This is a genomic window from Streptomyces kronopolitis (genome assembly GCF_014646275.1).
Lineage (GTDB): Bacteria > Actinomycetota > Actinomycetes > Streptomycetales > Streptomycetaceae > Streptomyces > Streptomyces kronopolitis.
In genome coordinates this window covers 1-55,988 of sequence record NZ_BMND01000020.1, presented here as the reverse complement: position 1 = coordinate 55,988, position 55,988 = coordinate 1, and the positions used below count along the sequence as shown (strand labels likewise).

The window sequence follows — 55,988 nt, the reverse complement described above, 5'->3', positions numbered from 1 at the left end:
CGACGGCCCCGGCGCCGCCCCCGGCTCCCGGGGCGCGGGCCCCGACTCCTCCGGCCCCGAGGGGGACGAGCGATGACGCACCAGGAACCGCAGCCGCCCGAGGACCCGGCCCTCCCGGCCGAGCCGGACCGCCCGGGCCCCGGCCACCTCCTCCACACCGCCGCGGAACTCCGCGCCCTGCCCCGCAGTTCCGGTGGGGCGCGCGCGGTCGTGATGACCATGGGCGCGCTGCACGAGGGCCACGCCACCCTGGTCCGCGCCGCCCGCCGCCGCGTCGGCCCCCGGGGGCAGGTCGTCGTCACGGTCTTCGTCAATCCGCTGCAGTTCGGCGCGGGTGAGGATCTGGACCGCTATCCGCGCACGCTGGAGGCGGATGTCGAACTGGCCGCCGCGGCCGGTGCGGACGCGGTCTTCGCGCCGTCCGCCGACGAGGTCTACCCGGGCGGGGAGCCGCAGATCCGGATCGCCGCCGGTCCCATGGGCGGCCTCCTGGAGGGCGCCAGCCGCCCCGGGCACTTCGACGGTGTCCTGACCGTCGTCGCCAAGCTGCTCCATCTGACCGCGCCGGACTGCGCGTTCTACGGGCAGAAGGACGCCCAGCAGCTCGCGGTCATCACGAGGATGGCCGCCGACCTCAACTTCCCCGTCGAGATCGTCGGCGTCCCCACGGCCCGCGACGAGGACGGGCTCGCCCTGTCCAGCCGCAACCGCTACCTCTCCGCCCCGGAGCGGCGCACCGCGCTCGCGCTGTCGGGGGCGCTGTTCGCGGCCCGCGACCGGCTCGCCGCCGAGGAGGCACTGCGCGCCCGCGCCGCCTGCGCCGGCCACCCCGCCCAGGACCGCGCGGCGGCGCTGGCCGCCCTCGGTGAGGACCGGGCCGCCGCCGACGCGCACGCCGTCGCCTACGCCGCCGCGGTGCCCCCGCACGGGCCGTCGGTGGCGCGCGCCGCGGCCCACGCGGTGCTGGCGGACGCGGCCCTGCTCGACCCGCCGCTGGTGCTCGACTACCTGGCGCTGGTCGATCCGTCCGACTTCACCGAGGTCCCGGACGCCTACGAGGGCGAGGCCATCCTGGCCGTCGCCGCCAAGGTCGGCACCACCCGTCTCCTCGACAACATCCGTCTCCTCTTCGGGGCCCAGGGCACGACGCCCGCCGCCCCGGGCGGAGCCGCCTCGCACACCGCCGGCTCCGGCGCACCCGCCGCAGACCCGGCCACCCCCCACCCCCACGGCCCCCTCGGAGCGACCCGATGACCGCCAAAGGAACAGGTACCGCATCCGGCAGCCTGCCGGGCACCGGCATACGTCTGACCGCCCCCGCCCCCGGCTGGTCCCTGGAGGCGGACGTCGTCGTCGTGGGCTCCGGGGTGGCCGGTCTGACCGCCGCCCTGCGCTGCGCCGCGGCCGGCCGCCGGACCGTCGTCGTCACCAAGGCCCGCCTGGACGACGGCTCCACCCGCTGGGCGCAGGGCGGTATCGCGGCGGCGCTCGGCGAGGGCGACACCCCCGAGCAGCATCTGGCCGACACCCTCGTGGCCGGCGCCGGGCTGTGCGACGAGGAGGCCGTGCGGGCCCTGGTCACCGAGGGCCCCGAGGCGGTCCACCGGCTCATCCGGACCGGCGCGCGCTTCGACACCGCACCGGACGGCGAGGAGATCGCGCTCACCCGCGAGGGCGGCCACCACCGCCGCCGTATCGCGCACGCCGGCGGCGACGCCACCGGGGCGGAGATCTCCCGCGCGCTCGTCGAGGCGGTCCGCGCCGCCGGGCTGCGCACCGTCGAGAACGCCCTGGTCCTCGACCTGCTCACGGACGCCGAGGGCCGCGCCTCGGGCGTCACCCTGCATGTGATGGGGGAGGGCCAGCACGACGGCGTCGGTGCCGTGCACGCCCCGGCGGTGGTGCTCGCCACCGGCGGCATGGGGCAGGTCTTCTCCGCGACCACCAACCCGCCGGTCTCCACCGGCGACGGGGTGGCGCTGGCGCTGCGGGCCGGCGCGGAGGTCTCCGACCTGGAGTTCGTCCAGTTCCACCCCACCGTGCTGTATCTGGGCCCCGAAGCGGAGGGCCAGCAGCCGCTGATCTCCGAGGCCGTACGGGGCGAGGGCGCCCATCTCGTCGACGCCGACGGGACCCGCTTCATGGTGGGGCAGCACGAACTCGCCGAACTCGCCCCGCGCGACATCGTGGCCAAGGCGATCATGCGCCGGGCGCACGAGCAGGGCGTCGAGCACATGTATCTGGACGGCCGGCACTTCGGCGCGCAGATGTGGGAGACCCGCTTCCCGACCATCCTCGCCGCCTGCCGCAGCCACGGCATCGACCCGGTCAGCGAGCCGATACCGGTCGCCCCGGCCGCCCACTACGCCTCCGGCGGCGTGCGCACCGATCTGCGCGGGCGCACCACCGTCCCCGGCCTCTACGCCTGCGGCGAGGTCGCCTGCACCGGCGTGCACGGCGCGAACCGTCTCGCCTCCAACTCCCTCCTGGAGGGCCTGGTCTTCGCGGAGCGGATCGCCGCGGACCTCGCCGACGCCCCCGCGACGCGCCCCGCACCGGCGCCCGCCGCGCACCCCGCGCCGGCGCCCGCGCCCCGTACCACCCTCCCCCTGCTCGCCCCCGAGACCCGCGGCGCCGTGCAGCGGATCATGACCGCCGGTGCCGGGGTGCTGCGCAGTGCCGAGAGCCTGGTGCAGGCCTCCGCCGCCCTGGACCGCCTCCACCGCGAGGCCGCGGGGACGAGCGCCCCCACCGCCGCGCACAAGGCCCCCGAGCCCGGCGTGGAAGCATGGGAGGCGACCAACCTCCTGTGCGTCGCCCGGGTCCTGGTCGCCGCGGCACAGCGCCGTACGGAGACCCGCGGCTGCCATTGGCGCGAGGACCACCCGGAGCGGGACGATGCCTCCTGGCAGCGGCACTTCCGGATCACCCTGGACGCGGACCGCGCGCTCGACCTCCGTACGACGCGGACCGCGGGATTCCCGCCGACCGCGGGCGACGGCCCCCGGGCCACCGCCACCCCGTGACCACGCTCGACCGCAACGACAGACCACCGGGGCACCCCACCCCCCTCCCGGAATACGGAGCCACCCCGTGAGCAGCACCCGCGACGACCTTCCCCTCCTCCAGATCGGCGGGCCCGCCGGCGACACCCCCGGCGGTGGCTGCGGCGACGCCTGCGGCTGCGGCGGCGACGAAGGCTCGTACGAACTCGACCCGCTGAGCTGCGGCCTGGACCCCGATCTGGCCGCGCTGCTGGTGGCCGCCGGGCTCGACCCCGTGCAGGTCGAGGATGTCGCGCACCTCGCCCTGGAGGAGGACCTCGACCAGGGCGTGGACGTCACGACCGTGGCGACCGTCCCCGAAGACGCCGTCGCCACCGCCGACTTCACCGCCCGCGAGGCCGGCACCGTCGCCGGGCTGCGGATCGCCGAGGCGGTGCTGTCCATGGTGTGCACCGACGAGTTCGCCGTCGAGCGGCACGTCGAGGACGGTGACCACGTCGAGGCCGGCACGGTGCTGCTGAGCGTCACCACCCGCACCCGCGATCTGCTCACCGCCGAGCGCAGCGCGCTGAACCTCCTGTGCCGCCTGTCGGGCATCGCGACCGCGACCCGGCGCTGGGCCGACCTGCTGGAGGGGACCAAGGCCAAGGTCCGCGACACCCGCAAGACGACGCCGGGGCTGCGCGCCCTGGAGAAGTTCGCGGTGCGCTGCGGCGGCGGCGTCAACCACCGGATGTCGCTGTCGGACGCGGCGCTGATCAAGGACAACCACGTGGTCGCGGCGGGCGGCGTCGCGGAGGCGTTCGCGGCCGTGCGGAGCGAGTTCCCCGGGGTGCCCATCGAGGTGGAGGTCGACCGCCTCGACCAGATCCCGCCGATCCTCGCCCAGGGCGCCGACCTGATCCTGCTGGACAACTTCACGCCGGAGCAGACCCGCGAGGCCGTGGAGCTGGTCAACGGCCGCGCCATGCTGGAGTCGTCGGGCCGGCTGACGCTCGACAACGCCCGGCCCTACGCCGAGACCGGCGTCGACTACCTCGCGGTGGGCGCGCTCACGCACTCCTCGCCGATCCTCGACATCGGCCTCGACCTGCGCGAGGACGCCGACCACGCGGCGCTCGCCCCGGACGCCGCAGCGCGCGAGGACGGCTGACCGCCATGCTGCTGACCATCGACGTGGGCAACACCCACTCCGTCCTGGGGCTCTTCGACGGGGAGGAGATCGTCGAGCACTGGCGGATCTCCACCGATGCCCGCCGCACCGCCGACGAGCTCGCCGTCCTGCTCCAGGGCCTGATGGGGATGCATCCGCTGCTCGGCGACGACCTGGGCGACGGCATCGAGGGCATCGCCATCTGCTCCACGGTGCCCTCCGTGCTGCACGAACTGCGCGAGGTCACCCGCCGCTACTACGGCGACGTCCCCGCCGTCCTGGTGGAGCCCGGCGTCAAGACCGGCGTGCCGATCCTCATGGACAACCCCAAGGAGGTCGGCGCCGACCGGATCATCAACGCCCTGGCGGCCGTCGAGCTCTACGGCGGCCCCGCGGTGGTCGTCGACTTCGGCACGGCCACCACCTTCGACGCGGTCAGCGCGCGCGGTGAGTACGTCGGCGGCGTGATCGCGCCGGGTATCGAGATCTCCGTCGACGCGCTGGGCGTCAAGGGCGCCCAGCTCCGCAAGATCGAACTGGCCCGGCCGCGCAGCGTCATCGGCAAGAACACCGTCGAGGCCATGCAGTCCGGCATCCTCTACGGCTTCGCGGGCCAGGTCGACGGCGTGGTGCAGCGGATGGCGCGGGAGCTGGCCGACGACCCGGAGGACGTGACCGTGATCGCCACCGGCGGGCTGGCCCCGATGGTGCTCGGTGAGTCCTCGGTGATCGACGCGCACGAGCCGTGGCTCACCCTCATCGGTCTGCGGCTGGTCTACGAGCGCAATATCGCCCGCTCGTAGCGGCAGCGGCGGCCCACCGCCGCGGTTCCGCCGGCCGGTCCTCGCCGGCCGGCGGAACGCCGGGCGCGCGGTGGCGCGGCTCGCGGCCGCGCCACCGTTCACGAATTAAGCGGCTTTTGTCGAATTCGGTCGTAAAGTCGCCACATGCCAATGCCAAACGGAACCCGCGGCGGCATGGCGTTCAGCGCCGATGAGTTGCGTGTGCTCCGTCGCGCCCTCGCCCATGCCCTTGAGTCGACGTCCCACCCCGCACCGCTCCGGGCCCCCGTGCCCGAGTGGTCACAGGACATCCAGGAATATCTCCGGCTGGCCGAGGCGGTGGACGAGGCGGTCCGCGAAGGCGGCCGGCTGCGCGCCTTCCTCCTCGCCGACCTCACCCGCTACCGCGACGCCCTGCCCGGCTCGGCGGTCGGCTACCTCGCGCAGCTGACCGAGGCGCTGGCCGCCGGGCACGTCCCCGGCGCCGACGACCTCGCCGCCCTGCGCGGCCTCAGCGCCCGCCCGGCCACGATGGCCGAGTGCGCACGCCGCAAAGCCCTGCTGCACCACTGCGAGCAGCTGGCCGAGCAGTCCGTGCGGGCCAGGCTGCGCGCGCTCCCCGGCGGCCGCTCGCCGGTCCTCGACGGGCGCGAGCGCGAGCCCGACCGGGAGCCGAAACCGGAGCGCAAACCGGAACCCGCCCCCTCGCCGCGGCCGAAGACGCCCCGTCCCGACCGGCCGATCCCCACGCCGGGCGAGGTCTTCCCGCCCCGGCGGAAGCCGGCCCCGCCCCCCGAGAGCCGCACCGCCTGAGCGCTGCGTACTCTCGAAGGGTCACATTCCTGAAGGAGGCCGAACGGCATGGATTACGTCGCAGCGCTGCTCCCGCCCGTGGTGATGGCCGTGGCCTTCACCGCTCTGATCGTGACCATGGTCAAGAGCCAGGGCGGGGCGAACAAGTCCAAGGAGGACGCCGCCGTGGACGCCGTGCTGGCCCGCGCCGAGTCCGCCGCCCAGGAGCCCCGCGGCCAGGGCGCCTGACCTCCCGCCGCCTTTCGGCGGCCCGCACGCACGGTACGACCCGGGAAACACCGTCCCGGGTCGTACGTCCTTTTTCCGGCACAAACGCCACGAGATCAACGGGCATTCACGACATCTCCCACTATTGTTCTTGTGTGCCGAGACGCTTGGGTGATCTGGAAGACGCGGTCATGACGCGGGTCTGGGAGTGGAACCGCCCGGTCACCGTTCGAGAAGTCCTGGAAGATCTGCAGAAGGAACGATCGATCGCCTACACCACGGTCATGACCGTATTGGACAACCTCCACCAGAAGGGCTGGGTGCGCCGCGAAGCCGAAGGCCGCGCCTATCGATATGAGGCGGTCTCCACTCGCGCCGCCTACGCGGCCGCACTGATGAACGAGGCATGGTCCGCCAGTGACAACCCCGCGGCCGCCCTGGTGGCCTTCTTCGGCATGATGTCGCCGGAACAGCGACAGGCCTTGCGCGACGCCGTGCGGATGGTGGAAGTCGGCGAACCGGCGGACGGCGCGGAACACCAGGCACAACAGGTACAAGAGGCCGCGCCGACGGAAGAAGACCGGGCACAAGCCGCCCCGCGCACGGCCGGGGAAGCCGGACCCGCCGAAGGGGATGAACCCGGGGCGAACGCCACCGGCAAGGGGCGATAGCGTCCCCGCATGCCTCCGCATTCAAAAGGCCTCACCGTGCGCCGCGCCAGGACCAGCGATGTTCCGGCCGTACGCCACCTCATCGACGCCTACTCACGTGACGGGATCCTGCTCGACAAAGCCACCGTCACGCTTTACGAGGACATCCAGGAGTTCTGGGTCGCCGAGCGCGACGAAGACGCCGAGGTCGTGGGCTGCGGAGCACTCCACGTCATGTGGGAAGACCTGGCCGAGGTCCGCACACTGGCCGTGGATCCGCGCCTCAAGGGGTCGGGAGTCGGCCATCAGGTCCTGGACAAGCTGGTGCGCACCGCGAGCTGGCTGGGAGTGCGGCGCATTTTCTGTCTCACCTTCGAAGTCGACTTCTTCACCAAGCACGGCTTCGTGGAGATCGGCGATGCCCCGGTAGACGGTGATGTCTACAGTGAGCTGCTGCGTTCCTATGACGAGGGCGTTGCGGAGTTCCTGGGCCTCGAACGAGTGAAGCCGAACACCCTGGGTAACAGCCGGATGCTTCTGCACCTGTGAGGAGTGTTCTATGTCCGAATCGCTCCCCTATCTCATGGGTACGGAAGCATGCGTTCCCCGGTCTGCGGGCAAGTGAACCCTACCCAAGGGTTTGTGTTTTTCCCGGAAAAGCGGTTTGCTTTCCGTCGTAATCCGCATTCGATGAAAGGGAAACCGGTGGCACAGAAGGTTCAGGTTCTTCTTGTCGACGACCTCAACGGTGGCGAGGCGGACGAGACGGTGACGTTCGCTCTCGACGGCAAGTCCTACGAGATCGACCTCTCCGACAGCAACGCCGCGAAGCTTCGCGAGTCGCTTGCCGACTTCGTGAAGGCGGGTCGCCGTACCGGTGGCCGCGCTTCTTCCGGTCGTGGCAAGTCCCGTGCGGCGGCTTCCGGCGGCAGCCAGGACACCGCGAAGATCCGCGCGTGGGCGAAGGAGAACGGCTACAACGTCAATGACCGCGGCCGGGTCCCCGCCGACATTCGCGAGGCATTCGAGAAGGCCAACGGCTGATCGCCTCTCGCGCGGTCCGTTTGGGCATTACCAGCACGCAACAACCGGGCACGGTGGCACTCGGTGGCCGCCGCGCTCACGAGCCGTACGAGGTCGGGGGCGCCTCCGACGTCCCTGATTCCTGCTCCCGGCCCCGTGGTGGGCAGGGAATTCTCCGCCTCGTACCCGGGTCGGGGAGGTCGCACCCACCCCGCGGCCTCCCTCGCACCGAATCCGTATGACGGTGCTGGACCGGTGGGGAACGCGGGTGCGGGCATCCGGTCTCCGGTCCCACGCGCCGTGAGATCGGGCGCGAGCGCGCCCCACTCCAGCCATTCCAGGATTCCCGGGAGTTCCTCGGCGCCGCCGGCTGCGATGAAGATGAGCAATTTCGGCCGATTACCCGGCCGATTTCCGTCGCGTCCGGTCCGAAGCAGTGCCACCGGGCCGGTGCAGGGCAGCCGGCGGAGTACGGCGTACCCCGCATCGGCGGGCATCTCCAGGAGATCGAAGCGCAGCCCCGCCAGCAGTTCCACCGGTTCCCCTCCGGTGGTCGGCCAGCCCATTTCCTCCTCGTACCACCGTCGGACGGCGGCGAGGGGGCTGCGGGGGCGCGGAAGCACGCGGGCCATGCCCGGTGCAACTGCCGGAATGCCAGGAAGTTACGCTGTGTAGAGGTATGGATACGTTCCGTTTCCCCGTGCGGCGGGTGAAGGGGCATGCGGTGGCGTGCGGATGTTCGCCCGTAGCGGATGGAAGCGGCCCGCGCCGCATGGAGTGTCAGTGGCAGCGGGTAAGACAGTCTCAATGGGAAGAGACCGTGTGACCGGCGCCCGAGGCGATTCGCCCCGGCCGGTGGCCGACGGCGGACGGCGTGTCGGCACCCGGCGCGTTCGCCACGGGCGTAGTGGCAGAGGGCGTATATGCCTGGCCTGCGGGAACATCGTCTCGCACCATCGAGTTGGAGCAGATGTCAGCTGTTCGGCAGTAAATTTCCCCGCCGGAGCGGGGGTGATCCGGACGGGTGTCGGCAGTTGGAATGAGCTGTCCCGCCCCGCGGGACTAGCATGCGGAAGGACAGGGAGGGGACCGACCCCTAACTGCCTGACCGCTCTGAGGAGCGATTAACGATGTTCGAGAGGTTCACCGACCGCGCGCGGCGGGTTGTCGTCCTGGCTCAGGAAGAAGCCCGGATGCTCAACCACAACTACATCGGCACCGAGCACATTCTCCTGGGCCTGATCCATGAGGGTGAGGGTGTCGCCGCTAAGGCCCTGGAGAGCCTCGGGATTTCGCTCGAGGCGGTCCGCCAGCAGGTGGAGGAGATCATCGGGCAGGGCCAGCAGGCCCCGTCCGGGCATATTCCCTTCACCCCCCGTGCCAAGAAGGTCCTGGAGCTTTCGCTCCGCGAGGCCCTCCAGCTCGGCCACAATTACATCGGTACGGAGCACATCCTGCTCGGCCTGATCCGCGAGGGCGAGGGCGTCGCCGCCCAGGTCCTGGTGAAGCTGGGCGCCGATCTGAACCGGGTGCGGCAGCAGGTCATCCAGCTGCTCTCCGGCTACCAGGGCAAGGAGGCCGCCACCGCCGGCGGCCCCGCCGAGGGCACGCCCTCGACTTCCCTCGTCCTGGACCAGTTCGGCCGCAACCTGACGCAGGCCGCTCGCGAGACCAAGCTCGACCCGGTCATCGGGCGCGAGAAGGAAATCGAGCGGGTCATGCAGGTGCTGTCCCGCCGTACCAAGAACAACCCGGTCCTCATCGGCGAGCCCGGCGTCGGCAAGACGGCGGTCGTCGAGGGCCTGGCGCAGGCCATCGTCAAGGGCGAGGTGCCCGAGACCCTCAAGGACAAGCACCTCTACACCCTCGACCTCGGTGCCCTGGTCGCCGGCTCCCGCTACCGCGGTGACTTCGAGGAGCGCCTGAAGAAGGTCCTCAAGGAGATCCGCACCCGCGGCGACATCATCCTGTTCATCGACGAGCTCCACACCCTGGTGGGTGCGGGCGCCGCCGAGGGCGCGATCGACGCCGCGAGCATCCTCAAGCCCATGCTGGCGCGAGGCGAGCTGCAGACCATCGGTGCCACCACGCTCGACGAGTACCGCAAGCACCTGGAGAAGGACGCGGCCCTGGAGCGCCGCTTCCAGCCGATCCAGGTCGCGGAGCCGTCGCTGCCGCACACCATCGAGATCCTCAAGGGTCTGCGCGACCGCTACGAAGCGCACCACCGCGTCTCCATCACGGACTCCGCGCTGGTCGCCGCCGCGACGCTCGCCGACCGCTACATCTCCGACCGCTTCCTGCCGGACAAGGCGATCGACCTGATCGACGAGGCCGGCTCCCGGATGCGCATCCGCCGGATGACCGCGCCGCCGGACCTCCGCGAATTCGACGAGAAGATCGCCGATGTGCGCCGGGAGAAGGAGTCCGCGATCGACTCGCAGGACTTCGAGATGGCCGCGGGCCTGCGCGACAAGGAGAAGCAGCTCCTGGCCGCGAAGGCGAAGCGGGAGAAGGAGTGGAAGGCCGGCGACATGGACGTCGTCGCCGAGGTGGACGAGGAGCTGATCGCCGAGGTGCTGGCGACGGCCACCGGCATCCCGGTCTTCAAGCTCACCGAGGAGGAGTCCTCCCGGCTGCTGCGGATGGAAGACGAGCTGCACAAGCGCGTCATCGGCCAGAAGGACGCCATCAAGGCGCTCTCCCAGGCCATCCGCCGTACCCGTGCCGGCCTGAAGGACCCCAAGCGTCCCGGCGGCTCGTTCATCTTCGCCGGTCCGTCCGGTGTCGGTAAGACCGAGCTGTCCAAGACGCTGGCGGAGTTCCTCTTCGGCGACGAGGACGCGCTGATCTCCCTCGACATGTCGGAGTTCAGCGAGAAGCACACGGTCTCGCGGCTGTTCGGTTCGCCTCCCGGCTACGTCGGCTACGAAGAGGGCGGCCAGCTCACCGAGAAGGTGCGCCGCAAGCCGTTCTCCGTCGTGCTCTTCGACGAGGTCGAGAAGGCCCACCCGGACATCTTCAACTCGCTGCTGCAGATCCTGGAGGACGGTCGCCTGACCGACTCCCAGGGCCGGGTCGTGGACTTCAAGAACACGGTCATCATCATGACGACCAACCTCGGCACCCGGGACATCTCCAAGGGCTTCAACCTCGGCTTCGCGGCCCAGGGCGACACCAAGTCCAGCTACGAGCGGATGAAGAACAAGGTCAACGAAGAGCTCAAGCAGCACTTCCGCCCCGAGTTCCTCAACCGTGTGGACGACACGGTCGTCTTCCACCAGCTGACCGAGGAAGACATCATCCAGATCGTCGACCTCATGATCGCCAAGGTGGACGAGCGGCTCAAGGACCGCGACATGGGCATCGAGCTCAGCGGCGAGGCCAAGTCGCTGCTGGCCAAGCGCGGGTACGACCCGGTGCTCGGCGCCCGTCCGCTGCGCCGCACGATCCAGCGCGAGATCGAGGACGCCCTCTCGGAGAAGATCCTCTTCAGCGAGCTGCGTCCCGGCCACATCGTGGTCGTCGACGTCGAGGGCGAGGGTGAAGCCGCCAAGTTCACCTTCCGCGGCGAGGAGAAGTCCGCGCTGCCGGACGCCCCGCCGATCGAGTCCGCGACCGGAGGCTCGGGCCCCAACCTGAGCAAGGACGCGTAACCGCGCGCCGCGCGCACCTCTCGCACGGGAACCGCCCCGGAACCGTCTCTGACGGGCCCGGGGCGGTTTTCGTGTGCGCGGCGGGCTGTCTAGGGGCGGGGGCGGGGGTGGTGGGTGACTTCGAGGTGGGGAGGGAGAGGGGTTCCGGGCAGGGGCCGGAGGCTGGAGAGGTGCACCTCTTGGAGCCGGGGCAGAAGCGTCAGCGGAGCCAGGTCGACGGTGGTGTCGATCAGACCGATGAGCTGGAGTTTCTGCACTTCGGGGAATGCCGGAAGCGCCGTGGCCAATAGGTGGGAGAAGTAGGGCGCGGGACGGCGCGCAGTGTTGATGATGTTGAGGCTTCTCACCTGGGGGAGTTGGAGGCCGGCAGGCATGTGCAGAATGGCTCCGTCATCAAGGCCGAAGCCAAGCATTTCCAGCGAGGCGAGGGTGGTCAGTTCGCCCCACTGCTGTTCGCCGAAGCCATCGGTGAGGCACCGCAGCTGAATGCTGCGCAAGCCGGGCCAGCGGGCCAGGCCGGCGAATGCGTCGCCCAGCGGTTGACTGAGAGTCAGGTGTAGTAACCGTGCGTCGGCAGGGAGCGCGGCCAAGCCACGGGGTGGGAGCTGAGTGTTGAGCACCAGTCGACTTATGTGGTGCAGGCGAGAGAGCCCGCCCGGAGTCGGCTGAATCTTGCCGAGTGGTCCGGTGATGCCGAGCGAGCGAAGGGGAAGGTCTCTCAGGGGCGCGACGCTTTCGACCGCGGGACAGTCCCAGAGCGACAGCCACTCCAGAGCCGGGAACTCCTGGAGGAATTCGAGGTCGCTGATCTCAGGGTTCTCATCGAGGCTCAGGCCTTTGACCAGCTCCGGCACCAATCCGTCCAGGAGTTCACGAGCGGTGAAGGGACCCTGAACGGTGATACGGGGGCGGCCGCCGAGCGCCTTGAGCGCGTGCAGCTCGGAACGGGAGGCGGCGGGGACGAAGACGCTGCTGCGCAGGTGCTGAATGAACTCTCGGGCGTACCGGTCCGTATCGAAGAGCGACCATGAGAGGGCGAGTTGATGGTCGGCACTAGCGGAATGTTGGTGACGGAACCCTTTCATGACCTCCAGTGCCGCGTCCGAGCCGATGAGGGCGGCCGTGGCCACGACCTCTTGGGCCTCGTCGTCCGCCAGGCCCTCCGGGCCCGGTAGGAGTTCCAGGACCAGGGGGCCCACCGCGGCGAGCAGCCGGGACTCCTCGCGGGTGCGGGGCGGCAGGATCGCCCGGGCGCGGGTGTGCACCTCCTCGCGTACCTGCGGGTTCAGCTCCGTGGCGTGCTCCAGGCAGGCCATCGCGAGCAGATGGATGCGCAGGCGGGCGGCGTCATCGGTCAGGCGGTCGCCCGCGGCCAGCAATTCGCCGAGGATCTGCGCCCGTTCGCGCGGGCGCGCGTGGGCCACCGCCATCCGGATCACGTCCTCCCACTGGGAGTCCCCGGCGTGGGCCACCAGCAGCCCGATGTCCCCGTCCTCGACGGCGGCCTTGGCGCCGAGGTAGTCCTGGAAGGTCCGGTGGACGAAGTCGACCGAGCCGGGGGCCGGTTCGCGGAGCAGACCGCTGCGCAGCAGCAGATGGCGGAAAACCGCCGCCGCGTCGCCCTGGGCGGCCGCGGTGGGCACGGCCGGCAGCGCCTCGCCGACGATCCGCTCCGCCCGCTCCCGGTCGAGTTCGGTACGGCCGTTGCGGATCAGCCAGTAGGCGAGCCGCTGGAGGAGCTGGATCTGCGGCTCGTCGCTCAGCTCGATGCCCGTGGGGGCGCCCATGTCGCGTTCCCGGTCGCGGCGGGAGAGCAGCATGCCCAGGGCCGCGTCGTACAGCTCCTTGCGGCCGGTGGGCAGATAGCCGCGGCGGTCGCGGTGCAGGGCGCAGATCAGGCCGCACATGAGGGGGTTGGTGGCGAGCCGGGCGAGGTCCTGCTTGGTGTGGACGGCGGAGAGCAGGGACTGCTCGTAGGCGTCGAGGCGCTCGGGGTCGTCGGCGTCGCAGCGGGCCGCGGCGTGCCAGCGGCCGATGAAGGCGGCGACCTCGGTGCGGCTCATGGGGGAGAGCGTCAGCTCGCCGAAGCCGTCGGAGGCGAGCCAGTCGTCGCGTACGGCGGAGGGGCGGGAGGTGACCATCCACAGGTTGCCCGGGAAGGCGTCGAGCAGGTCGCGCAGCCAGCGGCGGGTCAGCTCGCGCTCCCGCTCGGGGATCTCGTCCACGCCGTCGACCAGCAGGAGCGCCCGGCCGGAGGCCAGTACGCGGTCCGCCCAGCCGGCCGGCTGCGATCCGGCGACCGGGCAGCCGACGGCTTCGAGGAAGCGGCCGGGGGCGGGCAGGGCCGCGCCCTCACGGGTGAGGGTGCGCAGGGGCAGGACGAACGGGACGCGGCCGCAGAGGTGGGCCGGGGCCGCCGCGCCGGGAGCCTTGGTGCAGGAGACGGCCAGCCACTGGACGAGGGTGCTCTTGCCGGAGCCGGCGACGCCGCGCAGCAGGACCCGGTCGCGCCCGGCCAGGGCCTGGTCGGCGGGGACGGGGAGCGGGGCGGCCGGGCCGGTGCGGGGGCCGTACTCCTCGCCCCAGGGGGTGCCTCGGGGTGCCTCGGAGGCCGGGGGCGCGGTCGCCTCCAGGCTCAGATACGCCGCGTCGAGCGGCCAGCGGTCCGGTGAGTGGGCGAGGTCGATGCCGTAGATGGTGAGGCGGCCGTGCTTGCGGGCGACGTAGGTCAGGTAGCCGCGCTCGAAGGCGGCGTCCGCGGACCGCGGGGACGGGTGCCGGGCGAGGAACTCGTCGATGAGCGTGATCAGGCTGTCCAGGCTTCTGCTCTGCTCGACCAGGGTGCGGGCCACGAAGGCCGACCGCTGGGTGAAGAAGTGCACGATGTGCAGGCAGGCCGTGCCGAGCAGGGTGCCGTGCAGCAGCGCGCCGTCCCGGGAGAGGCCGCGGACGGCCTGCGGGCTCGCCGCCTCCAGGCGCTCGGCGAGGGCGGTGGCGCCCAGGCGGACGGCCTGGACGTCGTCCATGTCGAGGGTGCCGAGGCCGCGCAGCGTGGTGGCCAGGGCCTCGGCCACCGCCTGCTCCTCGTCCGCGGCCACGGGGCGCTCGCCGGGCCCGGCGGCGCGGACGGCCCGGGCCACCAGCTCGGCCGCGATCCTGTGCAGGTCCTGGTCGGAGAGGGTGCGCCGCTCGCCGGTGAAGCTGACCAGCCCGGAGATCCGGACCGGCTTCGCCACCAGGCCGGCGCCCGGCCCCTCCTTGACGAAGAGCTTCCTGACGAGGGGTGCGACCACGCCGGAGGCGAGTCGGACACCCAGTGCTGACGGGTCCATCGTGCGGTCCGCCCTCCCCCGTGGCCGGTGCTGTCGTCCGTGGCCGGTGCTGTCTCCCGTCCGGTCAGGCTAGGGCGGCCGCGGGGGCGGCGGGGCGGGGTTCGGCCAGGTGCCGGTGCGGGGTGCGGCGGCGCGGGGCGGAAAGCTGTGGCGCCGGTCACGGAATTCGTCTCCGTATTGCCGGGTGAATTGCTTTCCGGCGGGTCGCGAGTAACCCGCGTCACAGCATTTCGAGTAGCCCAGGTCACAGCCGAAAGGCATTTGATCTTGCCTATCGGTGACATGGCGCACAGGCGATGTGGGCCCTACTAAAAGTATTAGGGGATGCCGGGGGCGGTGCTTCGGGGGGTTCGGCGGGCGCGGGTGCGAGGGGAGGGCGAGGTGGGGGTGGGGTTGGGGGTCGCCCGTGCAATGAAGGGGTAAAGGGCCAGCTCAGACGGGTCGTGTGAGGCCTCGGCCGTATCCGAGATGTCCTAATTTGGTGGTTTCGTGCGGTGTTCGGGCGCGGGGTCAAGAGCGGGATTCGACCGGCCTTCGGTACGGGCCCGGTTAGTAGAAAGGCCCCTTGGCGGGGCGGCGCAGGCGGGTTACCAAGGAATGGCAATCCCGGTCCGCAGCCGGGAAGCCAATCAAATTCTCTGGAGGGAAAACCCGCATGTCCAAGTTCACCGCTCTCCGCAATTCGAAGAAGTTCGCGCTCCGCAATCGCGTCGCCGTCGTGGCCGCCGGTGTCGGTGTGACCGCCGCACTCGGTGCCGGTATCGCCACCGCCGCCGACGCGGGTCTGCAGCACCTCACCTCGGGCGTCGGTTCGACCGTCACCGCGCAGGCCGACGCGCAGGCCAAGTCCGCCGCCGACACCAAGGCCGCCGCGGCCAAGGCGAAGAAGGACGCGGCCAAGAAGGCCGACGCCTGGGTCAAGCCGGTCGACAAGTACACCCTGGGCGAGCCCTTCGGCATCGCCGGCAGCCACTGGTCGCACAAGCACAGTGGTCAGGACTTCGTCGTGCCGACCGGCACCCAGGTCAAGGCGGTCCACAAGGGCACCGTCGTCAAGGCCGGCCCCAATGGCGGCGGCGACGGCCCGGCCTACGGCAACGCCATCGTGATCCAGCACGAGAACGGCACGTACACCCAGTACGCCCACCTGTCACAGATACAGGTGCAGGTCGGCCAGCAGGTCGGCACCGGCCAGAACATCGGTCTGTCCGGCAGCACGGGTAACTCCACCGGTCCCCACCTGCACTTCGAGGTCCGCACCGGTCCCGACTACGGGACGGGCATCGAGCCGACCGGATTCCTGCGGGCTCACGGCGACGCCGTCTGAGCTGAGTCCGGCCGGGCTGGCCGGCGGCTCGGCGGGTTTGCCGCCGTGACCAGTTCTGTGGCGACCTCGAGGATGGCCTTGCGCTTCTCCTCGGGGTCGCCCTCCACGTGCTGCATCGCGAACATGCCCGCGTGCATCGAGAACAGCGCCGTGACGCAGCGCACCTGATCCGCCAGCTGCGAGTCGGGCTCCTTCAGGAGGTCGCAGAGCGTCAGCATCCGCTCCTTGAAGCGCTCGCCGATGCTCAGCTCGCGCACCGCGGCCTGGTTCTCCTGCATGAAACGGAAGAGCGGCTCGGCCGACCGCAGCGCCTCGCTGTAGCGGCGGATGACCTCCTGCTTGGTCTCCAGGGTGCGCGGCTGCTCCCCGGCCCAGGCGATCAGGTCGTCGATCGGCCTGGTCAGGTCCTGGAACAGGCTGATGACGATGTCTTCCTTGGTCTTGAAGTGGTAGTACAGCGCCGCCTTCGTGACCTCCAGCTTCTCCGCGATCTCGCGCAGCGAGGTCTTCTCGTAGCCCTGTTCGGAGAACAGCTCCAGAGCGACGTCCTGAATGCGCTGGTGGGTGTTCCCCCTGCGCCCTTGTGTGCTCATGGTGTTCTCCTGCGTCGTCGGTACTGGTCAGAGGGCTTCCCGGCCGGGTCCGAGAGAAACTTACTTGACGCCCGGCAAGTTCGTCGCCTACCTTCTTCACTGTACTGAACTAGCCGGGCGGCAAGTAAGTGGGAGTGAGTAATGGGGAAGTCGCGCTCTGCGACCCCGACGGGGGACGGACGGATATCGGCGTCGACGGCAAGACCGGACGCCGCACAGCAGGACAAGCAGCCGGCCAGCGTGCGGGTGGTGCTCTTCGCGCTGATGATCGCGATGCTGCTGGCGATGCTGGACAACATGATCGTCGGCACCGCGATGCCGACGATCGTCGGTGAACTGGGCGGGATGGACCACCTGTCCTGGGTGGTGACCGCGTACACGCTCGCGACCGCGGCCTCGACGCCGATCTGGGGCAAGCTCGGCGACATGTACGGACGCAAGGGCGTCTTCCTGTCGTCCATCGTGCTCTTCCTGATCGGCTCCGCGCTGTCCGGCATGGCGCAGGACATGGGGCAGCTGATCGGCTTCCGCGCCGTGCAGGGGCTGGGCGCGGGCGGTCTGATGGTCGGCGTCATGGCGATCATCGGCGATCTGATTCCGCCGCGGGAGCGCGGCAAGTACCAGGGCATGATGGCTGGTGTCATGGCCGTCGCGATGATCGGCGGACCGCTGGTCGGCGGCAGCATCACCGACCACCTCGGCTGGCGCTGGAGCTTCTACATCAACCTGCCGCTCGGCGCGATCGCGCTGATCATGGTGACCGCGGTGCTGCACCTGCCGAAGAAGCGGTCGCAGACCCGGATCGACTACGCCGGCGCCGTGCTGCTCACCCTGGGCATCACCTCGCTGGTGCTGATCACCACCTGGGGCGGCACCGAGTACGACTGGCTGTCCGGCCAGATCATCGGGCTCGGGGCGCTCGGCGTCGTGGCGCTCGCGCTCTTCGTGCTGGTGGAGCGCAAGGTCGGCGAGCCGGTGCTGCCGCTGCACATCTTCCGCAACGGCAACTTCGCGCTGGTCACCCTGATCGGCTTCCTGGTCGGCTTCGTGATGTTCGGGTCGATGACGTTCCTGCCGCTGTTCCAGCAGACCGTGCAGAACGCCTCGGCCACCAACTCCGGTCTGCTGCTGCTGCCGATGCTGCTCGCGATGATGGCCGTGTCGCTGTTCGCCGGGCGGGTGACCACCCGGACCGGCAAGTACAAGATCTTCGTCGTGGTCGGCGGCGGTCTGATCACCGCGGGCCTGGCGCTGCTGTCCCTGATGGACACCGGCACCACCCGCTTCACGTCGGGCGTCTACATGGCGGTGCTCGGCGCCGGTATGGGCTTCCTGATGCAGACCACGATGCTGATCGCGCAGAACAGCGTCGAGATGAAGGACATGGGCGTCGGCTCGTCCTCGGCGACCCTCTTCCGCACGATCGGCGGCTCCTTCGGCGTCGCGATCTTCGGCGCGATCTTCACCCACCAGGTGCAGACCACGATGGCCGAGCGGATCGGCGCGGCCGGTGCGAAGGTGACCGGCGGCGGGGCCCAGATGGACCCGAAGGGGCTGGCCAAGCTCCCGCCGGCGATCAAGGACGCGTACGACCACGCGGTGGCGACCGGCACCCACCACGTCTTCCTGTGGGGCGCGCTGATCAGCGTCGTGGGCTTCGCCGCGGCGTGGTTCCTCAAGGAGGTGCCGCTGCGCGGCGCCCCGACCCCGACTGCCGGGAGCCCGGAGGGTGGGGACGCTCCGGTGGACCGGATGGCGATGGCGGAGACCGTCTGATCCGGCCCCAGTTCTCGGCCCACAGCGGCCCCCGGCAGGAGACTGCCGGGGGCCGCTGTGCCGGTTCCGGGGGGCTGTGACGTGCAGGGCACGGGACGCCGTGGGCCGCCGGGCGTGAGGGCACCCGGAGGGCTGCCCCGCCCCCGTCAGCGGTCGGGAAGCTGGATGACCGGGAAGCTGCCCGTATTGGTGGGCGCGTTCTCCGGGAGCCAGAGGACGGCGACGGCGCCGGTCGAGCCGTCGGTGAGGGCGTCGGCGTTGCGGAAGGTGAGGCGGGCGCCCAGGACGCGGGCCTGGCCGGCCGCGATGGTCAGGCCCAGGCCGTGCCCGCGGCCGGCCCGGTCGCTGCTGCCGGTGCGGAAGCGGCTCGGGCCCTCCCGCAGCAGCGCCTCGGGGAAGCCCGCACCGTGGTCGCGGACCCGCAGCACCCGGCCCTCGACGGTGACCTCGATCGGCGGCCTGCCGTGCCGGGCGGCGTTGGCGATGAGATTGCCGAGGATCCGCTCCAGGCGGCGCGGGTCGGTGGTGACCTCGGCGTCCCGCGCGATGTCGACGACGATGTCGCGGTCGAGGGCGTGCACCCGGCGCGCGACGAACTCGCCGAGCACCACGTCCTGGAGTTCGGCGCGCTCCGCGTGGCCGTCCAGCCGAGCCACCTCCAGGACGTCCTCGACGAGGGTGCGCAGCGCCTGCGCCCGGTCGCGGACCAGCTCGGAGGGGCGGCCGGGCGGCAGCAGCTCGGCCGCGGTCAGCAGCCCGGTGACGGGGGTGCGCAGCTCGTGGGCGATATCGGCGGTGACCCGCCGCTCGGCCTCGATGCGCTCCTGGAGGGCGTCCGACATGGCGTCGACGGCCCAGGCCAGATCGTCGGTCTCGTCGCGCACCCGCCCGCTGCCGACCTCGTCGCGGATGCGGACCGAGGTGTCGCCGTCGGCGAGCTTGCCGGCGGCCGCGGCGGCCTTGCGCAGCCGCTGCGAGAGCCGTCCGCCGACGAGGACGCCCAGCGCGCAGCCGCCGACCACGACGGCGGTCGACCCGATGACCAGCGCCTGGTCCAGGTCGTCCAGGACGGTGAAGCGGTCCGGGGACCGCTTGTGGACGGACAGCACCCGGCCGTTGCCGAGCGGGGCGGCGGCCCACACGTCGGGGGCCGCGTCCCCGGAGTCGTCGAGGTAGGTGGCGCGCTTGTTCTTGGCGACCTCGTCCCGCAGCGGCTCGGGCAGCTCCGGATCGTTGATCTTGGCGCCGAACTGCAGTCGGTTGGTCGACTCGAAGATCCGCTGGGTCAGGTCGAGCAGCTCGACCTGGTCATCGCGGCTGCTGTCGAGCATGGAGTGCCGGGCGGCGTTGTGCACGACGAGGCTCAGCGCGATCGCGACCAGCGCTCCCACGAGCGCGATCGCGGCGCTGAGCTTCCATCTCAGCCCCGTCCGCAGGGCCAGCCTGACCACCGGCGGTGTCAGCCTCTCAGCTTGTATCCGAAGCCGCGGACCGTCTCGATCCGGTCCTGGCCGATCTTGCCGCGCAACCGCTGGACATGGACGTCCACGACCCGAGTGTCCCCGCCCCAGCCGTAGTCCCAGACCCGCTCCAGCAGCCGGTCGCGCGAGAGGACCGTACCCGGCGCGTGCGAGAACTCCAGCAGCAGCCGCATCTCGGTCGGCGTCAGCGCGACGTTCTCGCCGCCCTTGCGGACCTCCATGCCCTCGGTGTCGACCTCCAGATCGCCGAAGCGCAGCAGCGTCTCGGCGGGGTCGTCCGCCTCCGTGCGCAGGGCCGCGGCGCCGTCCGGGCCGCTGGCGTGGCCGAAGCGGCGCAGCACGGCGCGGATCCGGGCGACCAGCACCGCGCCGTCGAACGGCTTGGTGACGTAGTCGTCGGCGCCGGCCTCCAGGCCGAGCACCACATCGATGGAGTCGGCGCGTGCCGACAGCATGATCACCGGGACCGTCGACTCGTCGCGGATCCGCCGGCACAGGCTGACGCCGTCCAGCCCCGGCACCATCACGTCGAGCAGCGCGATGTCGGGGCGGTTGGCGCGGAACGCCTCCAGGCCCGCGAGCCCGTCGGGCATCGCGGTGACCGCGAAGCCGTCCCGCTCCAGTGCGAGCTGGGTTGCTTCGCGGATGACGTCGTCGTCCTCGACGAACAGCACGTGCGTCTCGGCCATGCGGTGGTCTCAACCCTCCGATGTCGTGCCGGCGTCCGGCGTCGCCTTGTTGTAGTCCGTGTGCGAGCTGGTGTGCTTGGTGAAGCGGCCGTTCTTCCAGCGGTAGCTGGTCACGTCCTCCCCGGAAGGGCAGCACACCTTGTCACCGGCGGTGTAGGTCTGCCGTGAGACCTCCAGCTCGCCCTTGTTGAGCCCGGCGTACACCGAGGGCTGCTCATTGGCGTACACCTCGTCGTACCCGCCCTTGGCGCCGTCACGCCGGCGGTAGACGTAGGAGCCGATGCCGACGGAGTCCGCGCAGGTCATGACGTTGACGATGATATCGGGGGAGGAGCTGCCGGTCAGGGACGCATACGTCACCTCGACCGGGTAGGCGTCGGCGGCGCACGGCTTGTGGAGGCTCTGCTTCACATAGGCGCCGACCCTGGGATCGCCCCGCAGCAGCTGGACCGCGTTGACCTTCTTGCCCTTGGGGGTCGAGGTCGGGGTGGGGGTGGTGTTCACCGCACCCTTGGGCGCGGGGGTGGCGCCGGCCGACCCCTCGCTGCGCACGCCCTCGCCGCCGGGGTTGCATCCGGCCAGCAAAAGGCCGACGGCGGCCACCCCCGCCGTGGCCGCGCCGCCTCTGGTCAACCCCGTTCTGGTCAACCTGTTCCTGGACAATCCGCTCCCGCTCACCGTGCTGCTCGCACAGCTGCTGTTCCCGCTGCTGTTCCTGATGTGATTGTCGCGCGTACAGCCGTGAGCCGTGAGGCACCCGCCGATGTGTCCGCTTTATTCGATAATGCCGTGATGCTGCGTGTGCGCCGCGCGGTGCGGTGCGTCACGGGCCGTGCGCCGCCGGTCAGGCCGCGCACCGCTCCTGCCCCCGCCCCCGCTCGCCGCGCTCCAGCATCCGGGCGTCGATGTCACGCATCTGCAGTTCCTGGCGCAGCCGCGCGAGGGCGCGGTGCAGGGTGCTCTTCACGGTACCCGTGGACATGCCGAGCGCCGCCGCGGTCTCCTCCGTGCTCATCTGCTCCCAGTGGCGCAGTACGACGACGCTGCGCTGCTTGGGCGCGAGCACCCCGAGGATGTCCATCAGCAGGGCGCGGTCGGCGCGCTGCTCGGTGCCGTCGTCCACGCTCGCGTCCGGGAGCTGCTCGGTGGGCACCTCCTCCAGCTTGCGCGCCCGCCACCACTCGGTCCGCGTGTTGATCATGACGCGGCGGAGGTAGGCGTCGGCCAGCGACTTGTCCGCGATGCCGTCCCAGCGGCCGTAGGTGCGGACCAGTGCCGTCTGCAGCAGGTCCTGGGCGTCGACCGGGTCGGGTACCAGGCGCCGGGCGCTCCGCAGCAGTGCCTCCTGCCGCGTCCGCACGTACTCTTCGAAGTCCAGTACCTTGCCGCCGCTGGTCGCCATATCGACGCCTCCGATCCGCTTTCGATTCCCCACGTTGACCGTGCTGGCGGTCATCTCCAGCACGAGGGAGACGCTACGGAGGGGGTGTTGCGGCGTAGTGTGCGTCGGCACCACAGCGGATGCACGGAAAACCCTCGGTTGTGTAACAGCCCACCGGGGGTCATACCTCGGACGGACGGCGGGCTCCCGGGGGTCATCCTCCGGGGGGAGAAGCGCCCCCGCCGGAAGGTCTAGGGGCCCTCACGACGCGGCAACCGGCCCGCGAGAGGGTCGCCTTCAGGGCACATCGCGGCACTTTCCGGTCATCGTGCCCGGAAAGATCCGGGCATTGCACCCTGAAAGATGAGGTGCGATCAGATTCGGTTGCCCGGAAACGCGAGACGCGGCCGCCGAAGCGGCCGCGCCCCTGTTACCTACTGAACGGTGACCGCCGGGCTACGTCATCGGCAGCCGGTAGCGGCCGCCGCCGAGCGGCTCCACCAGACCGTCCGAGACCAGCCCGTCGAGTGCCCGGGCCCGCTGCACCGGCTCGTCCCACACCGCGTCCAGCACCTGCTGCGGCACCGGTGCGACCGCCTCGCGCAGCACGGCGAGCAGCTTGCCGCGCACCTGCCGGTCGGTACCGGCGTACGTCTGGATGCGCCGCGGCGGACCGTCGTGGGCCGGGGACCCGGCCTGCCGCCAGGCGCACTGCGCGGCGATCGGGCAGCGGCCGCACTCCGGCGAGCGCGCCGTGCACAACAGCGCACCCAGCTCCATCGTGGCCGCCGCCCAGCGCGCCGCCAGCTGCTCGTCCTCGGGCAGCAGCGCGCGGGCGAGCTTGCGCTCCGCCGCGGTGGTGGCGTTCGGCGGGAACTGGCGGCCGGCCACCGCGCGGGCGAACACCCGGCGCACATTGGTGTCCAGCACCGCGTGCCGCTGCCCGTAGGCGAACGAGGCGACCGCCGCGGCGGTGTACTCGCCGACGCCGGGCAGCGCCAGCAGCTGGGCGTGCTCGCGCGGCACGTCCCCGCCGTGCCGCTCCTGTATCGCGGAGGCGGCGGCGTGCAGACGCAGGGCGCGGCGCGGATAGCCGAGGCGGCCCCAGGCGCGTACCGCTTCACCGGGCGCCTCGGCGGCCAGGTCGGCGGGGCGCGGCCAGCGGGCCAGCCACTGCTCGTAGACCGGCAGCACTCTGCTGACCGGGGTCTGCTGCAGCATGAACTCGCTCACCATCACACCCCAGGCGCCCGCCTCGGGGCGGCGCCAGGGCAGATCGCGGGCGTGCTCGTCGAACCAGTCGGTGACCGGGCCGTGCAGCGCGGTCCCGTCGGCGGCTCCCGCGGCCGCGTCGGCGGCGGGGGCGGTCTCGGCGGCGGCGGTCGTGGCAGTGGTGGTGACAGGCGTCGAAGTCATGGCACTGCCGATCCTGGCACGCCGAGGGGCGCCCGGGAAACGCGCCGGGCCCGCCCCGCCGCGCGTCCACCCGCGCGCAGGACGGCCGGGGGCGCACGGGTGGCGGTTACCAGCGGTATGCGGTATCCGGTGCTGCGCCCGGGACGGGGGCCCGGCGCGCGCCGGCCGCTCCCGCCGGGCGAGGATGCGGGCATGGCGGAAAAGACCGGTGCGGAAATCACGAACGGCACGGGCGGGTCGGCCTGCCCGGAGGCGATCCGGCGGGCCCTCGGCGCGCACACCACGATGACGCTGGCCTACGCGGACGAGGACGGGCCGCAGGCCTGCGCGGTGCTCTACGCGGCCGACGCGACCGATGCGGCGGGCGGCGGGGCGGCCGGCGCCGGGCCGGTGCTCTATTTCGTCACCGCGACCGGCACGCGCCACGGCCGGGCGCTGGCCGGCTCCGGCGGCCGGGCCGCGTTCACGGCGCAGCGGGACGGCCAGGAGTGGAGCGGGCTGACCGGGCTTCAGGGCCGGGGCCGCTGCCGGGTCCTGGCGGGTGCCGAGCGGGCCGCGGGCTGGCAGGTCTACCTCGCGCGCTTCCCGTTCGTCGCCGGGAGCGAGCGGCTGCGCGGCGCCCTGGAGCGGACCTCGCTGTGGGAGCTGCGCCCCGACTGGCTGCGGCTGATCGACAACGGGCAGGGCTTCGGGCACAAGGAGGAGTGGTCGCGGGGGTGAGGCCGGGGCCCCCGGGGCGTGCGGGGCGTGCGGGGCGCGAGTGTGTGGCCGGATGCGGGCGTGCGGCCGGACGTGAGCGTGCGGACGGGGCGCGGGGGTGCGGCCGGGGGCGCGGGGGTGCGGCCGGGTGTCCCGCGCCGCCGGGCCGGATTTCGTCCGAGGCAGCCCCCGCATCCCACCCTGCATGATCAACTCCCGTACGGGCCCGGCCCCGACGGGACATCGCACCCCCCTGGGGAGGCAAACGCGGCCTGGGCGCCGTCTCCGGACCGATGATGGGAAAAGTTGCACCGGATGCGGCGGGTACTGGCCGGTGCGGCTGCCGATCCCCCGTAGAGTTTCCGCGTGGGATCACTGCGCAATCCGATCGGGCCGCTTCCCTCCTCCATCTACTGGCGGCGGAGGGCCGTTGCGCTGGCCATCGTCGTCCTGCTCGCCCTACTGGTGGTGTGGGCGCTCAACTTGGGCCGGGGCGGCGGCGGTAGCGACGACGAGGGCAAGGGGTCGCAGGGGCACGGGCCCGCGACGTCCATCACGCCCGGGCCCTCCGGCAGCGGCCCCGCGATCAGCGAAAAGCCGGGCGGACGCGGGGAGTCGGGGGGCGGCGGCTCGGGCTCCGGCGGCTCCGGCTCGGCGGGCGGCGACGACAACGCCTCCGGCGACGGCCCGGGCTCCGGTGGCTCCGGCGGCTCCGGCGGCGGGCCGATCGGCCAGGGCTCCGACGCGCATGTCGTCGACGCCGGCACCTCCCTCCCCAACTGCGTGTCCGACAAGGCCGAGTTGGTCCTGCGCAGCGTTAAGCACTCCTACGCGCCGGGCACCAAGCCGAAGTTCGAGCTGACGGTCAAGAACGCCGCCGGTGCGGCCTGCAAGGTGGATCTCGGCCAGAAGGCCGCGGTGCTCACCATCACCGACAGCGCGGGCGACGACCGCGTGTGGGCCTCGAACGACTGCCCGTCGGGCACCGCGCCCGCGCTGCTGAAGGTGCCCGCCAAGGGCGAGGTGCGGCGCACCGTCGTCTGGGACCGGCGGGCCAGTGGTCCGCAGTGCGCGACGCCGAGTTCGGCCACCGTGCCGTCCGGCACCTACCGGATCGAGGCCGAGGTCCCGGGGCTGGACAAGGTCCATACGTCGTTCGTGCTGGCCAAGGGCTGACGGCCAGAGCCGACAGTCGGACGGACGGCACGGCACAAACGGCCGCCACGGATCGGACGGCCGCAGGTACGGGCGGGCCCGCCGGAATGATCCGGGAGCCCGCCCTCCGCTTGTTTCGCCCAGGGTGATTCCGCTACGAGCGTGCGCCCCTGGCCCCCTGCCGCCGGCGTCCGGCACAGTCGCCTCATGAAGCTACTGATACTGGGCGGTACGGAGTTCGTCGGCCGGGCGGTCGCCGAGGCGGCGCTGGCGCGGGGCTGGCAGGTGACGGTCTTCCACCGCGGGAACCACGCACCGCCGCCGGGCGTGACGGCCCTGCACGGCGACCGCGCCACCGCGGCCGGGCTCGCCGCCCTGGAGCACGGCACCTGGGACGCCGTCGTCGACACCTGGAGCAAGGCCCCCTCGGCCGTACGGGACGCCGCGCGGCTGCTGGCCGGGCGCACCGGGCGCTACGCCTATGTCTCCACCCGCTCCGTGCACACCTTCCCGGCCCCGTACGGGCTGGACGAGGACGGGCCGCTGGTCGCCGGATCCGCCGACGACACGACGAGCGACGACTACGCGACGGCCAAGCGGGGCGGCGAACTCGCCGCGACCGAGGCCTTCGGGGACCGGGCGCTGCTGATCCGCGCCGGGCTGATCCTCGGGCCGTACGAGAACGTCGGGCGGCTGCCGTGGTGGCTGGGGCGGATCGCCCGCGGCGGCCCGGTGCTCGCGCCGGGGCCGCGGGAGGCGGCGCTCCAGTACATCGACGCCCGCGATCTCGCCGAGTGGACCCTCGACGCCCTGGAGGCCGGGCTCGGCGGGGCGTACAACATGGTCAGCGAGCCCGGGCACGCGACGATGGGCGAGCTGCTGGAGAGCTGCGCACGGGTCACCGGCTCCGACGCGGAGCTGCGCTGGACCGCCCCCGAGGACATCCTCGCCGCCGGCATCGAGCCCTGGATCGAGCTGCCGGCCTGGCTGCCGCCGGGCGAACTGCAGGACACGCTCTACGGCGCCGATGTGTCCAGGGCGCTGGCGACCGGGCTGCGCTGCCGCCCCGTCGCCGAGACGGTCGCCGACACCTGGGACTGGCTGCGCTCCCTCGGCGGCACCGCGCCCCGGCGCACGGACCTGCCGGCGATCGGCCTGCCCCCGGAGAAGGAGGCGGCGCTGCTGGGGGAGACCCCTTAGCGGTCGACCGCCGCGGCCGGCTCGTGGTCGCCACGAGCCGGTCGGGACCTTGCGGACCCGATCTAGACGTACCGCTCCAGGATCGACGACTCGGCCAGGCGGGACAGGCCCTCGCGGACCGAGCGGGCGCGGGCCTCTCCGACGCCGTCCACGGTCTGGAGGTCGTCGACGCTGGCCGCGAGGAGCTTCTGCAGGCCGCCGAAGTGGTCGACGAGGCGCTCGATGACCGTGCCAGGCAGCCGGGGGACCTTCGCCAGCAGGCGGAAGCCGCGCGGCGAGACCGCGGAGTCCAGCGTCTCGGGGGAGCCGCTGTAGCCCAGCGCGCGGGCCACGGTGGCCAGTTCGAGGAGTTCGGTGTGGCTGAGCGCGTCCAGCTCGGCGAGCGCCACGGCCACCGTGCGCGCGCGCTTGGCGGTCGGCTCGGGGACGTAGTCGCGCACGACCAGCTCCCGCTCCGGCTCCACGCCGGCGATCAGTTCCTCCAGCTGGAGGGCGAGCAGCCGGCCGTCGGTGCCCAGCTCGACGACGTACTCGGCGATCTCGGTGGCGATCCGGCGGACCATCTCCAGGCGCTGGGCGACCGCGGACACATCGCGGACCGTGACCAAGTCCTCGATCTCCAGGGCGGAGAGGGTGCCGGCGACCTCGTCCAGCCGGAGCTTGTAGCGCTCCAGGGTGGCCAGCGCCTGGTTGGCGCGGGAGAGGATCGCGGCCGACTCCTCCAGGACGCGGCGTTCGCCGTCCACGTAGAGGGCGATCAGCCGCATCGACTGGCTGACCGAGACGACCGGGAAGCCGGCCTGGATCGAGACGCGCTGGGCGGTGCGGTGGCGGGTGCCGGTCTCCTCCGTCGGGATGGAGGCGTCCGGGACCAGCTGCACGCCGGCCCGCAGGATCTTGGTGATGTCCTTGTCGAGGACCAGCGCGCCGTCGAGCTTGCACAGCTCGCGCAGCCGCGTGGCGGTGAACTCGACATCCAGCACGAAACCGCCGGTACACATGGATTCGACGGTCTTGTCGAAGCCCAGCACGATCAGTCCGCCCGTATTGCCGCGGAGGATGCGCTCCAGGCCGTCGCGCAGGGGCCGGCCGGGCGCGACGGCGCTCAGCGAGGCGCGCATCAGGGCCTCGGTGCCGGCACTGCCACCGGCCCTGCCGGGAGTCGATGCCCGGTCGTTGGCTGCCACTGCACTCCTCCGTCGCAAGGTCTGTCGGTCCGCAGGCCGCCCGGACCGTGCTGTGATCGACGTACCAGCGGAGCGTACGCGGCCGACCGGAATTCTGCGGCGACGGGCGAGACCAGGGCAAAGTCTACCGGCGTGCGCCCTCTTCCTGCGGGGCCTCCCGGCGTACCCGCTTGGGCAGCACGCTCAGCGCCTCCCCGACGTCGGCCACCTCCAGCACCCGCATGCCGTCGGGGATCTTGCCGGGGTCGCTGGGGACCAGGGCGTGGGTGAAGCCGAGCCGGGCCGCCTCGGACAGCCGGCGCTGGACGCCGGTGACCCTGCGGACCTCGCCCGCGAGGCCGACCTCGCCGATGGCCACGAGGTTCTTCGGCAGCGGGGTGTCACTGGCGGCGCTGGCCAGGGCGAGGGCCACGGCGAGGTCCGCGGCGGGCTCGGTCAGCTTCACCCCGCCCACCGTCGCGCTGTAGATGTCGCGCTTGCCCAGGGCGCTGATCCGGCCGCGCTGCTCCAGGACGGCGAGCATCATCGAGACCCGGGAGGTCTCCAGGCCGGAGGTGGTGCGCCGGGGGGAGGGGATCTGGGAGTCGACGGTCAGCGCCTGGACCTCGGCGACCAGCGGGCGGCGGCCCTCCAGCGTCACCGTCAGGCAGGTGCCGGGCACCGGCTCGGCGCGGCGGGTCAGGAACAGGCCCGAGGGGTCGGCGAGGCCGGTGATCCCCTCGTCGTGCAGCTCGAAGCAGCCGACCTCGTCGGTGGTGCCGTAGCGGTTCTTCACGCCGCGGACCAGGCGCAGCCGGGCGTGCCGGTCGCCCTCGAACTGCAGGACGACATCGACGAGATGCTCCAGCAGGCGGGGGCCGGCGATGGCGCCGTCCTTGGTGACATGGCCCACCAGGAGGGTGGACATGCCGCGTTCCTTGGAGGCGCGGATCAGGGCGCCGGCCACCTCGCGGACCTGGGCCATGCCGCCGGGCGCCCCGTCGATCTCGGGGGAGGCGACGGTCTGCACCGAGTCCAGGACCAGCAGCGACGGCTTGACCGTGTCCAGATGGCCGAGCACCGCGGACAGATCGGTTTCGGCCGCCAGATACAGATGGTCGTCGAGCGCGCCGATGCGGTCGGCGCGCAGCCGCACCTGGCTCGCGGACTCCTCGCCCGTGACATACAGCGTGCGGTGGGCGTCGGAGGCGGCCTTGGCGGCGACGTCCAGCAGCAGGGTGGACTTGCCGACGCCGGGCTCGCCGGCCAGCAGCACCACGGCGCCCGGGACCAGCCCGCCGCCCAGGACGCGGTCCAGCTCGTCCACGCCCGTGGAGCGGGCGGTGGCCTGCCGGCCGTCGACCTCGCCGATGGGCACGGCGGCCGTGGTGACCCGGCCGGGCGCGGTGGTGCGCACCGCCGGGGCGCCGCCGAACTCCTCGACCGTGCCCCATGCCTGGCACTCGGGGCAGCGGCCGAGCCACTTCGCGGTGGTCCAGCCGCATTCGGTACAGCGGTAGGAGGGACGCTCCTTGCCCGACGCTTTACGTGTTGCCATGGGGTCACCGTAACGGCGGGGTCCGACAGCGGGTCGCCGGGAGCGCGGGGAGCGGCCGGGCCCGGGCGGCGCCGGTGGCACCGGAGAGTGGTGTGTGCGCAGTGCGCCAGCCGCGGAATGGCTGATTCGTGTCCTCTTTTGAGGGATCTGGTCACCCGTAAGGGTTAAAAGTGGCCAACGGGAGCAAGCCTGGCTGCATCATCCGCCTACCGTCGCCGGGGTGATGAGCAGGCCCGAGCACCCCACGCACTCCACCGGCGCACACCGGTCGCGCGGCGACGCGCAGCGCCGGAGCCGGCCGCAGTCCGACCGGCGGCCCGAGCCGGACACCCCGGACGCGCCGCGCTCCCCGGACCCCCACGACGGCTACGAGCCCTTCCTGGACGGGCTGTTCACCTACTGCCTCTCCGTGCTGTGCGCGCACGACGCGGCGATCGCGGTGCTCGGCGAGGTGCTCGCGCTCGCCGAGCGGCACCACCACCGGCGCCCCGCCGACCCCGCGCTGCACCGCTCCTGGCTCTACGCCCTGGCCCGCTGGTCCTGCCAGTGCCGGCTCGCCGAGCGGACCGGCCCGGGCGGCCGCGCGGTGGACCCCAAGCGGCGCGAGAGCGCGGCGCCGGACGCCGGGGCCGCCCGCGACGCCGAGCTGCGGCAGCGCGAACTCGCCGCGCTGGCCTGGCCGGAGGCCGCCGGCACCACCCCCGAGCAGCGGGAGGCGCTGGAGCTCTCGGTGCGCCATCAGCTCGCGGCCGACGAGGTCGCCGCGGTGCTCGGGGCCGATCCGGCGGCCACCCGCGCGCTGCTGGCCGCCGCGTCCTGCGAGGTCGAACGGACCCGCGCGGCGCTGGCCGTCGTGGAGTCCGGCCGCTGCCGCGAGGTCGCGCAGCTGGCGGGCGACACCCAGGTGCTGCTGGGCCCGGCGCTCAGCCGCGAGCTGGTGCGCCATGTCGACCACTGCACGGTGTGCCGGCGCACCGCCGAGCGGGCCACCGCCCCCGGCGCGTGGCCCGGTACCGCGCCGGTGGACCGGGGCGCGCTGCCGCTGGTCCCCGCGCCCCGGGAGGCCGTGGCCGCCGCGCTGGCGGCGGCCCGGAGCGCCAAGTCGGGCCGGGCGAAGGGGATGCCCGGTGCGGGACGCGGCGGCCGGGCGGGTGGGGCAAACGGTTCTCCTCGCTACGACCGCAGCGGATTCCCCGTCGGCCCCCCGACGGACCGGGTGGCCCGCCGGCGCCGGCTGCGCAGTCGGGCGCTGACCACCACCGTGGTCGCCACGGTCGTCGCGGCGCCCGTACTGGCCCTGTGGGCGGCGTACCACAGCACACCGGCCACCGACGAGGCGGCGGACGACTCGCCCGCGGTGACGGCCAGCGAATCCCACACCGGGGAGCGGATGGGCGGCCGCCCCTACGAGAACGCCGGCAACGCCCGGACCACGCCCGGGCCCGGCTTCACCACCGGCGACGGGTCGCACGACGTGTCCGTCGAGGTGATCAGCGCGAGCGGCGGTCCGGAGCGGACGGACGGGCCGGACGGCCGGGAGGAGGCGGCGGGCCGGCTGACGGTCGCCGCACAGCCCAGCGGCCGCAGCACGGTGATCACGCTCAGCGCCTCGGGCACCCACCCGGTGCGCTGGCACGCCGCGGCGGGCGCGGCCTGGCTGCAGTTGAGCCATACGGCGGGCTCGCTGCGGCCCGGGCAGACCGCCACCATCACGGTCTCCATCGACCACGACCGGGAGCCCGCGGGCCGCTGGCGGGCCCGGATCGCCATCGAGCCGGGCGGCACCGCCGTCACGATGGAGGGCTACGGCGCGACCGGCCCCGCGCCGGGCCCGCAGCGTCCGACGCCCGCGCACCCCAGGCCGCGGCCGACCTCGCCGTCCGCGACGCCGACCCCCACGCACCCGAGGCCGCACCCGACCCCGCCGGCCCCGACACCCACGGCCACGCCCGGGACGCCGACGCCCACGCCGACGAAGCCCGCACCGGGCTCCACGCCGTCGCACACCACCCGCCCCGCCCGCTGAGCTGAGCGCACACCGGGGCCGCCGCCGGATCCCACGGCGGCCCCGGCGCGCGCCTACTTCTCCTGCGCCGGATCCGCCGGCTTCTCCCGCGGTGCCGGGTCCGCCGGATGCGGCGCCATCGGCAGCGTCGCCGCCAGCCGCTCCTCGCACAGCTCGACGAGCCGGTCGTAGCCCTCCTTGCCCATCAGCTCGGTCAGCTCCGGCTTGTACGAGACGTACACCGGGTCGCCCGCGCCGTGCGCCGAGGTCGCCGAGGTGCACCACCAGTGCAGGTCGTGGCCGCCGGGGCCCCAGCCGCGCCGGTCGTACTCCCCGATCGTCACCTGGAGGATCTGGGTGTCGTCCGGCCGGTCGATCCAGTCGTAGGTGCGCCGCACCGGCAGCTGCCAGCACACGTCCGGCTTGGTCTCCAGGGGCTCGCGGCCCTCGCGCAGCGCGAGGGTGTGCAGCGAGCAGCCCGCGCCGGCCGCGAAGCCGGGGCGGTTCTGGAAGATGCAGGAGCCCTGCCAGCGGCGGGTCTGCCGGTCGCCGTCCTCGTCCTCCTCGATCCAGCCGGACGTGGTGCCCACGTCGTGGTGCTGCCACACATCGGGCGTGAGCCGTGCCACATGCTGCGCGACCCGCTCCTCGTCCTCCTCGTCCGAGAAGTGCGCCCCGAGCGTGCAGCAGCCGTCGTCCGCCCGCCCGGCCTGGATGCCCTGGCAGCCGCTGCCGAAGATGCAGGTCCAGCGGGAGGTCAGCCAGGTCAGGTCGCAGCGGAAGATTTGCTCGTCGTCGGCCGGGTCGGGGAAGGTGACCCAGGCGCGGGCGAAGTCGAGGCCGACCTCGTCGGCCGAGGCCCCGCCCGGGCGCCGATCCTCCTCGGCCGCCTGAGCGCGCCGCTTTTCTTCCTTCTTCAGCGCTTTTTCGTGCTTCGCCTTTTTCGTCTTAGCCACGACTCCAGCGTAAGGCGAGCGGCGGCGGGCACCGCGCCGACAGCAGTGTCCGCCGCGCGCAGTAGGTTTCCCCGTATGAGACTCGGTGTCCTCGATGTGGGTTCGAATACGGTCCATCTCCTGGTGGTGGACGCACACCCGGGCGCGCGCCCGCTGCCCGCCTATTCGCACAAGGCGGAGCTGCGCCTGGCCGAACTCCTCGACGCGCGCGGCGCGATAAGCGAGGCCGGGGTGGAGCGGCTGGTGGCCACGGTGCAGGAGGCGCTGCAGGTCGCCGAGGACAAGGGCGTCGAGAGCGTGCTGCCGTTCGCCACCTCAGCGGTCCGCGAGGCCAGCAACGGCGAGGAGGTGCTGCGCCGGGTCGCCGCGGAGACCGAGGTCGAGCTCCAGGTGCTCTCCGGCGAGGACGAGGCGCGGCTCACCTTCCTCGCCGCCCGCCGCTGGCTGGGCTGGTCCGCGGGCCGGCTGCTGGTCCTGGACATCGGCGGCGGCTCGCTGGAGATCGCCTACGGCCTCGACGAGGACCCGGACGCGGCGGTGTCGCTGCCGCTGGGCGCCGGCCGGCTGACCGCGGGCGATCTGCCCGGCGATCCGCCGGAGGCCGAGGACGTGCGCACGCTGCGGCGCCGGGTGCGCGCCGAGATCGCCAAGGTGGTGAGCGAATTCACCCGCTACGGCACTCCCGACCGGGTCGTCGGCACGTCCAAGACCTTCCGGCAGCTGGCCCGGATCGCGGGCGCCGCGCGCTCGGCGGAGGGGCTGTACGTCCAGCGGGAGCTCACCCGCAAGAAGCTGGAGGAGTGGGTGCCGCGGCTGGCCGCGATGTCCGCGCAGGAGCGGGGCACGCTGCCCGGCGTGTCCGAGGGGCGCTCGCGCCAGCTGCTGGCCGGGGCGCTGGTGGCCGAGGCGGCGATGGACCTGTTCGGGGTCGAGACGCTGGAGATCTGCCCGTGGGCGCTGCGCGAGGGCGTCATCCTGCGGCGGCTGGACCACCTGCCGTAGCGGCCGCGGCGCGCACGGGCCGGGCGGCGGGCCACGGCCGTCCGGGCCTCGTGCCCCGTGCACAGCACCGGCCCGTACGCTGTCCCTCGTGACAGAGCCAGTGGTGCGCATCCCGGATGCGAAGGTCGCGCTGTCCACGGCCTCGGTGTATCCGGAGTCGACGGCGACGGCCTTCGAGATCGCCGCACGCCTCGGTTACGACGGCGTCGAGGTCATGGTGTGGACCGACCCGGTCAGCCAGGACATCGACGCCCTGCGCCGGCTCTCCGACTACCACGGCGTGCCGGTGCTGGCCGTGCACGCACCGTGTCTGCTGATCACCCAGCGGGTCTGGTCCACCGACCCGTGGGTCAAGCTCCAGCGGGCCCGCAGCGCCGCGGAGAAGCTGGGCGCCTCGACGGTGGTCGTGCACCCGCCGTTCCGCTGGCAGCGCAGCTACGCGCGGGAGTTCGTCCGCGGTGTGTGGCGGATGGAGCACGAGACGGATGTGAAGTTCGCCGTCGAGAACATGTACCCGTGGCGCTACCGGGACCGCGAGATGCTCGCGTACGCCCCGGACTGGGACCCCACCCAGGAGGACTACCGGCACTTCACGGTCGACCTCTCGCACACCGCCACCGCCCGCAACGACGCGGTGGAGATGATGCAGCGGATGGGCGACCGGCTGGCGCATGTGCATCTGGCCGACGGCAACGGCTCCGCCAAGGACGAACACCTGGTGCCGGGCCGCGGCAGCCAGCCCTGCGCCCAGGTGCTGGAGCGGCTGGCGGCCACCGGCTTCGACGGCCATGTGGTCGTCGAGGTCAACACCCGCCGGGCGATGTCCGCCGCCGAACGCGAGGCGGACCTGGCCGAGGCGCTGGCCTTCACCCGCCTCCACCTCGCCTCGCCGACCTGGGTCCCGGGCTCGTGAGCGGCGGCGCCGACGGGCCGGACGACGCGCCCGCGGAGCCCGGCACGCCGCCCCCGCCGCCCCGCCGCCGGGGCCGTCCCGCCCGGGCCGCCGACGGGGCCGGTCCCGGCGCCCGGGAGCGGATCCTGGCCGCGGCCCGCACGGAGTTCGCCGAGCGCGGCTACGACAAGACCTCGATCCGCCGGATCGCCAAGGCCGCCGGGGTGGACTCCGCGCTGGTGCACCACTACTTCGGCACCAAGGAGCAGGTCTTCGCGGCCGCCATCGAGCTGACCTTCGCCCCCGCGCTGACCATGCCGGACGCCCTCGCGGGCGGCGGCGCGGACGTCGGCGAGCGGATGGCCCGCTTCATGTTCGGCATCTGGGAGAACCCGGTGAGCCGGCAGCCGCTGCTGGCGATCATGCGTTCCGCGCTGACCAACGACACCGCGGCGGCCGTGCTGCGCGGGCTGATCGAGCGCCGGATGCTCCAGCGGGTGGCCGGCGAACTCGACGTACCCGACCCGGAGTTCCGGGTCCAGCTGGCCGCCGGCCACCTCATCGGGATCGCGATGCTGCGCTACGTGATCAGGATGGACCCGATCGCCTCCGCGGACACGGAGGCGATCATCGCCATGGTCGCCCCCGCCCTCCGGCGCTATCTGACCCAGCCCTGACAAGCGCCACACGGACCGGTCCGCGGCCCTCGACAGGCCCGTGACCTGCGCGGATGTTCCTTCTCGCGCTGTCCGCACTCCGGTCACCCGTCTCACATCCCGGAGAGGCTGTCCAGATCTTGGATCAAAGGCGTAACCTCGACGGGAGCCATATATATGACGCCACCCGGTACGCGGCACGGGTCGGTACCGGCGCCGGCGGTCATACGGACGTAATCCCGAGGGAGTGACCATCGTGCCCGAGCTGAGGTCCCGCACCGTTACCCATGGCCGCAACATGGCCGGCGCCCGAGCCCTTATGCAGGCATCCGGGGTAGCGCGCGAGGACTTCGGCAAGCCGATCGTCGCGGTCGCCAACAGCTTCACCGAGTTCGTGCCCGGCCACACCCACCTCCAGCCGGTCGGCCGGATCGTCTCCGAGGCGATCCACGCGGCGGGCGGCATCGCGCGCGAGTTCAACACCATCGCGGTCGACGACGGCATCGCCATGGGCCACGGCGGCATGCTCTACAGCCTGCCCTCGCGCGACCTGATCGCCGACTCCGTCGAGTACATGGTCGAGGCGCACTGCGCGGACGCGCTGATCTGCATCTCGAACTGCGACAAGATCACCCCCGGAATGCTGATGGCCGCGATGCGGCTCAACATCCCCACCGTCTTCGTCTCCGGCGGCCCGATGGAGTCCGGCAAGGCGACGCTGGTGGACGGCACCGTCCGCACCCTCGACCTGGTCGACGCGATCTCGGACGCCGTCAACGACAAGATCTCGGACGAGGACATCCTCCGCATCGAGGAGAACGCCTGCCCGACCTGCGGCTCCTGTTCCGGCATGTTCACCGCCAACTCGATGAACTGCCTGACCGAGGCGATCGGCCTGTCGCTGCCCGGCAACGGCTCCGTCCTCGCCACCCACACCGCCCGCAGGGCGCTGTACGAGAACGCCGGCCGGACCGTCGTCGAGATCACCAAGCGCCACTACGAGCAGGACGACCACACCGTCCTGCCGCGCAACATCGGCACCCGCGCCTCCTTCGAGAACGCCATGGCCCTGGACATCGCCATGGGCGGCTCGACGAACACGATCCTGCATCTGCTCGCCGCGGCCCAGGAGGCCGGCCTCAACTTCGACCTGGACGACATCAACGCGGTCTCGCGCCGGGTGCCCTGCCTGGCGAAGGTCGCGCCGAACGTCGCGCCGGGCGGCACGTACTACATGGAGGACGTGCACCGCGCCGGCGGCATCCCCGCCATCCTCGGCGAGCTCTACCGCGCCGGGCTGCTCAACGAGGACGTGCACACCGTGCACAGCTCGTCCATCGACGAGTGGCTCAAGACATGGGACGTGCGCGGCGGTTCACCGTCCGACGTGGCCGTCGAGCTGTGGCACGCGGCCCCCGGCTGCAAGCGCTCGGCGACCGCCTTCTCCCAGTCCGAGCGCTGGGACAGCCTCGATGTCGACGCCGAGGGCGGCTGCATCCGCGATCTGGCGCACGCCTACTCCGTCGACGGCGGCCTGGCGGTCCTCAAGGGCAACCTGGCCGAGGACGGCTGCGTGGTGAAGACCGCCGGCGTCGACGAGTCCATCTGGACCTTCGAGGGCCCGGCCGTGGTCTGCGAGTCGCAGGAGGAGGCCGTCGACAAGATCCTCAAGAAGCAGATCAAGGAGGGCGACGTCGTCGTCATCCGCTACGAGGGCCCCAAGGGCGGCCCCGGCATGCAGGAGATGCTCTACCCGACGTCCTTCCTCAAGGGCCGCGGCCTGGGCAAGGCCTGCGCCCTGGTCACCGACGGCCGCTTCTCCGGCGGCACCTCCGGCCTCTCCATCGGCCACGCCTCCCCCGAGGCGGCGTCCGGCGGCACCATCGCCCTCGTCGAGGACGGCGACCGCATCCGCATCGACATCCCGAACCGCACGATCGAACTCCTCGTCAGCGAGGTGGAACTGGAGGCCCGCCGCCTGGCCCTGGGCGGCGTCTACGCCCCCAAGCACCGCGAACGCAAGGTCTCCCAGGCCCTCCGCGCCTACGCAGCCATGGCCACCAGCGCCGACAAGGGCGCGGTGCGAGACGTGAGCAAGCTGGGCTGAGCCGCCCGGCAGGTCTCTCAGCAGCACGGCAACGGCCCCCGTCGCGGGCGAGCGACGGGGGCCGTTGCCATGGCTCCGCGGCCTGACGGCCACTGAGGACGGAGAGCCCGCAGCGTCATCGCGCCGCGGAGCCCCCACAGTTGCACCGCTTCAGCCTCGCCGAGACATGGAACGTCGTGGCCGGGGACGTCCCACCTGTGCGCCAAGCCCGTCAAGATGGCGTGGGAATGGAACAGGTGACGATACGTCGGCCGGTGGGCGACCGTGCTCCGGCCGGCTTTCTTCGGCTCGCGGGAAGCTAGGTGCCATGTCTCTGCAATTCAATCGGTGTTCCTTTCAGTACGGACGGAAAGTTCCTGTCCTCGACCGGCTCGATCTCTCCATCGGGCACAGAGCCACCGTCCTGCTCGGGCCGAACGGCGCAGGGAAATCCACACTTCTGGGTATCGCAGCCTCCTGGATCGCCCCCACCGAGGGCACGGTGACCTGGCGGGGAATGGACCCGGCCCGGTCGAAGTCGCAGGCCGCTTACCGTCAGGCAGTCGGCTGGCTCCCGCAGAACGTCAAGCCCATGCCCGGACTCACCGTTCGGGAGAACGTCGCCTATATCGGCTGGTTAAAGGGAATGTCCCGTACCGACGCATGGGATCGGTCCCGCGACGCTCTGGAGCGTGTGAAGCTGGGGAGCCTGGCGGACCGGAAGAGCCATCAGCTCTCCGGGGGACAGCTGCGGCGCATGGGCATAGCGGGAACGCTCGTCCACAGCAGCGAAGTCGTGCTTCTCGACGAACCCAGCGCAGGTCTCGACCCCTCGCAGCGTCAGATCTTCCGCGATCTGGTGACGCATTTGCTGGCCGACATCCAGGTGGTGGTGTCGACTCATCAGACCGAGGACCTCGACACCATGTATGACCACGTCGTCATCCTCGACCAGGGCAAGGTGCGTTTCGAAGGCGACACCGACGCCTTCCTGTCCTTGGCCGCTCCCGGCATCCCCGAAGGCCGGCGCGCTGAGGGCGCCTACACGCATCTGATCGCCCAGGAGGTGTGAGCCGTGTTGTGGCGTACCGTCCTGCGCTCCTCCTCCGCCTCTTGGCTGGCTCCCCTGCTGGCCGCGTTCGTTGCCCTGCTGCTGTCGGATGACCTCACCGCCGGGGTCACCCACGGCTATTGGCCGAGCGCCCTGGGCGCCGCCACCTTCGCCTTACCGTTCGTGGCACCTGCATGTGCAACGGCCGGCGCCTGGGAAGGTACCCGGCTCACGCGTGGCAACGTGACGCACTGGGCTCCGACGCGTTCCGGCCTCGGGATCGCCCTGCCGCTTCTCGCTCCTGTGCTCGTCCTGGGGATCGTCGGCATGGCGGTGGCCGCTGCCGTGACCATCTCCACGGGCCGGCCGGATGTCGGCACGCCGCCGGTCGGCATGGTCCTCATCTGGCTGGTGATTCTCACGGCCCACGCCATGGCCGGCTTTCTTCTCGGCACACGCCTGCCCTTGGTCGTGGCCACGCCTCTGGCGCTCATTCTCAGCTTCGTGCTGACCGCGTATCCGGCTGCTCTGGAGCCACTGTGGCTGCGTCACATGGTCACCGGCGGCATGGGCTCGTGCTGCTCTCTCGATCAGACGCCCAGCTGGCGTGCGGCGGCGAGCGCCGTGGTGCTTGCCCTTGGTGTCATCGGCGCCGCTGTCCTGGCCCTGACCGTGCTGAGACGGCGAGCCCGCACTCTCCTCATCGGCGGAGCACTGGTGGCCGGCCTGGCCGGTAGTGCATGGCTGGCCCACGGGCTGCCCGCCGATCCCGTGACCGCCCGCCCCGCCGACCAGTTGGAGTGCGCCGGGGACGAACCGCGCGTGTGCCTGTGGCCGGAGCTGGCCGGGCACGCGGCCATGGTCCGGGAGAACGCTTCCGATGCACGCCACCGTCTCCAGCGGGCCGGCGTCACCGTGCCCGGCGAACTCACCATGAACGAGCATCCTGGAAAGGGGGCGCTCTTCATCGGAGCCTGGCCCGATCCCACCCCGTCCGAGGTACGTGCCGGTGTGGGCACCGCGCTCCTTCCGTCCGGGCCGCCGGCCTGTGCTCAGTCCGGCAGTTCCTTTCCGGGCGCCGATGCCTACGGGCCGACTGCCGCGTGGCTTTCGCTGACCGCCGGGGCCGAGCAGGAGGTAGTGGCCGGCCACTACGGTGAAAAGGACGGCGCGACAGCCGCACGCGTCATGCGGGCATCCCATGACGCACAGTTGGCCTGGTATCACCGCAACGGCCTGGCCCTGCGGGACTGCACGACGCAGCCCGCACCACCGCCCGCGCCGCACGCCCAGGGGGCAGCACGATGATCTGGTGGCTCAAGGCCAAAGGCGCCCCGGCCGTTGTGGCCGCCACCATCGCGGTGTACCTCATGGCCGCCTTGGTCCGAGAAGAAGCCATTCCTGTGCCCGCGGTCGTAGGCCCGTCCGGGCAGCTCCTGGTCACACAGATCCTCGGTGTGCTCCCCGTTGTCCTGCTCCTGCACGGCATCGACCGCGGCGACACCGTCACCGAAGAAGTCGCCCTGCGTCACAAGGGCCGACGCAACCTCGCGTTGTGCCTCGCGTTCGCGATCCTGGTCGTGACGTCGGCGGTGGTGGTCCACCTGCTGTGGGACCGGCCCGAATCTCTGTCACTGGCCCGCAACTGCGTGGGCTTCCTCGGGGTTGCTCTCATCGTCCGAGCGGCTCTGGGCCCCGGCATTGCCGCGATCTGTGTCGCTGTGCTTCCCCTGGCCTGTGCCGCCGCCGGACGAAGGCCGGGAGGCTCGGCCCAGCCCTGGGCATGGCCCATCCAACAGCCGACCTCTGCCCTCGGCGCCGGCGAAGCCGCCTTCCTCTTCGCCGTTGGCTGCGCCCTCGTTCTGTGGAAGCAGCGTCCCCTGCTCAACCCTCTCGCCCGCACCACCTGACGAACCGCAGTCAACAACGGCCCCCGTCGCGGGCGAGCGACGGGGGCCGGTCTGTGGGCCGGCACTTCAGAGCCGGGGCGTGCGGTCAGGTGCGGGGGAGTTGTCCGTGCTTCACGGCGGTGACGAAGGACGTCCAGGCGGGAGCCTCGAAGGTGAGGGCGGGGCCTTGCGGGTCTTTGCTGTCGCGGACCGGGACGAGGGCAGGGAAGTCGTCAGAGACCTCGATGCACTGGCCGCCGTCCTGGTTGCTGTATGAGCTCTTGCGCCAGGTAGTGGCGCTCAGGTCGATGGCTCGCACGAGGCTTCCTCCCACATCTGCCTGATGAACTTCCGTGATTCAACCGGGGACATGGCTAAGTCACGGACCAGATCGTAGCTGAGCTGAAGTCGTTCGGCTGCTGCTGTTTCCTCGACCAGTTCGCCTGAGTATCCGCTCTCCACCCATGCCACGGTGCGTCCGTCAGGCAGTCGCAGGAACATGGTGTCCGTGTTCGTCAGCGCGTGGAGACCAACCTTCTGCTGCACGACTTGGATCATGACGTTCGGCCGTTCCCCCATGGTCAGCAAGTGCTCCAGTTGCTTGCGCCATTCCTCGGCATCTTCCAAGGGGGTACGCAACACGGCCTCGGACAGGATTGTGCGGAAGCGTGGAGCGTTGTCGTCATCCAGCAACTCCCGTCGCGCTATCCGCGCTTGGACCTGTCGCGTCAGTTCCTCTCCACTACTGCCGCCCGCCGACAGCAGATCGCGTGCATAGCCCTCTGTCTGAAGCAGGCCCGGGAGGACGCTCACCGCGTAGTGCCACATGCTCACCGCCTCCGCCTCCAGGGCCATGTACCGGCGGTATCGCTCCTTGAACTGCGTAGGGTCCCCCGCCGCCAGTTCCCACAGGGTCAGCAGCAGGTCCGGCGTGCCGTAGTAGATGTCCAGTGCCTGTGAGACCTCGGGGCTGCCGATCGTCTGGCCGTTCTCCATCTTGCCGAACAGGGACCAGTCCCAGCCCACGGCGTCACCGAGCTGCCGCAGGGAGTCGCCCTTCTTGGCCCGCAGTGATCGCAGCTCTTCGGCGAACCGCTGGCGCGGCTCCTGGCTCCGGCCGGTGATTGCTCGTCGCGGCGGCATGGTGACCTCCTCCGTGGAAGGTGTGGAACAAGCGGTGTGGGGCGGGGAAATACGGCCCGCAAGCGGCATTCGCGCCTTTTTCCGGGTCCATTCTCGTAGTGGCCGGAACACACACGGTAGTGGCGCTCCGGGGCATCGGACAGGGAAACGGCAGACGGGAGCGGTAGGAATGACGACGCAACGACGGGCGGCGGCCGACGCGAGGAACGAGGCCGAGGCGGCCTGCGGCGAGCTGGCCGATGTGCTTGGGCGGACCGGCATCGTGCTGCCGTCGCTGGCCGTCGACCCGGTCACGTTCGGCTGTGAACCGCCGCGTGTCCTGGTCGAGTTGGGGCGCTGCAACGTGGAGACCGCCCGCAAGCTCATCGCGGTGCTCCAGAGGGCGGCACGGTGAGCGCGGGCGCCCCGTACGTCTCGCCGGCCTGTCATGTCGGCCGGCACCCCAGGTGCACCCAGGGCGGCGCCGAGTCCGGGAGCGCCGCCGTCCCGGGGGTGCGGCGCGAGTGCTGTGTCTGTTCCTGTCACGCGGCGGGCGGTGGGCCCGGCCGTCACCAGCCCGCCGGGTCGCCCGATGGCGCCGAGAAGACGCTGCCGTCCGGTGCTCCCGCGTAGACGCGGGCGTGGCGGGCGTCCACCGACGGGGTCGGCAGTTTTTCGACGAAGCCGTTGTGGCGGCCGTGCAGGCGGGGCGGGGTCTGGCCCAGCAGGTCGCCGGAGCGGGTGTCGACCGCGAGCAGTCGGCCGTCCGCCGCGGTGAAATAGAGCCGGTCGCCGCTGACCACCGGTGCCGAGCCCCGGCTGACGGAGGTCTCGGTGTCCCAGGTCCGTGCGCCGACGGCCTGCAGCGCGCCGCCCTCCGCCAGCAGGTACACCGACTCGCCGCGCACCACGGCCGAGGCCCCGTCGAGCGGTGCGGTGAGCTTGAGGCGCCGGGTGTGGCCGGTGGCCGGGTCGTACCGGAGGACGGCGGTGGTGCGGTAGGACAACGTGGGGTCGGTGACGGTCAGATAGAGCGCCCCGGACGTGCCGGGGCCGGCCACGGTGAGCAGGCCGGGCAGCCGGTGCGACCAGCGGACCCTGCCGTGGGCCGGGTCGATGGCGGTGACCTGGGTGCCGGTGCCGTCGGGGGTGTTCTCGGCCGCGTAGGCGGTGCGCCCGTCGCCGAACGCGGTGAAGGCGGGCAGGGCGTGGCCCGTGAAGCGCCGGTGCCACAGCTGGCGGTGGGTCGCGCTGTCCAGTGCGGTGACGGTGCCGTCCGCCGCCGTCAGCAGCACCTGGTCCCCGACGATCCGGGCGCCGCCCTCGTACCCGGAGACGTCCTTGGTCCAGCGGGTGGCGCCCTTGCCGTCGGCCGACGGGTCCAGGGCCGTCAGCCGCCCGGCGCCGGCGGAGAAGACGTAGAGCAGTCCGCCGGAGAGCGCCGGCGGGGTGGGGGAGGCGGCGTTCTTGAGGGAGGTCCTGCCGGTCGTGGCGTCGTCCTCGCGCTGCCAGGCCACCCGGCCGGTGCCCGGGGCGAGCCGGGCGGCGAGCACGCCGGGCTGGCCGCAGAAGACAGCGCCCGCGCCCGTGGTGCAGAACGGCAGCTCGGCGGCGTGGCCCCGGGGGCGCTTGACGAGGGTGGTGTGCCACGGGCGGAAGTCGGCCCGGTCGGCGTACGAGGGACGGGTCTGCAGCTCGGGGTCCGGGCTGTCGCCCGCGGGGGCCAGCGCGCGGATGCCGGTGAAGGTGCCGGCGCCGGTGACGACCAGGGCGAGGGCGGCCCACAGGAGCCAGCGGCGGGTGCGAGCGCCGCGGGGACGTGCGGGGCGGCGGGGGCCGGTGGGGTGCTCGGGGGCGGCGGCGCGGAGGTGCGTGGTCTCGGGGCGTGCGGGCGCGGGTCCTGCCCCGGCCGGTTCCGCCGGTGCGGCCGGACTCGCGTCCGCCGGTGCGGCCGGGTTCGCGTCCGCCGGGGCGTGCGTGCGCAGCAGTTCCATCAGCGCGTCCGGAGTCGGGCGGTCCGCGGGATCCTTCGCCAGGCAGCTCTCGATCAGCGGCGCCAACTCCTCGGGCACGCCCGCCAGATCGGCCTCGTCGTGGACCACCTGATACGCGACGAGGTACGGGCTCTCCGAGTCGAACGGCCCGCGCCCGGTCGCGGCGTGCACCAGCACCGAACCCAGCGCGAAGACATCCGCCGCGGGCCCCACCTCGCGCGGCCGCTGGAACTGCTCCGGCGCCATGAACGGCGGCGTGCCGATCAATTTGCCGGTCTCGGTGCGCATTTCGCTGTCGGAAGGACGCGAGATTCCGAAGTCGATGACTTTGGGACCGTCCGCGGCCAGCAGCACATTTCCCGGCTTGAGATCACGGTGCACCACCCCGGCGCGGTGGATGTCGCGCAGCGCCTCGGCGAGTCCGGAGGCCAGCTGCCGCACCTCGCCGGGCACCATCGGGCCATTCCTCTTGACATGGTCCGAGAGCGTCGGGCCGGGAATGTGCAGGGTCGCCATCCACGGCCGCTCGGCCTCCGGATCGGCATCGACGACGGGCGCGGTGAAGGCCCCGCTGACCCGCCGTGCGGCCGCCACTTCCTGCCGGAACCGCCCGCGGAACTCCGGGTCCTGGGCGAATTCGGCATGGACGACCTTGACCGCCAGGGTCAGTCCGGACGAGGAGCGTGCCAGATGCACCACGCCCATTCCGCCGGATCCCAGACGGGCTTCCAGACGGTATTGCCCGGCGTATTCCGGATGTTCCGCTTCCGATTCCGCCCCGGAATCGCGCAGCGCCGGCATGGATCCACCCCCGTGTCATTCCCTTGCCATGCGGTCGCAAGTGCGACGCGCGGAGCTTAGTCGATAGCACGTGCGAGGTGAACGAGGCTTGCTAGCGTGCGCGTTGCGCCACCGGGGCGCAATTGTCACGGCGAACTGCCGGACGAGCCGCCGCGGCGGGCTCAGCCACCGCGGGGCACAGGGGATCAGCACCCAACGGGGGAATGAGAGATGACCACACAGGAACAACCGAGCGCAGAGGAACAACGGAGCGCACAGGAACAGCGGAGTGCACGGGAGGCGGCCGATGGGCAGGCGCTCGCCGCGGCGGGCGGCCTCGTCTTCCCGCTCGCGCCCGGCTACCGCGTCAAGGTCCGCCAGGGCCCGAGCACCGACGCACCCGTCGTGCGCACGCTGGCCGAGGGTGCCCGGGTGCAGATCCGCTGCCAGCGGCACGGCCAGCGGGTGAGCGGCCCGTACGGCACGTCGGACATCTGGGACAACATCGCGCCCGGCCAGTACGTCTCCGACACGTACGTCCACACGGGCAGCAGCGGCATGGTCGCGCCGGTCTGCACGTCCTGAGCCGGTCCGCCGCGCCCCGCCGGGGATAATCGGGGCATGAGCGAGCAGCAGAGACCCACCGCGGGCCCGGGGCAGAGCGGCGACGGCCGGAAGTCCGGCGGGGCGGAGCGCGGCGGCCCGGAGCCGGAGCCGATCCGGTTCTTCGGCACCACCTGGGTCCGGCGCGACGGCGGCTACGGCCTGCGCCGGGCCGGGGTCGCGGTGGGCTCGCTCGCGCTGGCCGCGGCCGGTGCGGTGGTGCTGCGCTTCGCGTTCCAGGGCCTGGAGACGGCCTCCGTGGGCCCGTTCGTCAGCACGCTCGTCGTCGTCGGCATCGCCGTGTGCAGCGCCCTTGCCTTCCGCCACACCTGGGCGGGCTTCACCGGCGGCCCCGGCCCGTCGGCGGCGCGCGCGGCCGACAGCTCCGGGCAGGGGCTGCTGCTCATCGGTTTCCTCGGCTCGCTGCTCGCCTACTTCTGCCGCAGTCTCGTCGAGGCTCCCGGGGAGAAGCGCTACCGCGCCGAGTACGAAGCGGCCCGCGAGCGGTACGAGCGCCGCCGGGGCGTCCGTACCGGCAATCCGGCCGCCCGCTCCGGCGGCCAGGCGGCGGCCCGCAAGTCCGGGGCGAAGAAGCGCCGTTGAGGCAGGGGGAGCAGCCGAGCCCGGCGAGCGGCGTGCGACTCAGCCTCGTGGGCCGCTCTCTCCGCCACCCCCGGTGCCCCCGCCGTCCCCCGCGTACCGGGCCGCCATCGTGTGGAACACCTCCCGCGGTTCCCAGCGTGTCTCGTCGAGCATCCGCACCACCCCGTACGAGGTGAGGTCCGCGCCCTTGCGCGTCTTGAAGCCCGCGAAGGTGAACCACAGCGCGGTGTCCACGCCCTCCTCCTCGAAGATGTCCAGCAGCTCGGTGAAGTAGCGCACCTGCTCGCTCTCGTCCGGCACCGCCCCCGCCGGCGGCTGCCAGGCCAGTCCGCCCCGCTCGCCCGCGCCGCGGTAGGCGCAGGTCCCGAACTCGGTGACCGCGACCGGCTTGCCGTGGCCGCGGTGCGCACGCAGCTCGTCGCGGAACGTCGTGGCGTTGTACGCGGCCCGGTAGGCGTCCACGCCGACGATGTCGAACGGCTGCCAGTCGATGCTCTCCCAGGGGCCCGAGGCATAGCTGATCCGGCCGCCGAAGCGGGACCGGGCCACGGACGCCACCTCGGCGAGAAAGCCGTTGAGCCGCTCCTGCACCGGGCCCAGCGACATCCACCAGTCCATGTCGGCGGAGACCATCGCCTGCAACCGGGCGCTGTAGGTGTCCCCGGGGAGGAAACCCGCACAGAACGCGCTCAGCTCGCACCCGGCGACGAACACCACCTCCGCCCCGCCGGCCCGTACGGCCTCGGCCCGCTCCGCGCAGTCCGCGAAGTACGGCAGCAGCTCCTCGGGGGTGAGGTCGACGGGGAAGGGCGCGAACCACACCTCCAGCCCGGCCTCCGCGGCGCACTGCGCGGCGATGCCCAGCCGCTCCGGATCGCCGCCCGAGATCCGTACCGCGTCGCAGTGCAGCTCCCGCGCGATCGCGATGAGGTCCTGCCGCACCGCCTCGACGGTGAAGGTCTTCCGGGAGAGCTCCTCGCCGGGGAGGAACCCGACGTCGTAGTTGATGCCCCGTGCGCGCATGCCGCGTCTCACTGCCCTCTCTGGTTTCGCTGAACGTCTTGGTCGTGCCCGTGGTGCCCGTCGTGGCTGTCCTGGTGGTGCCCGTCGTGGCCGTCTTGGCCGTGCTCGCCGTGCTCATCGTGCTGGTCGTGCCCGCCCAGCCCGTGCGTCAGCAGGTCGAAGGCGAGCTCGATCTCCTCGCCCAGCCGCACGCGGGCGTCCGCCGGCGAGGTGCCGTCGGCGAGCCGGCGGAAGAAGCCCTCCTGGAGCGTCACCACCGAAGCGCTGATCTGCGCCGCCGCCAACACGGCCGTCCGCTCGCCGAGTTCGGCGGTCAGCGCCTGCGCCAGCCGCTCCCGCTGCTGGTAGAGCAGGCTGTTCGTGGCGTTGCTCAGCGCGGGGCTGTCGAAGATCACCCGGACCCGGGAGACCAGCACCTCCGGGTCCAGGCCGGTCATCGGCCCGGCGGCGAGCGCCCGGAAGTGTGCCCGGAGCGCGGCCAGGGGCGTCGAGCCGGGCGCCCGCCCCGTGACGATGCCCGCCAGATCGTCGTCCCCCACGCCCTGGAGGGCGAGCGATTCCTTGGTCGGGAAGTAGCTGAACAGCGTCGCCTTGGCCACCTGCGCCGCCTCGGCGATCTCGTTGACCGTGACCGCCTCGAAGCCCCGCTCGGCGAACAGCCGCCAGGCCGTCGCCGCGATCCGCCGCCGGGTCTCTTCCTTCTTCCGCTCACGCAATCCCGCCATGGCACCCACTCTAGCCATACCGGGTTCGGAATTGAACCGGGTCTGACTTTTTTCTCCGGGCCTCCGCGCGCTCCGCCGCGTGGGCAGGATGACGTCCATGCCGGAATCGCCTCAGCCCCAGCCGCTCCAGCCGCTCCAGCCGCTCCAGCCGTCCCGGCCACCCCGGCCGCCGCAGCCCTCCGCGCCCGTTCCGCCCCCGGCCCACGCCACCCTGGCCCGGTCGTTCGACGCGGTGGCCGCCCAGTACGCCGCCGCCCGGCCCGGCTATCCACCGGCCCTCTTCGACACGATCGAGGAGCTGGCCGGGCAGCCGCTGGCGGGGGCGCGGGTGCTGGACGTCGGGGCCGGCACCGGCATCGCCACCGGGCTGCTCGCCGACCGGGGCGCCCGGGTCACCGCCGTCGAGCCGGGCGCTGCCATGGCCGCCGAGCTGCGCGCCGCCCACCCCGGCACCCCGCTCGTCCGCGCGCTCGGCGACGCGCTGCCGTTCTCCGACGACGCGGGCTTCGACCTGGTCGGCTACGCGCAGGCCTGGCACTGGACCGATCCGGCCCGCTCGGTGCCCGAGGCGATGCGGGTGCTGCGGCCCGGCGGGGCGCTCGCGCTCTGGTGGAACATCCCCGATCCGGACGTCGGTTGGGCGGCCGCCCAGGAAGCCCGGATCGCCCGGCGGCTCCCCGACTACCATGCCCACGGCGTCGCGCCGGAGGCTCCCGACCTGATCCGCGGCCTCGGCCTCGGACTGCGTCCGGTGCTCCGCGTCCTGCACTGGACCCGGCGGGTCCCCCTCGACACCCATCTGGCGATGCTGGGCAGCCGCTCGTACTTCGCCGCCATCGGCCCGGAGGCCGCCGCCCCGGTCCTCGCGGACGAGCGGGCCGCGCTGCTGGACGTCTTCCCGGACGGCATCGTCGAGGAGGCCTACGCGCTGGACGTCACCGTCACCCGCCGGCCGCCCGTCCCGTCCTGACGAGCGGGCACTTCGGCGGACGGACGAGCGCGCGCGGCGGCGGGGGAGCGGTCGGCGGCCCTGGCCCGAGAAACCGGGCCCCGCTCAGTACAGCCGCTTCGGCTTCCCGTTCCCGTACAGCCAGGCCTGGAACAGCGGCTTCAGGTCCACGTCCGTGCGCGCCTGGCAGAAGGCGATGAAGTCCGCCGAATCCGCCGTGCCATAGCGGTACTTGGCGGGCCACTCCTTGAGGATCCGGAAGAACGTCTTGTCGCCGACGGCGTTCCGCAGCTGCTGGAGCACCATCGCGCCCCGCTCGTAGACGGCCGGGCCGGTCACGTTCTTCGCCGCGCCCGGGCGGCCCGGCGGGAAGTCCCAGCGCGGGTTGTGCGGGTCGTCCTTGTAGAGCGCGTCGAACTGCTGCTGCGGGGTCTTGCCGCCGGTGTGCTCCGCCCACAGCCACTCGGTGTACGTCGCGAAGCCCTCGTTGAGCCAGGTGTCCGCCCAGGTCTTCGGGCTCACCGAATCGCCGAACCACTGGTGGGCCATCTCGTGCACCACGGTCACGGTGTCCGGCGCCCCGGCGTAGACCGGCTTGGTCTGGGTCTCCAGCGCCTCCCAGGTGATCCGGGCCGGGGTGTCGTCGACGATGGCGCCCGCCGAGGAGAAGGGGTACGGGCCGAACAGGCCGCTCTCCCACGTCAGGATCTCCGGCAGCTTCGCCAGCGGCCCCCGGCTCGCCTTGGCCTCCGCCGGGTCCACCGCGACGTACAGCGGCAGCCCCTGGGGCGCGCGCGAGGTGCGGACGTCGAATTTGCCGATGGTGGCGGTCGCCAGATAGCTGGCCATCGGCTGGCCGCTGTGCCACCGGAACGTCGTCCGGCCCCCGGAGGTCTGCTGCGAGCTCAATTCCCCGTTGGCGACGGCGGTATAGCCCTGCGGCACGGTGATCCGGAAGTCGTACGTCGCCTTGTCCTCGGGGTGGTTGTTGCCGGGGAACCACGTCATGGACCCGGCGGGCTCACCCGAGACGAACGCCCCGTCGGGGGTCTTGACCCACCCCTCCGTCGTACCGTCCGGATCCGTCAGCTCCTGCGGGCTCCCGGCGTAGTTGACGGTCGTACGGAACGCGGCGCCCTTACGGAGCCCGTCGGGCGGCCGGACGATCAGCTTGTGCCCCTTGCGGGAGAAGTCGGCACTCTCGCCGTCGACCCGCACCCGGGACACCCGTAGCCCCTGGAGGTCGAGCTGGAAGGAGCGCAGGTCCTCGGTGGCCTCGGCGGTGAGGTCGGCGGTCGCGTCCAGCCGCTTCTTGCGCACGTCGTAGTCGAGGTCCAGCCCGTAATGGCGCACCTGGTAGCCGCCGTTGCCGAGCGCCGGGAAGAGCGGATCACCCACTCCGCCGCCGCCCGCCGCCCCCCGCGGGCCGCCGGTGCACGAGGAGAGCAGCAGGGCGACGGAGAGGGCGGCGGTCGCACCACAGGAGCGATAGGGCCGGCGGTTCACGGCACTCCAAGGGTCGGCGGTGATCAGCATGCCGACACTACGGTCATTTCCGCCCGGCCGCCGGTCCCTGTCGCGCTCGTGTCACGGGCTGACGGACGGCGCCTTCCGCCGCGCGGACCCGTCCGGCCCGCCCCGGTGCTCCGCCCAGCTGCCGAGCGCGGTCGCACAGGCCCGGTCGAGATGCCGCAGCCCGGACAGGTCCAGCTCGACCTCCCGGTCCTCGGGCAGTGCCGCCAGCTGGTCGAGCAGCTTCGGCAGCCGCAGGAAGGTGGCGTTGCCGACGGCCCGGACGAGGAGCGGGCGCCGGGGGAGCGGGGCGGCCGGGACGCCGTCGCCGGGCCCGCCGTCGCCCACCGCGGGCTCGCGCTCCACGATCTCCAGATGGACGTGCGAGGTCTCCCACGCCGACTTCGCCACCGCCATCAGCAGCCCCAGCAGCACCCCCTCGAACATGTTCGTGGCCACGATCGCCACCGCCGTGGCGGCCAGCACCACGGCCTCGCCCCGGTGCTCGCGCCACAGCGGCCGCCACTGCTTCACCGGGATCAACTTGCCGCCCGCATGGACCAGTACGCCGGCCAGCGCGGCGATCGGCACCACGGTCAGCGCCGCCGGGAACGCCGCCGCGAAGACCAGCAGCCACACCCCGTGCAGCACCCGCGAGGCCTTCGTCCGCGCCCCGGCGTGCACATTCGCGGCGCTGCGGACGATCACCGCGGTCATCGGCAGCGCGCCGAGCAGCCCGCACACCGTGTTACCGGCGCCCTGCGCGATCAGCTCCTTGTCGTAGTCGGTCCGCGGCCCGTCGTGCAGCCGGTCCACCGCGGCCGCGCTGAACAGCGACTCCGCCGACGCGATCAGGGCGAACGCCAGCACCGTGCCCAGCGCCCCGGCCAGCGCCCCCGCCTCCGCCAGCCGGGCGAAATCCGCCCCGCCCGGCGGCTGGACGACATCCAGCAGACCCGCCACCTCGACCCGGGCCACCGGCAGATCCAGCACCACCACCGCGGCCGTCGCCAGCGCCACCGCGACCAGCGGCGCCGGCAGCACCCGCGCCGCCGACCGCCACTTGGGCCACAGCACCAGCAGCACGATGGTGCCCGCGCCCACGGCCAGCGCCGTCAGTGCCGTACCGGAGGAGGCGGTGTCCGCGACGAGACCCGGCAGCCCGCCCAGATTCGCCGGCCCGTTGCCCGGCGCCTTGGCATCCGCCAGGGCGTACAACTGCCCGGCGATCAGGACCAGTCCGATGCCCGCGAGCATCCCCTGGACCACCGCTACGGAAATGGCCCGGAACCAGCGGCCCAGCCGCAGCGCCCCCATGACCAGTTGCAACAGCCCGGCGAGCAGCACCAGCGCGCCCAGCGCGCCGAGCCCGTACTCCCGCACGGCCTCGTAGACCAGCACGGTCAGCCCGGCGGCCGGGCCGCTGACCTGCAGACTGCTGCCGGGCAGCAGCCCGGTCAGCAGCCCGCCGACGATCCCTGTGACCAGCCCGAGTTCGGCGGGCGCCCCGGACGCGACGGCCACCCCGACACACAGCGGGACGGCGACGAGGAAGACGACGAGCGAGGCGGTGACATCGGCGCGCACCCGCGCCAGCGTCCGGCGCGAGGGTATGGAGGGCAGGGACGGGCGGAGCCGGGCAACACGGAACCTCTGCATGAGCATGCCTCCAGCGAGTGCGTGGATACGGCGGCGCGCGCGGACGCCCGGGTGCGTACGAGAACGCACCGGGACACGCGAGCGGAACGCGACGCGGCAGCGGGCCGGCGACCACCGGCCCGAGGGCAGCGGTCACCCGCCGCCGCGCCGTGTCACGCGGCGCACGCCAGGAAAGGGATGACGGCTGGATCCGTCGGGTGCGCGGGCCGGGGGAGGCCCTGGGGCGGCTCTCGGCCCGCTCAGCAGCGGAAGACCAGGTGCCGGACCGGCAGTTCGCCCGATCTCGCGACGGGCACGGCCCGCCGGCCGGTGAGCGCGGCGGTGCGGTTCAGCCCGCCCTCGGCGCGGAGCGGACCGGCCTGCGACGCGGTCGTGCGCGGGGGGACGGGCACCGAGACCGCGGCCGTGGAGCGCCCGCCATGGCGCGTCCGGCAGCGGTCGGCGCCGGACTCCTGGTGGTCGTCGGTGTCCGACGCCCACGGTGCGTCGTACGGCGCGGCACCGCGGGCGGCGCTCTTCGCCGTCGCCGGCCCGCTCGCCGCGTACGCGCCACCGGCGGCCGCCGGCAGCGCCAGCACGAGGGCGACGACGAGCAACAGGAGCCGACCGAGACGGCCGGCCCGGGTCTTCGCCATGTCGCCCCTTCCGGCGCGGCTGGACAGGTCACCCCATTGTGTCCAGATGAACACGCTGTGCCATGCCTTGGTATGTGACCACCCTGTGAACGCGGAGGTATCCGACGGGAATGGCCGGTTCCGTTCGCTCCGGCGGCCGTAACTGCCCACCCCGTTCCGCAGTGCGCCGCCCCGCACTCCCATCCGCCCACCCGCTTGACGCCCCACCCCGCCCGGAGCACTATTCATCACATGATGAATTATGACGGCGACCCCGCCGTCCACGCCCGGGACCTCACCGCCGTCCGCGGCGGCCGCACCGTCCTCGACGCCCTCCGCTTCGACGTGCCCCGCGGCCGCGTCACCGGCCTCCTCGGCCCCTCCGGCTGCGGCAAATCCACCCTGCTGCGCGCCATCGTCGGCACCCAGGCCAAGGTCACCGGCACCCTCGACGTCCTCGGCCGGCCCGCGGGCGACCCCCGGCTGCGCCCCCGCATCGGCTACGTCACCCAGGACCCGTCCGTCTACGACGACCTCACCGTCCGGCAGAACCTCGACTACTTCGCCGCCGTCCTCCACCCCGGCCGGGCCGCCCGCGCCCTGCGCCGCGACCGCGTCACCCGCGCCGTCGAGGACGTCGACCTCACCCGCCACGCCGACGCCCTCGCCGGCCGCCTCTCCGGCGGCCAGCGCAGCCGGGTCTCCCTCGCCGTCGCCCTGCTCGGCGCCCCCGAACTCCTCGTCCTCGACGAACCCACCGTCGGACTCGACCCCGTCCTGCGCCGCGACCTGTGGACCCTCTTCCACACCCTCGCCGCCGACCGCGGCACCACCCTCCTGGTCTCCTCCCACGTCATGGACGAGGCCGAGCGCTGCCACCGGCTGCTCCTGATGCGCGAGGGCCGCATCCTGGCCGACGGCGCACCCGACGCCCTCCGGGAGCGCACCGGCACCGCCACCGTCGAGGCCGCCTTCCTCCACCTCGTCGACGACGCCGCGGCCACCGGCCGGACCCCGGAAGCGGCCCGCACCTCCCTTGAGGAGTCCGCACGATGACCACCGCACCCCTCCCGGCCGGCGCACCGCACCCCGCCCCCGCGCCCTGGTCCCCGTCCCGCACCCTGGCCACCGCCGCCCGGGTCCTGCGCCAACTGCGCCACGACCCGCGCACCATCGCGCTGATGCTGGTCGTCCCCTGCGTGATGATCGCCCTGCTGCGCTACGTCTTCGACGCCCGCCCGCAGACCTTCGACGGCATCGGCGCCTCGCTCCTCGGCATCTTCCCGATGATCACGATGTTCCTGGTGACCTCCATCGCCACCCTGCGCGAACGCACCTCCGGCACCCTGGAGCGGCTGCTCGCCATGCCCCTCGGCAAGGCCGACCTGATCAGCGGCTACGCCCTCGCCTTCGGCCTGCTCGCCGTCCTGCAGTCCGCCCTCGCCACCGGCCTGTCCGTGTGGGTGCTGGGCCTGGACGTCATCGGCTCACCCTGGCTGCTGCTCCTGGTGGCCGTCCTCGACGCCCTGCTCGGCACCGCCCTCGGCCTGTTCGTCTCGGCCTTCGCCGCCTCCGAATTCCAGGCCGTCCAGTTCATGCCCGCCGTCCTCATGCCCCAACTGCTGCTCTGCGGCCTGTTCACCCCGCGCGACACCATGCAGCCCGCCCTCCGGGCCCTCTCCGACGTCCTGCCGATGTCCTACGCCGTCGACGGCATGAACGAGGTCCTCCGGCACCCCGACCTCACCGATGCCTTCGTCCGCGACGCCGCCGTCGTCACCGGCTGCGCCCTCCTCGTCCTCGCCCTCGGCGCCGCCACCCTCCGCCGCCGCACGGCCTGACGCCGTCCCGGCCCTCGGAACGCGGCCGCGCCGCCCGCCCGGCAGGTGCGAGGATGACGAGGTAACCGACCGCTCAACGGGCCGGCCCCCGGGGCCACCGCCCGGGCACCACCGGCGAGGTGAACCGCAGCATGACCCAGAAGGTCGCCGTACTCGGCACCGGAAAAATCGGCGAAGCCCTGCTCAGCGGCATGATCCGGGGCGGCTGGGCGCCATCCGACCTGCTGGTCACCGCCCGCCGCGAGGAGCGCGCCGCGCAGCTGCGCGACCGCTACGGCGTCGAAGCCGTCAGCAACCGCGAGGCCGCCGAGGCCGCCGACACCCTCATCCTCACCGTCAAGCCCCAGGACATGGGCACCCTCCTGGCCGAGCTGACCCCGCACCTCCCCGCCGACCGCCTGGTCATCAGCGGCGCCGCCGGCATCCCCACCTCCTACTTCGAGGAACGCCTGGCCGCCGGCACCCCGGTCGTACGGGTCATGACGAACACCCCCGCCCTCGTCGACGAGGCGATGTCCGTCATCTCCGCCGGCACCCACGCCACCGGCACCCACCTCACCCGCGCCGAGGAGATCTTCTCCGGCGTCGGCAAGACCCTCCGCGTCCCGGAGTCCCAGCAGGACGCCTGCACCGCGCTCTCCGGCTCCGGCCCGGCGTACTTCTACTTCCTCGTCGAGGCCATGACCGACGCCGGCATCCTCCTCGGCCTGCCCCGCGACAAGGCCCACGACCTCATCGTCCAGGCCGCCATCGGCGCCGCGGTGATGCTCCGCGACAGCGGCGAACACCCCGTCACCCTCCGCGAGAACGTCACCTCCCCGGCGGGCACCACCATCAACGCCATCCGCGAACTGGAGAACCACGGCGTCCGCGCCGCCCTCCTCGCCGCGCTGGAAGCCGCCCGCGACCGCAGCCGCGAACTGGCCTCCGGCAAGGGCTGACCCCCGGCGGGAGCCGCACCCACCGGCTCCCGCCCGGCCGCGCCCTCGTACAGCGGGCGCCTTCCTCTCTTATACGGCCCCTAGGCCGACAGCCCGACCGCCCGATAGGCCGCGTCCACCCGCGGCCGGGCCAGCCCCCGCGCCCGCTCCGCACCGGCCCGCAGCACCCCGTCGACATACCCGGGGTCGGCGGCCAGCTCCGCATGCCGCTTGCGCACCGGCCGCAGCACCTCCACCACGGCCTCCGCCACATCCTTCTTCAACGCGCCGTACGAGGTGTACCCCTCGGCCAGCCGCGCCGGCTCCCCACCGGCGCACGCGGCCAGCACATCCAGCAAATTCGCCACCCCCGGCCGCTCCTCCCGCTCGTACACGACCTCGCCCGCCGTATCCGTCACGGCCCGCAGCACCTTCTTGCGCACCGCCTCCGGCTCGTCCAGCAGATAGACCGTCCCGGCCGTAGCGGCGTGCGACTTCCCCATCTTCGACGTGGGCTCCTGAAGATCCATCACCCGCGCCCCCACCGCCGGATACGTCGCCTTCGGCACCACGAACGTCGCCCCGTACCGCTGGTTGAAGCGCACCGCCAGATCCCGCGTCAGCTCCAGATGCTGTGCCTGGTCCGCGCCCACCGGCACCTCGTGCGTCCCGTACGCCAGGATGTCCGCCGCCATCAGGGCCGGATACGTCAGCAGCGACAGCCGCACGCTCCCGCCCCGCGCCTCCGCCCGCGCCGCCTTCTCCTTGAACTGGACCATGCGCCGCATCTCACCGTCGGAGGCCGTGCACTCCATCAGATACGACAGCCGCACATGCTCGTGCACCTGACTCTGCACGAACAGGGTGCACCGCGCCGGATCCAGCCCCGCCGCCAGCAGCAGCGTCGCCGCCTGCCGGGTGAGCCGCCGCACCCGCGCCGGATCGTGCTCCACGGTCAGCGCGTGCAGATCCACCACGCAGAACAGGGCATCCGCCCGGTGCTGGTCCTCCTCGACCCACCGCCGCATCGCCCCGAGGTAGTTCCCCAGCGTCAGATGCCCCGTCGGCTGCACACCACTGAAGATCCGTACCCGCTCCGCCATCGCCATCCCGTCCGTCCTTGTCTCGCGCACCCGTGCCGGGTGCGTCGGGACCGCCGACCTCACCGGCCGGCTGCGAGAGGGAGAAACGCGAACGGCCGCCGAAGCGGCGGCCGTGGTCATGCATGCGCTGTGGTCCGGCCGCCGTCAGGCGAGCCACCACTGCTGTACGAGCGCATGCGGATTCATGGGCCCAAAGTACCCCGCCCACCCAGTCCTGGCACGGGTTTGAAGCACCTCACCCCCTCGTGTAGTGTTCTCCGAGTTGCCACGGAGCCGACAGGTACCAGCAGCCATCCCGCCGCTTCGCGGCACACCACTACTGCACGGCCCCTCAACGGGACCAATTTCGGCATGCCGAAATTCGAACCGTGACGTGATTATGCGTCAGCGAGGAATTCCGCTAAAGTAGTGAACACGCCGAAAGGCGCGGCAGCTCAAATAGCCGCACCACGGCAACCCCCCTCCGACGGGGAATCGGAAATGAATTCGGACCGGCAACGGAACGAAATCGGATCTGATAGAGTCGGAAAGGCCGAAAAGCGAAAGCCGAACGGCCGAGCCCGCTCCAACAGGGCGCCGGACACGGAAACGGATCTGGTAAGGTTGGAAACGCGAAGAAGCCGAAAGGCGGAAACGCACCGGCGAAAATCGGGCCCGCAAGGATCTGATAGAGTCGGAAACGCAAGACCGAAGGGAAGCGCCCGGAGCGCCCGGTACTGAGTCAATCAGAACCGATAAGGCCAAAGGAAGCGTCCGTTCCTTGAGAACTCAACAGCGTGCCAAAAGTCAACGCCAGATATGTTGATACCCCGTCCACTTCGGTGGATGAGGTTCCTTTGAAAGTCCATCGGCACCCATGTGGTGCGGATGGCACACACAGCGAGGACGCTGTGAACGACCGGACCTATTCCGTCTGGTTGTTCCGCTCTCGTGTGTGTTTC

52 protein-coding genes (1 of these 52 running past the window's edge) are annotated in these 55,988 nt (G+C 72.3%); 32 read left to right on the top strand and 20 right to left on the bottom strand.

Annotation, left to right across the window (positions count from 1 at the left end):
• The 10 genes from IEY78_RS21230 to IEY78_RS21185 form a co-directional block, all read left to right on the top strand.
• Positions 1–76, top strand: the 3' portion of a protein-coding gene (locus IEY78_RS21230; protein WP_189100615.1) for a Rossmann-like and DUF2520 domain-containing protein. 902 nt of this gene lie to the left of the window's left edge; only the last 76 of its 978 coding nucleotides appear in the window; its start codon lies beyond the left edge, outside the window; its stop codon occupies positions 74–76.
• On the top strand, positions 73–1,254 hold the full coding sequence (gene panC / locus IEY78_RS21225; protein ID WP_229700091.1) for a pantoate--beta-alanine ligase: 1,182 nt from the start codon (positions 73–75) through the stop codon (positions 1,252–1,254). Before IEY78_RS21230 ends, panC begins: the two co-directional genes overlap by 4 nt.
• Positions 1,251–3,026 (top strand): L-aspartate oxidase, encoded by a 1,776-nt coding sequence (locus IEY78_RS21220; protein ID WP_189100613.1) that lies wholly within the window; start codon positions 1,251–1,253, stop codon positions 3,024–3,026. The genes panC and IEY78_RS21220 overlap by 4 nt, the downstream gene beginning before the upstream one ends.
• Before the next feature lie 67 nt (positions 3,027–3,093).
• Positions 3,094–4,158, top strand: a complete 1,065-nt coding sequence (gene nadC / locus IEY78_RS21215) for a carboxylating nicotinate-nucleotide diphosphorylase (RefSeq protein ID WP_189100611.1) — start codon at positions 3,094–3,096, stop codon at positions 4,156–4,158.
• A 5-nt stretch (positions 4,159–4,163) separates the two neighbouring features.
• Positions 4,164–4,961, top strand: coding sequence for a type III pantothenate kinase (locus IEY78_RS21210; RefSeq protein ID WP_189100609.1), 798 nt, complete (start codon positions 4,164–4,166; stop codon positions 4,959–4,961).
• 174 nt (positions 4,962–5,135) lie between these two features.
• The gene (locus IEY78_RS21205) at positions 5,136–5,753 is read left to right on the top strand and encodes a hypothetical protein (protein WP_189100740.1); all 618 of its coding nucleotides are present in this window, start codon (positions 5,136–5,138) and stop codon (positions 5,751–5,753) included.
• Positions 5,754–5,801: 48 nt separating this feature from the next.
• Positions 5,802–5,981 (top strand): hypothetical protein, encoded by a 180-nt coding sequence (locus IEY78_RS21200; protein ID WP_189100607.1) that lies wholly within the window; start codon positions 5,802–5,804, stop codon positions 5,979–5,981.
• 170 nt (positions 5,982–6,151) lie between these two features.
• Positions 6,152–6,631 carry a BlaI/MecI/CopY family transcriptional regulator gene (locus IEY78_RS21195; protein ID WP_229700101.1) on the top strand — a complete coding sequence of 160 codons (480 nt, stop codon included), beginning with the start codon at positions 6,152–6,154 and terminating at the stop codon, positions 6,629–6,631.
• Between the two features lie 9 nt (positions 6,632–6,640).
• Positions 6,641–7,159, top strand: coding sequence for an amino-acid N-acetyltransferase (locus tag IEY78_RS21190; RefSeq protein WP_189100604.1), 519 nt, complete (start codon positions 6,641–6,643; stop codon positions 7,157–7,159).
• 156 nt (positions 7,160–7,315) lie between these two features.
• Positions 7,316–7,654: a histone-like nucleoid-structuring protein Lsr2 gene (locus tag IEY78_RS21185; RefSeq protein ID WP_189100739.1), complete on the top strand. Its 339-nt coding sequence runs from the start codon at positions 7,316–7,318 to the stop codon at positions 7,652–7,654.
• Here IEY78_RS21185 and IEY78_RS34570 read toward each other — a convergent pair.
• The gene (locus IEY78_RS34570) at positions 7,585–8,265 is read right to left on the bottom strand and encodes an SCO3374 family protein (RefSeq protein ID WP_444544921.1); all 681 of its coding nucleotides are present in this window, start codon (positions 8,263–8,265) and stop codon (positions 7,585–7,587) included. The genes IEY78_RS21185 and IEY78_RS34570 overlap by 70 nt on opposite strands.
• Before the next feature lie 498 nt (positions 8,266–8,763).
• On the opposite strand from IEY78_RS34570, the gene IEY78_RS21180 reads away from it, so the two are divergent.
• The gene (locus IEY78_RS21180) at positions 8,764–11,289 is read left to right on the top strand and encodes an ATP-dependent Clp protease ATP-binding subunit (protein ID WP_129294908.1); all 2,526 of its coding nucleotides are present in this window, start codon (positions 8,764–8,766) and stop codon (positions 11,287–11,289) included.
• 89 nt (positions 11,290–11,378) lie between these two features.
• On the opposite strand, the gene IEY78_RS21175 is transcribed toward IEY78_RS21180, so the two are convergent.
• Entirely contained in the window at positions 11,379–14,621 is a 3,243-nt protein-coding gene (locus tag IEY78_RS21175) for an NACHT domain-containing protein (RefSeq protein WP_189100602.1), read from the bottom strand.
• Between the two features lie 655 nt (positions 14,622–15,276).
• Here IEY78_RS21175 and IEY78_RS21170 point away from each other — a divergent pair.
• Positions 15,277–15,948, top strand: coding sequence for a M23 family metallopeptidase (locus IEY78_RS21170; protein WP_189100600.1), 672 nt, complete (start codon positions 15,277–15,279; stop codon positions 15,946–15,948).
• Here the strand turns inward: IEY78_RS21170 and IEY78_RS21165 are convergent.
• A complete protein-coding gene (locus tag IEY78_RS21165) occupies positions 15,930–16,541 on the bottom strand; it encodes a TetR/AcrR family transcriptional regulator (RefSeq protein ID WP_189100599.1) in 612 nt (203 codons plus the stop codon). The two genes, IEY78_RS21170 and IEY78_RS21165, sit on opposite strands and share 19 nt — an antisense overlap.
• 141 nt (positions 16,542–16,682) lie before the next feature.
• On the opposite strand from IEY78_RS21165, the gene IEY78_RS21160 reads away from it, so the two are divergent.
• Entirely contained in the window at positions 16,683–18,317 is a 1,635-nt protein-coding gene (locus IEY78_RS21160) for an MDR family MFS transporter (RefSeq protein ID WP_189100598.1), read from the top strand.
• Positions 18,318–18,463: 146 nt separating this feature from the next.
• On the opposite strand, the gene cseC is transcribed toward IEY78_RS21160, so the two are convergent.
• Genes cseC through IEY78_RS21145 form a run of 3 tightly spaced genes read right to left on the bottom strand, consistent with a single transcriptional unit; the run spans position 18,464 to position 20,991 of the window.
• The gene (gene cseC, locus IEY78_RS21155) at positions 18,464–19,768 is read right to left on the bottom strand and encodes a two-component system sensor histidine kinase CseC (protein ID WP_189100597.1); all 1,305 of its coding nucleotides are present in this window, start codon (positions 19,766–19,768) and stop codon (positions 18,464–18,466) included.
• An 8-nt stretch (positions 19,769–19,776) separates the two neighbouring features.
• Positions 19,777–20,487 (bottom strand): two-component system response regulator CseB, encoded by a 711-nt coding sequence (gene cseB / locus IEY78_RS21150; protein WP_189100596.1) that lies wholly within the window; start codon positions 20,485–20,487, stop codon positions 19,777–19,779.
• Positions 20,488–20,496: 9 nt separating this feature from the next.
• Positions 20,497–20,991, bottom strand: coding sequence for a hypothetical protein (locus tag IEY78_RS21145; RefSeq protein WP_229700089.1), 495 nt, complete (start codon positions 20,989–20,991; stop codon positions 20,497–20,499).
• On the opposite strand from IEY78_RS21145, the gene IEY78_RS21140 reads away from it, so the two are divergent.
• Complete coding sequence (locus IEY78_RS21140) at positions 20,984–21,211, top strand: hypothetical protein (protein WP_189100756.1); 228 nt, start codon at positions 20,984–20,986, stop codon at positions 21,209–21,211. The genes IEY78_RS21145 and IEY78_RS21140 overlap by 8 nt on opposite strands.
• A gap of 120 nt (positions 21,212–21,331) precedes the next feature.
• On the opposite strand, the gene IEY78_RS21135 is transcribed toward IEY78_RS21140, so the two are convergent.
• Together IEY78_RS21135 and IEY78_RS21130 are read right to left on the bottom strand one after the other, a co-directional pair.
• Positions 21,332–21,943 carry a SigE family RNA polymerase sigma factor gene (locus IEY78_RS21135; RefSeq protein WP_372509225.1) on the bottom strand — a complete coding sequence of 204 codons (612 nt, stop codon included), beginning with the start codon at positions 21,941–21,943 and terminating at the stop codon, positions 21,332–21,334.
• A gap of 381 nt (positions 21,944–22,324) precedes the next feature.
• Positions 22,325–23,284, bottom strand: coding sequence for an iron-sulfur binding domain-containing protein (locus IEY78_RS21130; protein ID WP_229700088.1), 960 nt, complete (start codon positions 23,282–23,284; stop codon positions 22,325–22,327).
• Positions 23,285–23,476: 192 nt separating this feature from the next.
• On the opposite strand from IEY78_RS21130, the gene IEY78_RS21125 reads away from it, so the two are divergent.
• The 3 genes from IEY78_RS21125 to IEY78_RS21115 all read left to right on the top strand — a co-directional run bounded on the left by IEY78_RS21125 (position 23,477) and on the right by IEY78_RS21115 (position 26,338).
• On the top strand, positions 23,477–24,004 hold the full coding sequence (locus IEY78_RS21125) for a pyridoxamine 5'-phosphate oxidase family protein (RefSeq protein WP_189100593.1): 528 nt from the start codon (positions 23,477–23,479) through the stop codon (positions 24,002–24,004).
• 345 nt (positions 24,005–24,349) lie between these two features.
• On the top strand, positions 24,350–25,159 hold the full coding sequence (locus IEY78_RS21120; protein ID WP_189100591.1) for a hypothetical protein: 810 nt from the start codon (positions 24,350–24,352) through the stop codon (positions 25,157–25,159).
• A 186-nt stretch (positions 25,160–25,345) separates the two neighbouring features.
• Positions 25,346–26,338: an NAD-dependent epimerase/dehydratase family protein gene (locus tag IEY78_RS21115; RefSeq protein ID WP_189100589.1), complete on the top strand. Its 993-nt coding sequence runs from the start codon at positions 25,346–25,348 to the stop codon at positions 26,336–26,338.
• A gap of 62 nt (positions 26,339–26,400) precedes the next feature.
• Here IEY78_RS21115 and disA read toward each other — a convergent pair whose 3' ends face one another.
• Positions 26,401–27,525, bottom strand: coding sequence for a DNA integrity scanning diadenylate cyclase DisA (gene disA, locus IEY78_RS21110; protein WP_189100588.1), 1,125 nt, complete (start codon positions 27,523–27,525; stop codon positions 26,401–26,403).
• A gap of 124 nt (positions 27,526–27,649) precedes the next feature.
• Positions 27,650–29,062 (bottom strand): DNA repair protein RadA, encoded by a 1,413-nt coding sequence (gene radA / locus IEY78_RS21105; RefSeq protein ID WP_189100585.1) that lies wholly within the window; start codon positions 29,060–29,062, stop codon positions 27,650–27,652.
• 220 nt (positions 29,063–29,282) lie between these two features.
• Here radA and IEY78_RS21100 point away from each other — a divergent pair, with 220 nt between their 5' ends.
• On the top strand, positions 29,283–31,088 hold the full coding sequence (locus tag IEY78_RS21100) for a BACON domain-containing protein (RefSeq protein WP_189100583.1): 1,806 nt from the start codon (positions 29,283–29,285) through the stop codon (positions 31,086–31,088).
• A gap of 53 nt (positions 31,089–31,141) precedes the next feature.
• Here the strand turns inward: IEY78_RS21100 and IEY78_RS21095 are convergent, their stop codons facing one another.
• Entirely contained in the window at positions 31,142–32,023 is an 882-nt protein-coding gene (locus IEY78_RS21095) for a DUF3109 family protein (RefSeq protein ID WP_189100581.1), read from the bottom strand.
• Between the two features lie 75 nt (positions 32,024–32,098).
• On the opposite strand from IEY78_RS21095, the gene IEY78_RS21090 reads away from it, so the two are divergent.
• The 7 genes from IEY78_RS21090 (at position 32,099) to IEY78_RS21060 (ending at position 39,620) form a co-directional block, all read left to right on the top strand.
• The gene (locus tag IEY78_RS21090) at positions 32,099–33,025 is read left to right on the top strand and encodes a Ppx/GppA family phosphatase (RefSeq protein WP_189100579.1); all 927 of its coding nucleotides are present in this window, start codon (positions 32,099–32,101) and stop codon (positions 33,023–33,025) included.
• A gap of 88 nt (positions 33,026–33,113) precedes the next feature.
• Positions 33,114–33,938 carry a sugar phosphate isomerase/epimerase family protein gene (locus tag IEY78_RS21085; protein ID WP_189100578.1) on the top strand — a complete coding sequence of 275 codons (825 nt, stop codon included), beginning with the start codon at positions 33,114–33,116 and terminating at the stop codon, positions 33,936–33,938.
• The gene (locus IEY78_RS21080; RefSeq protein ID WP_189100576.1) at positions 33,935–34,594 is read left to right on the top strand and encodes a TetR/AcrR family transcriptional regulator; all 660 of its coding nucleotides are present in this window, start codon (positions 33,935–33,937) and stop codon (positions 34,592–34,594) included. The genes IEY78_RS21085 and IEY78_RS21080 overlap by 4 nt, the downstream gene beginning before the upstream one ends.
• A 235-nt stretch (positions 34,595–34,829) precedes the next feature.
• Positions 34,830–36,680: a dihydroxy-acid dehydratase gene (gene ilvD / locus IEY78_RS21075; protein WP_189100574.1), complete on the top strand. Its 1,851-nt coding sequence runs from the start codon at positions 34,830–34,832 to the stop codon at positions 36,678–36,680.
• Positions 36,681–36,987: 307 nt separating this feature from the next.
• A complete protein-coding gene (locus tag IEY78_RS21070; RefSeq protein ID WP_189100572.1) occupies positions 36,988–37,731 on the top strand; it encodes an ABC transporter ATP-binding protein in 744 nt (247 codons plus the stop codon).
• A 3-nt stretch (positions 37,732–37,734) separates the two neighbouring features.
• Entirely contained in the window at positions 37,735–39,018 is a 1,284-nt protein-coding gene (locus tag IEY78_RS21065) for a DUF7224 domain-containing protein (protein WP_189100569.1), read from the top strand.
• Complete coding sequence (locus tag IEY78_RS21060; RefSeq protein ID WP_189100567.1) at positions 39,015–39,620, top strand: hypothetical protein; 606 nt, start codon at positions 39,015–39,017, stop codon at positions 39,618–39,620. Before IEY78_RS21065 ends, IEY78_RS21060 begins: the two co-directional genes overlap by 4 nt.
• 85 nt (positions 39,621–39,705) lie before the next feature.
• Here the strand turns inward: IEY78_RS21060 and IEY78_RS21055 are convergent, their stop codons facing one another.
• On the bottom strand, positions 39,706–39,918 hold the full coding sequence (locus IEY78_RS21055; protein WP_189100565.1) for a DUF397 domain-containing protein: 213 nt from the start codon (positions 39,916–39,918) through the stop codon (positions 39,706–39,708).
• A complete protein-coding gene (locus IEY78_RS21050) occupies positions 39,900–40,742 on the bottom strand; it encodes a helix-turn-helix domain-containing protein (RefSeq protein WP_189100563.1) in 843 nt (280 codons plus the stop codon). The genes IEY78_RS21055 and IEY78_RS21050 overlap by 19 nt, the downstream gene beginning before the upstream one ends.
• Before the next feature lie 169 nt (positions 40,743–40,911).
• On the opposite strand from IEY78_RS21050, the gene IEY78_RS21045 reads away from it, so the two are divergent.
• Positions 40,912–41,136, top strand: coding sequence for a hypothetical protein (locus IEY78_RS21045; protein ID WP_189100561.1), 225 nt, complete (start codon positions 40,912–40,914; stop codon positions 41,134–41,136).
• Between the two features lie 154 nt (positions 41,137–41,290).
• Here IEY78_RS21045 and IEY78_RS21040 read toward each other — a convergent pair whose 3' ends face one another.
• Positions 41,291–43,516 carry a serine/threonine-protein kinase gene (locus tag IEY78_RS21040; RefSeq protein WP_189100559.1) on the bottom strand — a complete coding sequence of 742 codons (2,226 nt, stop codon included), beginning with the start codon at positions 43,514–43,516 and terminating at the stop codon, positions 41,291–41,293.
• 210 nt (positions 43,517–43,726) lie between these two features.
• Between IEY78_RS21040 and IEY78_RS21035 the strand changes: the two genes are divergently transcribed.
• Positions 43,727–44,080 (top strand): peptidase, encoded by a 354-nt coding sequence (locus tag IEY78_RS21035; RefSeq protein ID WP_189100557.1) that lies wholly within the window; start codon positions 43,727–43,729, stop codon positions 44,078–44,080.
• Between the two features lie 36 nt (positions 44,081–44,116).
• A complete protein-coding gene (locus IEY78_RS21030; protein ID WP_189100555.1) occupies positions 44,117–44,701 on the top strand; it encodes a hypothetical protein in 585 nt (194 codons plus the stop codon).
• A 39-nt stretch (positions 44,702–44,740) separates the two neighbouring features.
• Here IEY78_RS21030 and IEY78_RS21025 read toward each other — a convergent pair whose 3' ends face one another.
• Complete coding sequence (locus IEY78_RS21025) at positions 44,741–45,724, bottom strand: glycoside hydrolase family 113 protein (protein ID WP_189100553.1); 984 nt, start codon at positions 45,722–45,724, stop codon at positions 44,741–44,743.
• A gap of 8 nt (positions 45,725–45,732) precedes the next feature.
• Entirely contained in the window at positions 45,733–46,449 is a 717-nt protein-coding gene (locus IEY78_RS21020; RefSeq protein ID WP_189100551.1) for a TetR family transcriptional regulator, read from the bottom strand.
• A 97-nt stretch (positions 46,450–46,546) separates the two neighbouring features.
• On the opposite strand from IEY78_RS21020, the gene IEY78_RS21015 reads away from it, so the two are divergent.
• Positions 46,547–47,419 (top strand): class I SAM-dependent methyltransferase, encoded by an 873-nt coding sequence (locus IEY78_RS21015; protein WP_189100549.1) that lies wholly within the window; start codon positions 46,547–46,549, stop codon positions 47,417–47,419.
• An 84-nt stretch (positions 47,420–47,503) separates the two neighbouring features.
• On the opposite strand, the gene IEY78_RS21010 is transcribed toward IEY78_RS21015, so the two are convergent.
• From IEY78_RS21010 to IEY78_RS21000, 3 genes are all read right to left on the bottom strand, one after another.
• Positions 47,504–48,934: a M1 family metallopeptidase gene (locus IEY78_RS21010; protein WP_189100547.1), complete on the bottom strand. Its 1,431-nt coding sequence runs from the start codon at positions 48,932–48,934 to the stop codon at positions 47,504–47,506.
• Positions 48,935–48,985: 51 nt separating this feature from the next.
• Entirely contained in the window at positions 48,986–50,569 is a 1,584-nt protein-coding gene (locus IEY78_RS21005; protein ID WP_229700087.1) for a SulP family inorganic anion transporter, read from the bottom strand.
• Between the two features lie 239 nt (positions 50,570–50,808).
• A complete protein-coding gene (locus tag IEY78_RS21000; RefSeq protein WP_189100545.1) occupies positions 50,809–51,204 on the bottom strand; it encodes a hypothetical protein in 396 nt (131 codons plus the stop codon).
• 231 nt (positions 51,205–51,435) lie between these two features.
• On the opposite strand from IEY78_RS21000, the gene IEY78_RS20995 reads away from it, so the two are divergent.
• The 3 genes from IEY78_RS20995 (at position 51,436) to proC (ending at position 53,965) form a co-directional block, all read left to right on the top strand.
• Positions 51,436–52,239 carry an ABC transporter ATP-binding protein gene (locus IEY78_RS20995; protein ID WP_189100543.1) on the top strand — a complete coding sequence of 268 codons (804 nt, stop codon included), beginning with the start codon at positions 51,436–51,438 and terminating at the stop codon, positions 52,237–52,239.
• Positions 52,236–53,024 carry an ABC transporter permease gene (locus tag IEY78_RS20990; protein WP_189100541.1) on the top strand — a complete coding sequence of 263 codons (789 nt, stop codon included), beginning with the start codon at positions 52,236–52,238 and terminating at the stop codon, positions 53,022–53,024. The genes IEY78_RS20995 and IEY78_RS20990 overlap by 4 nt, the downstream gene beginning before the upstream one ends.
• A gap of 131 nt (positions 53,025–53,155) precedes the next feature.
• Complete coding sequence (proC, locus tag IEY78_RS20985) at positions 53,156–53,965, top strand: pyrroline-5-carboxylate reductase (protein ID WP_189100539.1); 810 nt, start codon at positions 53,156–53,158, stop codon at positions 53,963–53,965.
• Between the two features lie 80 nt (positions 53,966–54,045).
• On the opposite strand, the gene trpS is transcribed toward proC, so the two are convergent.
• Positions 54,046–55,053: a tryptophan--tRNA ligase gene (gene trpS, locus IEY78_RS20980; RefSeq protein ID WP_189100537.1), complete on the bottom strand. Its 1,008-nt coding sequence runs from the start codon at positions 55,051–55,053 to the stop codon at positions 54,046–54,048.
• Positions 55,054–55,988: the final 935 nt, after the last annotated feature.

Bases quoted from the DNA above. Each gene is read 5' to 3' on its own strand.
- IEY78_RS21025 (WP_189100553.1), bottom strand. From the start codon at position 45,724: ATGCGCGCACGGGGCATCAACTACGACGTCGGGTTCCTCCCCGGCGAG.
- IEY78_RS21115 (WP_189100589.1), top strand. From the start codon at position 25,346: ATGAAGCTACTGATACTGGGCGGTACGGAGTTCGTCGGCCGGGCGGTC.
- IEY78_RS21090 (WP_189100579.1), top strand. From the start codon at position 32,099: ATGAGACTCGGTGTCCTCGATGTGGGTTCGAATACGGTCCATCTCCTG.
- proC (WP_189100539.1), top strand. From the start codon at position 53,156: ATGACCCAGAAGGTCGCCGTACTCGGCACCGGAAAAATCGGCGAAGCC.
- IEY78_RS21125 (WP_189100593.1), top strand. From the start codon at position 23,477: ATGGCGGAAAAGACCGGTGCGGAAATCACGAACGGCACGGGCGGGTCG.
- IEY78_RS21165 (WP_189100599.1), bottom strand. From the start codon at position 16,541: ATGAGCACACAAGGGCGCAGGGGGAACACCCACCAGCGCATTCAGGAC.
- IEY78_RS20995 (WP_189100543.1), top strand. From the start codon at position 51,436: ATGATGAATTATGACGGCGACCCCGCCGTCCACGCCCGGGACCTCACC.
- IEY78_RS21015 (WP_189100549.1), top strand. From the start codon at position 46,547: ATGCCGGAATCGCCTCAGCCCCAGCCGCTCCAGCCGCTCCAGCCGCTC.
- IEY78_RS20990 (WP_189100541.1), top strand. From the start codon at position 52,236: ATGACCACCGCACCCCTCCCGGCCGGCGCACCGCACCCCGCCCCCGCG.
- IEY78_RS21170 (WP_189100600.1), top strand. From the start codon at position 15,277: ATGTCCAAGTTCACCGCTCTCCGCAATTCGAAGAAGTTCGCGCTCCGC.
- IEY78_RS21180 (WP_129294908.1), top strand. From the start codon at position 8,764: ATGTTCGAGAGGTTCACCGACCGCGCGCGGCGGGTTGTCGTCCTGGCT.
- IEY78_RS21050 (WP_189100563.1), bottom strand. From the start codon at position 40,742: ATGCCGCCGCGACGAGCAATCACCGGCCGGAGCCAGGAGCCGCGCCAG.
- panC (WP_229700091.1), top strand. From the start codon at position 73: ATGACGCACCAGGAACCGCAGCCGCCCGAGGACCCGGCCCTCCCGGCC.
- IEY78_RS21130 (WP_229700088.1), bottom strand. From the start codon at position 23,284: ATGACTTCGACGCCTGTCACCACCACTGCCACGACCGCCGCCGCCGAG.
- cseB (WP_189100596.1), bottom strand. From the start codon at position 20,487: ATGGCCGAGACGCACGTGCTGTTCGTCGAGGACGACGACGTCATCCGC.
- IEY78_RS21060 (WP_189100567.1), top strand. From the start codon at position 39,015: ATGATCTGGTGGCTCAAGGCCAAAGGCGCCCCGGCCGTTGTGGCCGCC.
- IEY78_RS21220 (WP_189100613.1), top strand. From the start codon at position 1,251: ATGACCGCCAAAGGAACAGGTACCGCATCCGGCAGCCTGCCGGGCACC.
- IEY78_RS21210 (WP_189100609.1), top strand. From the start codon at position 4,164: ATGCTGCTGACCATCGACGTGGGCAACACCCACTCCGTCCTGGGGCTC.
- IEY78_RS21040 (WP_189100559.1), bottom strand. From the start codon at position 43,516: ATGCCGGCGCTGCGCGATTCCGGGGCGGAATCGGAAGCGGAACATCCG.
- IEY78_RS21005 (WP_229700087.1), bottom strand. From the start codon at position 50,569: ATGCAGAGGTTCCGTGTTGCCCGGCTCCGCCCGTCCCTGCCCTCCATA.
- trpS (WP_189100537.1), bottom strand. From the start codon at position 55,053: ATGGCGATGGCGGAGCGGGTACGGATCTTCAGTGGTGTGCAGCCGACG.
- IEY78_RS21045 (WP_189100561.1), top strand. From the start codon at position 40,912: ATGACGACGCAACGACGGGCGGCGGCCGACGCGAGGAACGAGGCCGAG.
- IEY78_RS21000 (WP_189100545.1), bottom strand. From the start codon at position 51,204: ATGGCGAAGACCCGGGCCGGCCGTCTCGGTCGGCTCCTGTTGCTCGTC.
- IEY78_RS21020 (WP_189100551.1), bottom strand. From the start codon at position 46,449: ATGGCGGGATTGCGTGAGCGGAAGAAGGAAGAGACCCGGCGGCGGATC.
- IEY78_RS21175 (WP_189100602.1), bottom strand. From the start codon at position 14,621: ATGGACCCGTCAGCACTGGGTGTCCGACTCGCCTCCGGCGTGGTCGCA.
- IEY78_RS21195 (WP_229700101.1), top strand. From the start codon at position 6,152: ATGACGCGGGTCTGGGAGTGGAACCGCCCGGTCACCGTTCGAGAAGTC.
- IEY78_RS21135 (WP_372509225.1), bottom strand. From the start codon at position 21,943: ATGACCGCCAGCACGGTCAACGTGGGGAATCGAAAGCGGATCGGAGGC.
- IEY78_RS21030 (WP_189100555.1), top strand. From the start codon at position 44,117: ATGAGCGAGCAGCAGAGACCCACCGCGGGCCCGGGGCAGAGCGGCGAC.
- IEY78_RS21035 (WP_189100557.1), top strand. From the start codon at position 43,727: ATGACCACACAGGAACAACCGAGCGCAGAGGAACAACGGAGCGCACAG.
- IEY78_RS21070 (WP_189100572.1), top strand. From the start codon at position 36,988: ATGTCTCTGCAATTCAATCGGTGTTCCTTTCAGTACGGACGGAAAGTT.
- IEY78_RS21160 (WP_189100598.1), top strand. From the start codon at position 16,683: ATGGGGAAGTCGCGCTCTGCGACCCCGACGGGGGACGGACGGATATCG.
- IEY78_RS21190 (WP_189100604.1), top strand. From the start codon at position 6,641: ATGCCTCCGCATTCAAAAGGCCTCACCGTGCGCCGCGCCAGGACCAGC.
- radA (WP_189100585.1), bottom strand. From the start codon at position 29,062: ATGGCAACACGTAAAGCGTCGGGCAAGGAGCGTCCCTCCTACCGCTGT.
- IEY78_RS34570 (WP_444544921.1), bottom strand. From the start codon at position 8,265: ATGGCCCGCGTGCTTCCGCGCCCCCGCAGCCCCCTCGCCGCCGTCCGA.
- IEY78_RS21010 (WP_189100547.1), bottom strand. From the start codon at position 48,934: ATGCTGATCACCGCCGACCCTTGGAGTGCCGTGAACCGCCGGCCCTAT.
- IEY78_RS21205 (WP_189100740.1), top strand. From the start codon at position 5,136: ATGGCGTTCAGCGCCGATGAGTTGCGTGTGCTCCGTCGCGCCCTCGCC.
- IEY78_RS21200 (WP_189100607.1), top strand. From the start codon at position 5,802: ATGGATTACGTCGCAGCGCTGCTCCCGCCCGTGGTGATGGCCGTGGCC.